At 62.9% G+C, this 55,464-nt stretch carries 55 protein-coding genes and 2 tRNA genes (2 of these 57 only partly in view); 31 read left to right on the top strand and 26 right to left on the bottom strand.

Translation table 11 applies throughout. From position 1 onward, the window contains the following. A protein-coding gene (locus tag FJV77_RS17690) for a sugar ABC transporter permease (protein ID WP_142868055.1) crosses the window boundary here: on the bottom strand, positions 1-139 show its beginning. The gene continues 977 nt to the left of window position 1, outside the view; 139 of the gene's 1,116 nt are visible here — the first part of the coding sequence; its start codon is at positions 137-139; its stop codon lies off the left edge, out of view. 91 nt (positions 140-230) lie between these two features. Beyond that, positions 231-1,895 (bottom strand): sugar ABC transporter substrate-binding protein, encoded by a 1,665-nt coding sequence (locus FJV77_RS17695; protein WP_142868056.1) that lies wholly within the window; start codon positions 1,893-1,895, stop codon positions 231-233. 271 nt (positions 1,896-2,166) lie between these two features. Between FJV77_RS17695 and ugpC the strand changes: the two genes are divergently transcribed. From ugpC to rbsK, 3 genes are read left to right on the top strand one after another with little or no spacing between them, the layout of a single operon-like run. Beyond that, on the top strand, positions 2,167-3,225 hold the full coding sequence (gene ugpC, locus FJV77_RS17700; RefSeq protein WP_142868057.1) for a sn-glycerol-3-phosphate ABC transporter ATP-binding protein UgpC: 1,059 nt from the start codon (positions 2,167-2,169) through the stop codon (positions 3,223-3,225). A gap of 43 nt (positions 3,226-3,268) precedes the next feature. Further along, entirely contained in the window at positions 3,269-3,721 is a 453-nt protein-coding gene (locus FJV77_RS17705; RefSeq protein WP_142868058.1) for an RbsD/FucU family protein, read from the top strand. A gap of 4 nt (positions 3,722-3,725) precedes the next feature. Further along, on the top strand, positions 3,726-4,655 hold the full coding sequence (rbsK, locus tag FJV77_RS17710) for a ribokinase (RefSeq protein ID WP_142868059.1): 930 nt from the start codon (positions 3,726-3,728) through the stop codon (positions 4,653-4,655). 26 nt (positions 4,656-4,681) lie between these two features. On the opposite strand, the gene FJV77_RS17715 is transcribed toward rbsK, so the two are convergent. Both FJV77_RS17715 and FJV77_RS17725 read right to left on the bottom strand, forming a co-directional pair. Further along, positions 4,682-5,065: a hypothetical protein gene (locus tag FJV77_RS17715; protein WP_142868060.1), complete on the bottom strand. Its 384-nt coding sequence runs from the start codon at positions 5,063-5,065 to the stop codon at positions 4,682-4,684. Positions 5,066-5,717: 652 nt separating this feature from the next. Next, positions 5,718-5,794 (bottom strand) — tRNA-Asp (locus FJV77_RS17725). 218 nt (positions 5,795-6,012) lie between these two features. Between FJV77_RS17725 and FJV77_RS17730 the strand changes: the two genes are divergently transcribed. After that, positions 6,013-6,088: transfer RNA gene (locus FJV77_RS17730), tRNA-Val, on the top strand. A 123-nt stretch (positions 6,089-6,211) separates the two neighbouring features. On the opposite strand, the gene FJV77_RS17735 is transcribed toward FJV77_RS17730, so the two are convergent. Beyond that, positions 6,212-6,757, bottom strand: a complete 546-nt coding sequence (locus FJV77_RS17735; RefSeq protein ID WP_348643827.1) for a hypothetical protein — start codon at positions 6,755-6,757, stop codon at positions 6,212-6,214. Positions 6,758-6,952: 195 nt separating this feature from the next. On the opposite strand from FJV77_RS17735, the gene FJV77_RS17740 reads away from it, so the two are divergent. Then, on the top strand, positions 6,953-7,774 hold the full coding sequence (locus FJV77_RS17740) for a M15 family metallopeptidase (protein WP_185970360.1): 822 nt from the start codon (positions 6,953-6,955) through the stop codon (positions 7,772-7,774). On the opposite strand, the gene FJV77_RS17745 is transcribed toward FJV77_RS17740, so the two are convergent. The 5 genes from FJV77_RS17745 to FJV77_RS17765 form a co-directional block, all read right to left on the bottom strand. Further along, a complete protein-coding gene (locus FJV77_RS17745; RefSeq protein WP_142868063.1) occupies positions 7,775-8,545 on the bottom strand; it encodes an SDR family oxidoreductase in 771 nt (256 codons plus the stop codon). A gap of 13 nt (positions 8,546-8,558) precedes the next feature. Further along, on the bottom strand, positions 8,559-9,554 hold the full coding sequence (locus FJV77_RS17750) for an ABC transporter permease (protein ID WP_142868064.1): 996 nt from the start codon (positions 9,552-9,554) through the stop codon (positions 8,559-8,561). Between the two features lie 151 nt (positions 9,555-9,705). Then, positions 9,706-10,746 carry a sugar ABC transporter substrate-binding protein gene (locus FJV77_RS17755; RefSeq protein WP_142868065.1) on the bottom strand — a complete coding sequence of 347 codons (1,041 nt, stop codon included), beginning with the start codon at positions 10,744-10,746 and terminating at the stop codon, positions 9,706-9,708. 41 nt (positions 10,747-10,787) lie between these two features. Next, the gene (locus FJV77_RS17760; protein ID WP_142868066.1) at positions 10,788-11,552 is read right to left on the bottom strand and encodes an ATP-binding cassette domain-containing protein; all 765 of its coding nucleotides are present in this window, start codon (positions 11,550-11,552) and stop codon (positions 10,788-10,790) included. Further along, a complete protein-coding gene (locus FJV77_RS17765) occupies positions 11,549-12,715 on the bottom strand; it encodes an ROK family transcriptional regulator (RefSeq protein WP_142868067.1) in 1,167 nt (388 codons plus the stop codon). Before FJV77_RS17765 ends, FJV77_RS17760 begins: the two co-directional genes overlap by 4 nt. A 210-nt stretch (positions 12,716-12,925) precedes the next feature. On the opposite strand from FJV77_RS17765, the gene FJV77_RS17770 reads away from it, so the two are divergent. Further along, on the top strand, positions 12,926-14,107 hold the full coding sequence (locus FJV77_RS17770; protein ID WP_142868068.1) for a M24 family metallopeptidase: 1,182 nt from the start codon (positions 12,926-12,928) through the stop codon (positions 14,105-14,107). 120 nt (positions 14,108-14,227) lie between these two features. On the opposite strand, the gene FJV77_RS17775 is transcribed toward FJV77_RS17770, so the two are convergent. Both FJV77_RS17775 and FJV77_RS17780 read right to left on the bottom strand, forming a co-directional pair. Further along, positions 14,228-15,511: a M23 family metallopeptidase gene (locus FJV77_RS17775; RefSeq protein WP_142868069.1), complete on the bottom strand. Its 1,284-nt coding sequence runs from the start codon at positions 15,509-15,511 to the stop codon at positions 14,228-14,230. 144 nt (positions 15,512-15,655) lie between these two features. After that, positions 15,656-16,123: a peroxiredoxin gene (locus FJV77_RS17780; RefSeq protein ID WP_142868070.1), complete on the bottom strand. Its 468-nt coding sequence runs from the start codon at positions 16,121-16,123 to the stop codon at positions 15,656-15,658. A 95-nt stretch (positions 16,124-16,218) separates the two neighbouring features. On the opposite strand from FJV77_RS17780, the gene FJV77_RS17785 reads away from it, so the two are divergent. Next, a complete protein-coding gene (locus tag FJV77_RS17785) occupies positions 16,219-19,602 on the top strand; it encodes a DUF3971 domain-containing protein (RefSeq protein ID WP_142868071.1) in 3,384 nt (1,127 codons plus the stop codon). Between the two features lie 7 nt (positions 19,603-19,609). Here FJV77_RS17785 and tyrS read toward each other — a convergent pair whose 3' ends face one another. Beyond that, complete coding sequence (tyrS, locus tag FJV77_RS17790; protein WP_142868072.1) at positions 19,610-20,863, bottom strand: tyrosine--tRNA ligase; 1,254 nt, start codon at positions 20,861-20,863, stop codon at positions 19,610-19,612. Between the two features lie 269 nt (positions 20,864-21,132). On the opposite strand from tyrS, the gene FJV77_RS17795 reads away from it, so the two are divergent. Genes FJV77_RS17795 through FJV77_RS17810 form a run of 4 tightly spaced genes read left to right on the top strand, consistent with a single transcriptional unit; the run spans position 21,133 to position 24,740 of the window. After that, a complete protein-coding gene (locus FJV77_RS17795) occupies positions 21,133-21,867 on the top strand; it encodes a glycosyltransferase family 2 protein (protein WP_142868073.1) in 735 nt (244 codons plus the stop codon). Beyond that, a complete protein-coding gene (locus FJV77_RS17800; protein WP_142868074.1) occupies positions 21,860-22,195 on the top strand; it encodes a lipid-A-disaccharide synthase N-terminal domain-containing protein in 336 nt (111 codons plus the stop codon). Before FJV77_RS17795 ends, FJV77_RS17800 begins: the two co-directional genes overlap by 8 nt. 35 nt (positions 22,196-22,230) lie before the next feature. Next, on the top strand, positions 22,231-23,874 hold the full coding sequence (locus tag FJV77_RS17805) for a glycosyltransferase family 39 protein (RefSeq protein ID WP_142868075.1): 1,644 nt from the start codon (positions 22,231-22,233) through the stop codon (positions 23,872-23,874). After that, on the top strand, positions 23,871-24,740 hold the full coding sequence (locus FJV77_RS17810; RefSeq protein WP_246691296.1) for a phosphatase PAP2 family protein: 870 nt from the start codon (positions 23,871-23,873) through the stop codon (positions 24,738-24,740). The genes FJV77_RS17805 and FJV77_RS17810 overlap by 4 nt, the downstream gene beginning before the upstream one ends. 42 nt (positions 24,741-24,782) lie before the next feature. On the opposite strand, the gene FJV77_RS17815 is transcribed toward FJV77_RS17810, so the two are convergent. Both FJV77_RS17815 and FJV77_RS17820 read right to left on the bottom strand, forming a co-directional pair. Next, positions 24,783-25,433 carry an FMN-binding negative transcriptional regulator gene (locus tag FJV77_RS17815; protein ID WP_142868076.1) on the bottom strand — a complete coding sequence of 217 codons (651 nt, stop codon included), beginning with the start codon at positions 25,431-25,433 and terminating at the stop codon, positions 24,783-24,785. A gap of 156 nt (positions 25,434-25,589) precedes the next feature. Then, on the bottom strand, positions 25,590-26,264 hold the full coding sequence (locus FJV77_RS17820) for an alpha/beta hydrolase (RefSeq protein ID WP_013532163.1): 675 nt from the start codon (positions 26,262-26,264) through the stop codon (positions 25,590-25,592). Positions 26,265-26,504: 240 nt separating this feature from the next. On the opposite strand from FJV77_RS17820, the gene FJV77_RS17825 reads away from it, so the two are divergent. The 7 genes from FJV77_RS17825 (at position 26,505) to sufA (ending at position 33,741) form a co-directional block, all read left to right on the top strand. After that, positions 26,505-27,668 carry a cysteine desulfurase family protein gene (locus FJV77_RS17825; protein ID WP_142868077.1) on the top strand — a complete coding sequence of 388 codons (1,164 nt, stop codon included), beginning with the start codon at positions 26,505-26,507 and terminating at the stop codon, positions 27,666-27,668. Between the two features lie 188 nt (positions 27,669-27,856). Next, the gene (sufB, locus tag FJV77_RS17830) at positions 27,857-29,374 is read left to right on the top strand and encodes a Fe-S cluster assembly protein SufB (RefSeq protein ID WP_142868078.1); all 1,518 of its coding nucleotides are present in this window, start codon (positions 27,857-27,859) and stop codon (positions 29,372-29,374) included. Positions 29,375-29,401: 27 nt separating this feature from the next. Continuing rightward, positions 29,402-30,157 (top strand): Fe-S cluster assembly ATPase SufC, encoded by a 756-nt coding sequence (gene sufC / locus FJV77_RS17835; RefSeq protein WP_142868079.1) that lies wholly within the window; start codon positions 29,402-29,404, stop codon positions 30,155-30,157. A gap of 19 nt (positions 30,158-30,176) precedes the next feature. Continuing rightward, complete coding sequence (gene sufD, locus FJV77_RS17840) at positions 30,177-31,445, top strand: Fe-S cluster assembly protein SufD (RefSeq protein ID WP_142868080.1); 1,269 nt, start codon at positions 30,177-30,179, stop codon at positions 31,443-31,445. Between the two features lie 175 nt (positions 31,446-31,620). After that, complete coding sequence (locus tag FJV77_RS17850) at positions 31,621-32,862, top strand: cysteine desulfurase (RefSeq protein ID WP_142868082.1); 1,242 nt, start codon at positions 31,621-31,623, stop codon at positions 32,860-32,862. A 5-nt stretch (positions 32,863-32,867) separates the two neighbouring features. Further along, positions 32,868-33,254, top strand: coding sequence for an SUF system Fe-S cluster assembly protein (locus FJV77_RS17855; protein WP_142868083.1), 387 nt, complete (start codon positions 32,868-32,870; stop codon positions 33,252-33,254). Positions 33,255-33,360: 106 nt separating this feature from the next. After that, complete coding sequence (gene sufA, locus FJV77_RS17860; RefSeq protein ID WP_013532156.1) at positions 33,361-33,741, top strand: Fe-S cluster assembly scaffold SufA; 381 nt, start codon at positions 33,361-33,363, stop codon at positions 33,739-33,741. A gap of 113 nt (positions 33,742-33,854) precedes the next feature. Here the strand turns inward: sufA and FJV77_RS17865 are convergent, their stop codons facing one another. Further along, positions 33,855-34,352, bottom strand: a complete 498-nt coding sequence (locus tag FJV77_RS17865) for a GFA family protein (RefSeq protein ID WP_142868084.1) — start codon at positions 34,350-34,352, stop codon at positions 33,855-33,857. Between the two features lie 89 nt (positions 34,353-34,441). Here FJV77_RS17865 and FJV77_RS17870 point away from each other — a divergent pair, with 89 nt between their 5' ends. Further along, a complete protein-coding gene (locus FJV77_RS17870) occupies positions 34,442-34,765 on the top strand; it encodes a TfoX/Sxy family protein (protein ID WP_142868085.1) in 324 nt (107 codons plus the stop codon). Positions 34,766-34,969: 204 nt separating this feature from the next. Here the strand turns inward: FJV77_RS17870 and FJV77_RS17880 are convergent, their stop codons facing one another. Next, positions 34,970-35,887: a pseudouridine-5'-phosphate glycosidase gene (locus FJV77_RS17880; protein ID WP_142868086.1), complete on the bottom strand. Its 918-nt coding sequence runs from the start codon at positions 35,885-35,887 to the stop codon at positions 34,970-34,972. 70 nt (positions 35,888-35,957) lie between these two features. Next, entirely contained in the window at positions 35,958-36,902 is a 945-nt protein-coding gene (locus FJV77_RS17885; protein ID WP_142868087.1) for a carbohydrate kinase family protein, read from the bottom strand. A gap of 263 nt (positions 36,903-37,165) precedes the next feature. Here FJV77_RS17885 and recA point away from each other — a divergent pair, with 263 nt between their 5' ends. The 4 genes from recA to FJV77_RS17905 all read left to right on the top strand — a co-directional run bounded on the left by recA (position 37,166) and on the right by FJV77_RS17905 (position 43,006). Further along, complete coding sequence (recA, locus tag FJV77_RS17890) at positions 37,166-38,266, top strand: recombinase RecA (RefSeq protein WP_112561417.1); 1,101 nt, start codon at positions 37,166-37,168, stop codon at positions 38,264-38,266. Positions 38,267-38,539: 273 nt separating this feature from the next. Further along, positions 38,540-41,206: an alanine--tRNA ligase gene (gene alaS, locus FJV77_RS17895; RefSeq protein ID WP_142868088.1), complete on the top strand. Its 2,667-nt coding sequence runs from the start codon at positions 38,540-38,542 to the stop codon at positions 41,204-41,206. 10 nt (positions 41,207-41,216) lie between these two features. Then, positions 41,217-42,530, top strand: a complete 1,314-nt coding sequence (locus tag FJV77_RS17900; RefSeq protein ID WP_142868089.1) for an SDR family oxidoreductase — start codon at positions 41,217-41,219, stop codon at positions 42,528-42,530. Further along, complete coding sequence (locus tag FJV77_RS17905) at positions 42,527-43,006, top strand: DUF2269 domain-containing protein (protein ID WP_142868090.1); 480 nt, start codon at positions 42,527-42,529, stop codon at positions 43,004-43,006. Before FJV77_RS17900 ends, FJV77_RS17905 begins: the two co-directional genes overlap by 4 nt. Before the next feature lie 10 nt (positions 43,007-43,016). Here FJV77_RS17905 and FJV77_RS17910 read toward each other — a convergent pair whose 3' ends face one another. The 3 genes from FJV77_RS17910 to FJV77_RS17920 form a co-directional block, all read right to left on the bottom strand. Beyond that, complete coding sequence (locus tag FJV77_RS17910; RefSeq protein ID WP_142868091.1) at positions 43,017-43,598, bottom strand: demethoxyubiquinone hydroxylase family protein; 582 nt, start codon at positions 43,596-43,598, stop codon at positions 43,017-43,019. A 15-nt stretch (positions 43,599-43,613) separates the two neighbouring features. Further along, positions 43,614-44,228, bottom strand: coding sequence for a glutathione S-transferase family protein (locus FJV77_RS17915; protein WP_142868092.1), 615 nt, complete (start codon positions 44,226-44,228; stop codon positions 43,614-43,616). Between the two features lie 74 nt (positions 44,229-44,302). Beyond that, positions 44,303-45,514 (bottom strand): NADP-dependent isocitrate dehydrogenase, encoded by a 1,212-nt coding sequence (locus FJV77_RS17920; protein ID WP_142868093.1) that lies wholly within the window; start codon positions 45,512-45,514, stop codon positions 44,303-44,305. A 220-nt stretch (positions 45,515-45,734) separates the two neighbouring features. Between FJV77_RS17920 and FJV77_RS17925 the strand changes: the two genes are divergently transcribed. From FJV77_RS17925 to murI, 3 genes are all read left to right on the top strand, one after another. After that, positions 45,735-46,583, top strand: a complete 849-nt coding sequence (locus FJV77_RS17925; protein ID WP_142868094.1) for an RNA methyltransferase — start codon at positions 45,735-45,737, stop codon at positions 46,581-46,583. Between the two features lie 43 nt (positions 46,584-46,626). Continuing rightward, the gene (locus FJV77_RS17930; RefSeq protein WP_142868095.1) at positions 46,627-47,268 is read left to right on the top strand and encodes a hypothetical protein; all 642 of its coding nucleotides are present in this window, start codon (positions 46,627-46,629) and stop codon (positions 47,266-47,268) included. Positions 47,269-47,418: 150 nt separating this feature from the next. Next, positions 47,419-48,219, top strand: coding sequence for a glutamate racemase (gene murI, locus FJV77_RS17935; RefSeq protein ID WP_142868096.1), 801 nt, complete (start codon positions 47,419-47,421; stop codon positions 48,217-48,219). Here murI and FJV77_RS17940 read toward each other — a convergent pair. Next, positions 48,216-49,598, bottom strand: coding sequence for an RNB domain-containing ribonuclease (locus tag FJV77_RS17940; protein WP_142868097.1), 1,383 nt, complete (start codon positions 49,596-49,598; stop codon positions 48,216-48,218). The two genes, murI and FJV77_RS17940, sit on opposite strands and share 4 nt — an antisense overlap. 161 nt (positions 49,599-49,759) lie before the next feature. Between FJV77_RS17940 and FJV77_RS17945 the strand changes: the two genes are divergently transcribed. Then, entirely contained in the window at positions 49,760-49,948 is a 189-nt protein-coding gene (locus tag FJV77_RS17945; protein ID WP_142868098.1) for a DUF3008 family protein, read from the top strand. Positions 49,949-50,024: 76 nt separating this feature from the next. Here FJV77_RS17945 and FJV77_RS17950 read toward each other — a convergent pair whose 3' ends face one another. Both FJV77_RS17950 and FJV77_RS17955 read right to left on the bottom strand, forming a co-directional pair. Next, entirely contained in the window at positions 50,025-50,183 is a 159-nt protein-coding gene (locus tag FJV77_RS17950) for a hypothetical protein (RefSeq protein WP_246691297.1), read from the bottom strand. A 67-nt stretch (positions 50,184-50,250) separates the two neighbouring features. Next, entirely contained in the window at positions 50,251-50,622 is a 372-nt protein-coding gene (locus FJV77_RS17955; RefSeq protein WP_142868100.1) for a hypothetical protein, read from the bottom strand. On the opposite strand from FJV77_RS17955, the gene rpsD reads away from it, so the two are divergent. From rpsD to FJV77_RS17970, 3 genes are all read left to right on the top strand, one after another. Continuing rightward, entirely contained in the window at positions 50,615-51,232 is a 618-nt protein-coding gene (rpsD, locus tag FJV77_RS17960; protein WP_013895883.1) for a 30S ribosomal protein S4, read from the top strand. The two genes, FJV77_RS17955 and rpsD, sit on opposite strands and share 8 nt — an antisense overlap. 125 nt (positions 51,233-51,357) lie before the next feature. Continuing rightward, positions 51,358-52,251 carry a tRNA 2-thiocytidine(32) synthetase TtcA gene (gene ttcA, locus FJV77_RS17965; protein ID WP_142868101.1) on the top strand — a complete coding sequence of 298 codons (894 nt, stop codon included), beginning with the start codon at positions 51,358-51,360 and terminating at the stop codon, positions 52,249-52,251. Next, entirely contained in the window at positions 52,241-53,068 is an 828-nt protein-coding gene (locus tag FJV77_RS17970) for an inositol monophosphatase family protein (protein ID WP_142868102.1), read from the top strand. Before ttcA ends, FJV77_RS17970 begins: the two co-directional genes overlap by 11 nt. A gap of 55 nt (positions 53,069-53,123) precedes the next feature. Here FJV77_RS17970 and FJV77_RS17975 read toward each other — a convergent pair whose 3' ends face one another. After that, positions 53,124-54,347 carry a multidrug effflux MFS transporter gene (locus tag FJV77_RS17975; RefSeq protein WP_185970369.1) on the bottom strand — a complete coding sequence of 408 codons (1,224 nt, stop codon included), beginning with the start codon at positions 54,345-54,347 and terminating at the stop codon, positions 53,124-53,126. Between the two features lie 192 nt (positions 54,348-54,539). After that, positions 54,540-54,875 (bottom strand): Grx4 family monothiol glutaredoxin, encoded by a 336-nt coding sequence (grxD, locus tag FJV77_RS17980; RefSeq protein WP_142868104.1) that lies wholly within the window; start codon positions 54,873-54,875, stop codon positions 54,540-54,542. 163 nt (positions 54,876-55,038) lie between these two features. Here grxD and FJV77_RS17985 point away from each other — a divergent pair, with 163 nt between their 5' ends. Beyond that, positions 55,039-55,464 carry the 5' portion of a phosphodiester glycosidase family protein gene (locus tag FJV77_RS17985; protein ID WP_246691298.1) on the top strand. It continues 384 nt past the right edge of the window, so the window shows 426 of its 810 coding nt (coding positions 1-426); it begins with the start codon at positions 55,039-55,041; its stop codon lies beyond the right edge, outside the window.

The following is a 55,464-nucleotide window of genomic DNA, read 5'->3' on the forward strand; positions in this document are numbered from 1 at the left end:
GGATCTGCAGCGCGATCACCGCCAGCAGGCCAAGCGTGGCTAGCGCCATCACGGCAAAGCCAAGCTGCTTGCGGCTTGGCGAGATCAGATCGGCTGGACCGGCGTTTGCCGGCCATGCATTGGTGGTCTGGTCAGCCACGCGTCCCGTCCGTTCAAAACTATGCCTGCGACCGGCCCGAGCCGGTTAGGTCCGGCGGCTTTGCGCCGCCGGCCCATTTCACGATAACAGTCTACATGCCGAGCGAGGCCTTGTAGAGCTTGATCTGGTTTTCGCGGCCGATCTGGTCGGTCAGCTTTTCCCAGGCCGCGGCAATGGCGTCAGCGCCTTCCTGCGCCTTCATTTTGCCGGCGAATGTGTTGGCCAGAATGTCCTCGGCAGCGGAATAGTACTGGAAGATGCCGGGGATGCGCGGCTCGATCGCCGCGTTCGGATGGTTGTAGCTGTCGGCTTCCGACTTGAGATACGAGGTGATGAACGCCTCGTCGTAGCCTGCCGCCACCCATTCCGGAATGTCGAAATGCGAGTTGCGGTAGGGCTGGAAGCCCGACGGATACATCGCCGTCCAGATCGACAGGTCCTTGCCGCCGAGATGGGCGGCGGCCGACCATGCCGCCTTCTTCTTCTTTTCGTCGCCATCGACGCGGGCCATGACATAGACGCCCCAGCCGAGATAGGCGCAGTTCGGCGCATAGTTCGGGCCGCTGGCGAGCTTGTCCCAGGCGCCGGTCTTGGAATTGTAGACATCGTCGGATCCCGGCAGGATCGAGAAGCCGGTGACGTCGCCGACGACCGAGCTATCGTTGGTCTTGACGTTGGAGCCGACGTCACCCCACCAGGTGACCATCGAGCCGGTGCCGGCCAGGAACTGCTGGAAGGCGGTGGTATTCGGATCGGCATTGATCTGGTCGGCCGGTTCCGAAGGCAATGCGTCGATGACGTCCTGGATGGCGCGCACCCAGGCCGGATTGTTGACGCGCGGCTTCATTGTGTCGGCATCGAACAGCCAGGCCTTGTCGTCTGGATGCTTGGCATAGGCGGTGGCGCGGCTGCCGAGGAAGTAGAAGCCGAAACCACCCCAGGCCTTGGGCGCATCGAGATAGCCAAACACGTCCTGGCCGTTGAACTGCTTGCCCTTGAGGAATTTTGTGACGGCCTGTACTTCCTGCCAGGTCTTCGGCACGCCCCATTCGGTGGTCGCGCCGCCATCCTTCCACGCCTTGGCGAGGTCGGCATCGGCAAACACGTCGGTGCGGTAGTTGAAGTTATGCGCATCGCCGTCGACGGTGACACGATACTGCTTGCCGTCCCAGGTGCCGACCGGCGGCTGCAGATAGGCAACGACATCCTTCATGTCGATCTGCTCTTTGACCCAGTCCGGCATTTCGGAGGTCAGGCCCTTGCCGCAGACATCGCCTTCGAAGGGCGCGCCCATCTCGATGATGTCGAAGTCGACGGTGCCGGTGGCAATCGACTGCTGCAGGCGGGCGTTGTAATCAGCCTGCGCCAGATCGATCCAGCTGATCTTGGCGCCGGTATAGGCCTCCCACGGCTTCAGGAAGCCGCGGAACAAAACATTGTGAAGGTTCTGGTTGTTGAGGCCCATGAAGGTGAGCTCGACGCCGGCGAATTCGCCTTCCTTGACGTTGGCCTTGGTAGCTTCCAGGCAGAGTTCGCCGACCTTCTGGAAGTCGGAATCCGTCGGCTGGCCTTTGCCGACGCCGGGGATCTGCAGGATTTTGGAGCGCAGCTCGCTGGCGGCGGCAGCCGGGCGCGTGAAAGCGCCGAGCCCGGCGCCGGAAGCGGCGGCGATCGCGGCCATCGAGGCCGCACCTTTGAGTATGTCACGCCGGGTCGCACCCGCGCGGACGAGTTTTTCGTACAGACCGACTCTCATCTATTCCTCCCAGAACACAGTCGTGAATTGAAATACCAATCCTCGGACGCCGAAACGCCTGCGGTTCTCCTATATCATACGGGGACGTGGGACCCCACCCTGCGTCGCCTGAAGCTCCGATTTTCGGGAAAAAATCCGACTGTCGGATTGGCACTCGCCACTATTCGCGTAATCGATTACCTTGTCAACACGAATGACTTTTTATCTATAAGATACTGACTTGCCCTTGCCGTTGGCAATGGCTAGCTTCACCGCGAGGAAAGGGGGGACGATGGCTCAAGTCGCGATCACCAATGTGGCCAAGGCGTTCGGAACCGTCAAGGTCCTGCACGATGTCAGTGTCGATATCGCCGACGGGCAGTTCGTGGTGCTGGTCGGCCCGTCGGGGTGCGGCAAGTCCACGCTGCTCAGGATGGTGGCGGGGCTGGAAACCATATCCGGCGGAACGATCGCCATCGGCGACCGTGTCGTCAACCATCTGCCGCCGGCTAAGCGCGATATCGCAATGGTGTTTCAGAACTACGCGCTCTATCCGCACAAGACCGTCGAGCAGAACATGGCCTTTGCGCTCAAGCTGCGCAAAACCGACCCGGCCGTGGTGGCCGAACGGGTCAAGCGTGCGGCCGACATCCTCGACCTCAATCCCTATTTGAAACGCTATCCGCGCCAGCTCTCCGGCGGCCAGCGCCAGCGCGTCGCCATGGGCCGCGCCATCGTGCGCAACCCGCAAGTGTTCCTGTTCGACGAACCGCTCTCCAATCTCGATGCCAAGTTGCGGGTGCAGATGCGCACCGAGATCAAGGAACTGCACCAGCGGCTGAAGACCACCACCATCTACGTCACCCACGACCAGATCGAGGCCATGACCATGGCCGACAAGATCGTCGTCATGCGCGATGGCCGCATCGAACAGGTCGGCGCGCCGCTGGAATTGTTCGACCGGCCGGCCAATCTGTTTGTCGCAGGCTTCATCGGCTCGCCGTCGATGAACCTGCTCAAGGGCGTGGTGAGGAAGGGCGACAAGCCTGTGGTCGAGATTGCCGGCACGCCGTTCCCGATTGCCGCCAACAGTAAGGTCGTGGAAGGGCGCAGTGTCGTCTACGGCGTGCGGCCCGAGCATCTCGAAATCCACCCCGACGGCGTGCCGGCGAAGATTTCGGTGGTCGAGCCGACCGGCTCCGAAACGCTGGTCTTCCTGCGCTTCGGCGAGGGCGAGATGGTGGCGCTGTTTCGCGAACGCCACGACTTCAAACCGGGCGACACGCTGCACCTGAAGCCGCGGCTTGACCAGGTGCATCTCTTCGACGCCGAGACCGGCAACCGGCTCTGATTTCCAATCGACTTTTGACCAAACCTGTTTGACGAGGACTGCCATGCTCAAAGGGATCAACCCGTTGCTGAACGCCGATGTGCTCCAGGCGCTCAGGGCGATGGGCCACGGCGACGACCTGATCATCGCCGACACCAATTTCCCCGCCGATTCGGTGGCGCGCCAGACCGTGCTCGGCAAATTGTTGCGCATCGATGCGCCCGCGGCCGATGTGGTCAAGGCGGTGCTGTCGCTCTATCCTCTCGACACTTTCGTCGACGATGCGGCCGCCCGCATGGAGATCGTCGGCAAACCCAACGAAATTCCTCCGGTGCAAAAAGAGGTGCAGAAGCAAATCGACAAGGCCGAGGGCAAGGCCTGGCCGATGATTTCGGTCGAGCGCTACGCCTTCTACGAACGCGCCAAAAAGGCCTATTGCGTCATCCAGACGGGCGAGCGCCGCTTCTATGGCTGTTTTGCCTTCCGCAAGGGCGTCGTGCCGCCGGATGCGGAGTAGCACAATGGCGTCCGGCAAGCCTGTCGTCATACTGGGCGTCTTCGTCGCCGACACCGCCTATCGCGCCGATCGTCAGCCGCGCATGGGCGAGACCATTCTTGGCAATTCCTTCAAACTGGGGCCGGGCGGCAAGGGCTCGAACCAGGCGGTAGCAGCCGGCAAGCTCGGCGCCGACATCACCTTCCTGACCCGGCTTGGCGTTGATGCTTTCGCCGACATGGCCAAGGCGACCTGGAAAGATGCCGGCGTGAAATCCGCCGTCATCGACACGCCGCAGAGCTATACCGGTGCGGCCTACATCTTCATCGAGGAGACGACCGGCAACAACGCCATCATCGTCAGTCCAGGTGCTGCGATGCTGATCTCGCCTGACGACATCGAGGCCAATGCCGGCCTGATCGGTTCGTCCGGCGTCTTCGTCACCCAGCTCGAGCAGCCGATCGATGCAGCACTGCGCGCACTCGAGATCGCGCGCGGGGCAGGGGTGACCACCATTCTCAATCCGGCGCCGGCGGCAAAACTGCCGGACCGCATCTACACGCTTTGCGACTACGTCACCCCCAACGAAACCGAGGCCGAGGAACTGACCGGCATCAAGGTCGCCTCCATCGACGACGCCCGCCGCGCCGCCGACAACCTGCTTAAAAAGGGCGTCGGCTCGGTCATCATCACGCTCGGCGAAAAAGGCGCGCTGCTGCATACGGCAAACCGTTCCGATCATGTCCCCGTGGTCAGCGCCGGCCCTGTGGTCGAAACCACAGGTGCGGGCGATGCCTTCAATGGCGGACTGGCCGCAGCGCTCGCCAAAGGCGTGGAGCCGCTGCAAGCGGTGCGCTTCGCCTGCGCCGTCGCCGGCATTTCGGTAACGCGACCGGGCACCGCGCCGTCGATGCCGACGCTGCTGGAGGTCGAGGCGCTGCTGGCGAAAGTTTGATCTCGACCGCGTCCCATTATGGGGCCTTACCAGTCTGGATCGTCGTCGAGCCAATAGGCATGAAGGCAACCGAATTGGCGCGGCATGCCAAGGCGCCGTTTGGCGTCAAAAGCCATCTCCGAATGAGTCCACTGTGAATTGGTCTCTGTCACATTGGGCACGATTGTGTACTCATCCGCGATCAACCGCAGCCTCATTTCCTCGAAGTGCCGTTTGAAACCATTCTCGATTCGGCTTTGCACGTAGCGCCGTCCGTGCATGCATTCCTGGCTCAGGATGCCGGAATACATCTGGGCGCTGATCGTTCTCAGTGCGTCTTCGGAGATCTGCTTGTTGGTGTCCTTGGACCAGCATCTGCCTTCCGACGCCACCAGCGTCGCTGCCAACAAGCCTGCCAAAAAACGCGCCACCTTGGTCCCTTCCCGACCAGGGTGGCATATTAGCCACAGATAATGTTAATCGGCAATCCGGTCTTGCGCCATTGGCATAGATGTCCGGTAATGGGTCACCGTGTCTGGCACCGCAATTGCACTGTCAGCAACGCCGGGGGCATCCATCGCTCCTGGCAAGCCGGGGGGCGATTGGGGCCCGCTGCTTCTCAAAATGAAGCGGCGGGCTCTTAGGTGCCGATTTGAAGCCGCCTGAATCGCCGAAACATTGGGGTGCTGGGCTACCATGTATTTTCCGCAATTTCTCGTGGGCATGTTCGCAACGTCGTTAGTCGTTGCGATCTGGGCCGACATGGCAACTGGCTCCGTCTGGAAGGCGCTCGGCTGGGCTGTTCTTGCAATGGCAATTCTCCAGCTTGGATACATCGGCCTCGTCGTCCGTCTGATCTACAGGCGGGAAACATCGGAAGGCGTAGAGGGAGTCGAGGGAAATGGTGCGAGCGGGGCTCGAGTTCGCGACCTCCGGCGTGACAAGCCGGCACTCTGAGCTACACCGGGCGCTGCCATTGATCGCTGCAAGGCGATCAATCTGAACTAACGCATCCAAGGAGACATTTTTGACATCAACGTCGACATTTCTCCGGCACCAAGGATCGTGACCCTTGAAGAGAAATGGCGCGAGTGACGGGGCTCGAACCCGCGACCTCCGGCGTGACAGGCCGGCACTCTAACCAACTGAGCTACACCCGCGCATGGACGAGCACGTGTCAGCCGTGTTCGTCGTTGGGGCGGTGGATAAGGGGTTCGCCACCGGGTGTCAAGCGCACCTCGACAGCATAACAGCAAACAGGAGAAGGTTTTTTGACAGGCGGCACTTTGTCCGGGAAAACCGCTATGCGGCTAAGCTCGCGCCTGCTCATTTGGCCTTGCGAAGCCAGTCCCGACCGCTTAAAGGTCCGCCCCGGAGCGGGCGATTAGCTCAGTTGGTAGAGCGCTTCGTTTACACCGAAGATGTCGGCGGTTCGAGCCCGTCATCGCCCACCATATCCCGCACGCCGGCCCATGCCTCGATGTCCATTGCCTTCATGTTCGCAACTCAGCTGCGTATGACCGATAGCGAGGACGCGGCCACAATCGGCCGCGCCCGACTTGCTGCCGGTGTGCTAGCTACTGCCTGATGTAGCAGGTCTTCTTCGCCCGGGGAGCGGGATCCTCGTCGAATGCGTCGTTGCCGCAGCGCACGCCGTTCCTGAACACGCCTTGCGTGAACTGACCGCGCGCGCCGTATCTCACCAGTCTGCGGCCACGGAAATCGCAGTACTGATTCTCCCTGGCGCAGGCCACCCACCTGCCGCGGCCCTGGCCGTAGTCGTCGTCACCGTAATTGTCGTCGTCATTGTCGCCATAATCGTTACCGCCGCCGCGCCTAACGATGTAGCAGGCCTTGTCGCGGCCGGGCGCGGGATCGCCAAAGACGCGATTCGAGCAGGGCACGGCGGGGCGGTCGAAAAAGCGGGAGGTGGTCTGGCCGCGCGCGCCGTAGACCACTTCGGCTGGATAGGGCAGGCGGCAGATGCCGCCCTCGTCAGCGCATCGCTGCATGCGCTGGGCCGACGCGGTGGCCGGGAAAAGAACAGAAGCGGCCGAAACAAGGCCAACCAGGCAAATGAATGTGAGCGCCATCCGAATCAGGGCGTTGGAGGTTTTTGACACGATTTGTCTCCCTTATGATTCACGCGAGCTATCCTATAGCAACCTGGCTAAATGCACGATGAATGAAAGCCATCGCAAGGCAGGCACCATGACGGGGGCGAGATCCAGACATGGGGCAGGGAGCTGCTGCCCATTTGGATTTGATAAGGGTCTTCGGTAGCAATGTCGCACTGGGCTCTTGGGGAGAGACAAGAAATGATCGACCATTCAGGGCGCTGGCTGTTGCCGCTGGCAATCTTGCTGGCAATCTGCGGCGCTGGGCGTTTCGCCTATGCGACGGATGCCGGCGATGGCGTCGACCAGCCGGCGGCTAAAGCGGCCCTGCTCAAGGCCTATCCCGGACTTTTCACCATCAAGGGCAATGTTTTGACCTGGACCGACGGCACCACGATGGTGTGGGACGACGGCAAGGCGCGCGACGCCGAGGCGCTGCTGGAGAGCCCCGACATCGAAGACATGTTTCGCTACGTCTATCCGACGGCAGCGGCGGGTGCGCTGGTCCCGGCGGACGATTTCGATCCCGGCCGTATCCGCAACGAAGCCTTCTTCGAGAAGCTCTACGGCAAAAGTGCCGCGGAAGTGGGAAAGCACATCGCCAACGTCAAATGGCTGCCGAAACTTGCCAAGAAAACCGTGCAGGTCACCAGGGTTTTCGGCATCAACGACCGGCTGGGCAAGGTCTCCGATGCGCTGGAGGCGATGCCAGCGGAGCTGAGCCGTTACGGGCTCAAGCCCGGTGGCGGCTTTGTCTGGCGGCCTATCGCCGGCACAAACCGGCTGAGCGTCCACTCTTTCGGCGCAGCCTTCGATATCAATGTAGGTTTCTCCGACTATTGGTATAACAACAGAAACAAACCCGACCCGAACGCGCACATTCCATTCAAGAACCGGATTCCTCTGGAAATCGTGGAATTGTTTGAGAAAAACGGCTTCATCTGGGGCGGGCGCTGGTATCATTATGACACCATGCATTTCGAGTACCGGCCCGAATTGTTGCTTTACAAGAAACCCGGCTGATCACGGCGGCAGCAGCCGGAAATCCTTGCCTTCGGGCAAAAGCTGGCCGCCGTCGACGACAATGGTGGTGCCGGTGATGTAGCTGGCGTCGTCGGAGGCCAGGAACAGGAAGGCGTTGGCGACGTCGCGCGGGCTACCGAGGCGTCCCAACGGGATGGAATCCTCCATGTTCTTGATGTAGGCGGCACCGCGATGCAGCTCGATCGCTTCGGTCAGGATGTTGCCCGGCTCGACGCCGTTGACGGTGATGCCGTAGCCGGAAAATTCCAGCGCCGCCGAGCGGATGAAGCCGTTGATGCCAGCCTTGCTCGCGGCATAGTGGCCGTGACCGGGGCTGGTGACGTGCGGGCCGGTGATCGACGAGGTGTAGAGCATGCGCCCGTAACCTTGCGCCTTCATCGGCGCCAGTGCCGCCAGCGTGGCGTTGAAGGTGCCGCGCAGATTGACCGCCATGACCCGGTCCCAGTCGTCCGGGCTGGTGTTTTCGATGAGCTGCCAGGGATAGATGCCGGCATTCTGCACAACGATGTCGAGGCGACTGTGAAGGCGGAGCGCCAGTGCCACCGCAGCCTCGGCGTCGGCCATCTGCGAGATGTCGGTACGGATGAAGGCAGCGCCGAGCTCGTCCGCGGTCGCTTGGCCTGCCTCGACCTCGCTGTCAGCCAGGATCAGCCGCGCGCCTTCCTCGGCAAAGCGCTGCGCAATGCCTTTGCCGATGCCGCGCGCGCTGCCGATGATCAGCGCGACCTTGTCTTGCAGCCGTCCGCTCATGCGAGCCGTCCTTTCACGCCAGTCTTTGGCGAATGGTTTGCTTGAAGGCGTCGAGCAGCACGGCGGCGAGCACCAGCAGGCCGTGGATCACCTGGGTAAAATTGGCCGGCAGGCCCATCAGGTTGATCGCTGTGTTGATCGAGGACAGCAAAAGCACGCCGGCATAGACACCGGGCAGTGTGCCGACGCCGCCTTTCAGGCTGACGCCGCCGATGACGACGGCGGCAAAGGCGTTGAACAACAGCCCGGTGCCGAGATTGGCGGTGGCGCCGGAGGTACGGATGGCGAGCAGCCAGCCGGCCAGCCCGGCAATGGCGCCGGCAAGCACGAAGGCGATGACCAGATTGCGGTTGACGCGGATGCCGGCACGGAAGGTCGCGGTCTCGTTGCCGCCGATCATCACCAGGTGGCGGCCGAACGGCGTCTTGGCCATGATCAATGAGAAGAGAACAAAACAGGCGACGGCGATCCAGGCGGTCAGCGGCAGGCCGGCCAGGCGCTGGATGCCGAACCATCGGATGGCCGGCGCCAGATCCTGCGCCGAGCGGCCGCCGGAGATGACCAGCACAAGGCCGCGCACCCAGATGTAGGATGCCAGCGTGATGATGAAGGCGCTCATCTTCACCTTGACCACGAGATAACCGTTGAAAGCGCCGATGATGCCGCCGACGACCAGTGCAATGAGCAGCGAAACCGGAACCATCAGCCATTGCGGACTGAGCTGTATGCCCATGCCGATGCCCGACGAGCAGAACAGGATGCCGACCGTCATGGCGCTGAGCGCCGCCACCGATTCCACCGACAGGTCCATGTGGCCGGCAATGATGACAAGCGACAGGCCGATCGACATCACGCCGAGCACGCTTGAGGCCTCGATGATGTTGGCGAATATGCCGAGCTGGAAATAGTTCGGGACGAAGATGGAAAAGACGATCAACACAAAGACCAGCATGAACCAGACGAGGTTGTCGAGGACGAACTCCAGGGCTTTGCGGGTGCGCGGGTTCATGGGCTGATCCGGTTGGCGCCCCCGCGAAATCAAATTGATTTCGTCAGGCTAAGGCGCGGCTTCAAGTTCGCCACAGCGTCCTTGTCAGACGTGGCGTTGTGAAAGAGCAGGCTCCGGGCGGCCTGGGCGGCCCGGAGCGCTTGGCACGTGACTATTCGACCGACTTGATCGTGTCCGTCGGCGGCTTCTGGTTGCCCCAGAAGGCCGGATTGTCGACGTTTTCCTTGGTGATGGCGGCGCCCGGGATCTTGATGTTCGGGCCCCAGGCTTCCTTGGTCACGGTCGACTTCAAGCCGAGCACGTCATACTCGCCGGGCTTGATTTCCTGCTTGCCGGCGATCTTGTCCATGAACATGGCGACGGCAGCAGCCTGCGCGTAGAGCGGCTGCTCGACTTCGACATTGAGCCAGCCCTTGCGGATCAGGTCGAGACCGACCGGAGCGCCGTTCGAGCTCATCAGCATGACGTCGCCCGGCTTCTTGCCGGCGGCCTCGAGCGAGGCAACGGCAGCGACCGACAGGTGCGCGGCATGGCTGAAGATCAGGTCGATGTCGGGGTTGGCCAGCATCTGGTCGGCAACGATGGTGCCGGCATTGCTGGCTTCCCACTGCATGGCGGGCAGCGAGATGATCTTGACGTCCGGGAACCCCTTCATCTTCTCCTCAAAGCCTTTCTGGATGTCGAGCGTGTAGGGGTCGCCAGGATCACCGAGCACCTGCAACACCTTGCCCTTCACCGAACCGTTCTTGGCTTTCAGAAGCTTTTCAGCCTGCTCGGCGGCGACGTAGCCGATCTCCACGGTGCCAGCCACCGAGGTGAAGTCGGACGGGGTCGAGGTGATCTGGCGGTCGAACTCGACCACCGGGATGCCGGCCGCGCGGGCTGCCTCGATAGACGGCTTCAGCGCGTTGAAATCGACGGCGGCCAGGATGATTGCCGCCGGCTTCAGCGCGATGACGTCGTTCATCTGGGATTGCTGCGCGTCGGTCTTGTTGTCGGCGTTGAGTGTTTTCACCTCATAGCCGACCTGCTTGAGGAACAGCTCCAGCGCGCTCACAGAGCCGGTCTGGAATTCATCGAGCAGGGTGGGAACCATATAGTAGACGGTGCCCTTGGTCTGGGACATTGCCGGCGTGAGCGAGGCAAGAGCCAGTGCCAGGATACCGAGGACAAGAACTAGTATTCGCTTCATGTCGTTCGCTCCTCTTTTATACCGGACCCCTCGTTTGCCCCTCAACCTGCCGGTCCGGCACCGGCAAGCGTCTCACCGGTGATCATGTTGATCACCGCATCGGGACTTGTTTTGTTGCGCGCGACATCGCCGGCCACGACGCCTTGCCGGATCACCACGATCCGGTCGGCGACCTGGAAGGCCTGTTGCATGATGTGGGTGATGATGACGACGCCGATGCCCTGGTTGGCCACCTGGCGGATCATCTCGAGGCCGCGTCTGGTCTGTTCTACGCCGAGGGCCGCGAACGGCTCGTCGAGCAGCACGAGCTTGCCGCCCCAATGCACGAAGCGGTTGAGCTCGATCGCCTGGCGCTGGCCGCCCGAGAGATGCTCGACATTGGTGCGCAGCGACGGGATGCGGGTGCCGGCACTTGCCAGCGCCTTGCCGACGACGGCTTCCATGGCGCGCTCGTCGAGGATCGGGATGCCGAGCACTTTCCTGGTGATTTCGCGTCCCATGAAGAAATTGGCGACGACGTCGACATTGGTGCACAGCGACAGGTCCTGGTAGACGGTCTCGACGCCGGCCGCCTTCGCCTCGGCCGGCGTCTTCGCCAGGAATTCCTTGCCCTCGAACAACATGCGGCCGGAGCTCGGCTCGAGGCCGCCGGCGATGATCTTGACCAGCGTCGACTTGCCGGCGCCATTGTCGCCGAGCAGGGCCACGACCTCGCCCTTGCCGATGGAGAAGCTGATGCCTCTCAGCGCCTGGATGGCGCCGTAATTCTTGGTGACGTTTTCGAGTACCAGCAGCGGTTCGGTCATGCCGCCACTCCTTTGCTCTGCATGAGGTCTGACCTGCGCTCGCGCTCGGCGATGAACATCTGGCCGAAGCGTGGCGACAGCACACCGGAAACGGCCAGCGCCGCGGCCCCGCGCAGCACTGAATGCTGGCCGCCGGTTGCGACCATGACACGCGGCGTCTTACGGTCGCGTCGCGCCGAGATCGAATTGGGAAGCTGTGCCGCCGCGCCGACCAGTTTTTCCAAGAGGTCTGTTTGGGCGAGCCCGCCGAGGATGACCGTCTCAGGGTCGAACAGGTTCTCGATGGTGACGATGGCGTTGCGGAAGATCGGCGCGACTTCGGCCACCCAGGCGGCTTCGCCGATGTTGCGGCGGCGCAACGCCTCGAGCGAGAGGTAGCGTTCGAGGCAGCCATGGTTGCCACAAGGACAGAGTTCGCCGCCGGCAACGGCCGGGATGTGTCCGATTTCGCCGGCATTGCCCCAGGCGCCACGCATCACCGCGCCGTCATGGACGATGGCGCCGCCCAGGCCGACGCCGAAATAAAGGTAGTAATATTCGGAAAAGCCGGCGCCGAGGCCATAGAGGCGTTCGCCCATGGCGGCCGCCGCCATATCGGTCTCGAAGAAGGCCGGCAGCCCGGTCGATGCCGCCAGCCGCTCCGGCAGCGCGACATCCTTCCAGCCGGCCATGGTCGTGGGGCCGACGAAGCTCATCGATTCCACGCCGAAAGGCCCGGGCAGCGCCATGCCGATGCCAAGCACGCGGCCGCCGGGCCGCAATGCGGTCAGTTCGGGCACCATGGCGCCGATCAGGTCGAAGGCATGGTCGGGCGTTGCATGCGGCGCCTCGCGATGCGTGCTTTCGATGACATCGCCGCTCAGATTGATCAGCGCAGCGTCGATGCCGAGCGGGGTGAGGTGGATGCCGACGGCATAGCCGCCTTCAGGGTTGATACGGAGCGTAGCCGGCGGCAGTCCGCGCCCGCGCGGCTCTTCGCGCAGCGACAGCACATAGCCGTGCTCTTCGAGCTCGCGAACGATGGTCGATACGGTCTGGACGGTGAGGCCGACGCGGCTGGCAATGTCGCCGCGGGCAATGGGGCCATGAAGGCGGATGGACTCCAGCACGATGCGCCGGTTGTAGGGTCGTCCGAACTCCTGATTGGTTCCCCGCAGTGCCATTTCCCTCTCCCTGGAGAGGCAAGACTTGCACAGGCAATTTATTCAGTCAAATGGAATTCAAAAATAATTTGTGACGGTTCCGGACGCGGTGCAGGACCTGTCCCATACGCTGCGCTGGCCGATTGCAGCCGGGTTAAAACCACCGCAATGGTGAATGACGTCAGGCGGGCGCGGGGCTTCGCCCGGCCGATGATCCAGCAGGGAAAACCGATGATCGAACTGCCCTTTGCGCGCGGCGAATACCAGGAGCGGCTCACAAAAATCCGCGCCGAGATGACGAAGCGTGGGCTCGAACTGCTTGTTGTCAACGATGTCGCCAACCAGCATTACATCACCGCCTATGACGGCTGGTCGTTCTACACGCCGCAGGTGGTGCTGGTTCCGATCGAAGAGGAGGCCGAGCCGGTCTGGATCGGCCGCGCCATGGATGCGGCCGGCGGCCTGCTGACGGCCTGGATGAAGCCTGAGAATGTGGTTGGCTTTCCGGAAGACCATGTCCAGCGCGCCGATCGTCATCCAATGGACTGGATCGCTGCCTGGATCGTCGCCAAGGGCTGGGGCGCCAGACATATCGGCGTCGAGCTCGAAGCCTATTATTACTCGCCAAAGGCGCATGCCCGGCTCGTCGCCGGTCTGCCCAATGCAAAATGGCACGACGCCGATCTGCTGGTGAACTGGATCCGTGCGGTCAAATCGGCGCCAGAGATCGCTTATCTGCGCAAAGCGTCGACCTTGGCCGAAGCGGCTGTCGCACGGGCCTTCGAAGTCATCGCGCCTGATGTGCGCGAATGCGATGCGATCGCCGCCATCCAGGCGGCGCAGATTGCCGGCAGCCCGGACTTTGCCGGTGATATCACGGCGCTGCCGCCGACGATCCTCGGCGGGGAAAATGCTTCGGCGCCGCACGTCATGTGGAGCGACAGGCGGTTCGGCAAGAACGAGACGATCGCTCTGGAACTCGCCGGCGTCTGCCGCCGCTATGCCGCAGGCCTCGCCAGGACGATGCAGCTCGGCAAGACGCCGACGCGTGTCGCCGACACGGCAAAGGCGGTGATCGAAGGCATGGATGCTGTGCTCGATGCGGTCCGTCCCGGCACATCGGCCGAAGCGGTCGAAGCCGCCTGGCGCAAGGTCATCCAGCGCTACGGTCTGAAGAAGGAATCGCGCATCGGCTATTCCATCGGCGTCGCCTATCCGCCTGATTGGGGCGAGCACACGATCAGCCTTCGGCCCGGCGACAAGACGGTGCTGCTATCAGGCAACGTCGTGCATTCCATTCTCGGCATGTGGATGGAGGGCTGGGGCATCGAGGTCAGCGAGACCATTCTGGTGACAGAGACCGGCAACGAAACGCTGACGAAATTCCCGCGAGACATCCACGTCAAATCCTGAACGGCCGGCGCCGCGAACGGTGGACAAATCACAACGCTTGCGTACTTGGTGGATATTTTCGGCTTAGGTGGGTTCGCACCGCAGGGGACGCGAGCGACCAGTCGATCGGACCCCTTGATCCTACAGATACTGCTCGACCTTCTTGCCCACGGTCAGGAAGCGCAGCGGGTCGATGGCTTCGCCATTGTGGCGGACCTCATAGTGCAGATGCGGGCCGGTGGAGCGGCCGCTGCTGCCGGTCTTGCCGATAGTGTCGCCGGCGGCGAGCTTCTGCCCGACGGCCACATCGATTTCGCTTAAATGGCCATAGCGCGTCGCAAATCCATTGCCATGATCGACCTCGACCATGCGGCCATAGCCGCCGTTCCAGCCTGCCTTGGTGACGACGCCGGCCGCCGTGACCTTGGCGGCCATGCCGATCGGCGCGCGGAAATCCATGCCCGAATGCAAGGCTGCGGTGCCAAGGATCGGGTCGGTGCGGACGCCGAACGGGCTGGTGACGGAGTGGCCAGGGGCGGGATTGGCCAGTGGCAACCGCCGCGCCTCTTTCTTCAGCTGGTCGAGCGTATCCAGTGCCTCGTCGAGCTCCTTGACCTTGCTGTCGAACATCATCGAGGAGTCCAGCGGGATCAACGGTCCGCCGACATCGCTTTCGTCTTTGCCGAAATCGCTGTCGACCGGCAGGCCGGCTGCTTCCAGCGCCTGGGTGATGGCATCGGCATTCTTGTAGGCATTGTCCGCAAGCGTGGCGATCCGGGTGAGCTGCTGGCTTTCGATGGCCTTCAGCGAATCGTTGATCGAGACGAACAGTTTGTCGGCACGGTCCGCCGCCGTTTCGCTGGGCAGCGGATCGGAGCGGGTCGACCACAAAGAGAACGGCCTGGTGTCGGCCGAACCGAGGCTGGCGACCGAATATGCCAGGGGCTCGCCGCCGGTCAGTTCGGCATGCTCGTCGGGCTTTGCTGCCGCTGCCGCATCGGCGGTTGGCGGCGTTCCGACTTCGCTTTCGGCCCGTTCGAGGATCGGGCCGAGGCGGCCATGGCGCTGGCTGAGCTGACTCTGCCGCTCGAGCAGTTCGCTGACCTTGGTTTCCATCAGTTTCTGGTCGAGAAGCTGGCGGCTGGTGATGCGGTCGACCTGGGCGCGCAATGCCGAGATGCGATCCTCATAGGCCTGTTGCATGCGCGCCTGCCGCGCCGTGGTGGCGCCGATCAGATCGTCGCGCAGCACCAGGTAGGAGGTTGCCAGCAGATAGCCGATGGCGATTGCCGCTAGTGCCGAACCAAGAAAGGCGACGAGCCACGGCCGGATGGTGAAATGTCGGATTTCATTGCCCCGCGCAATGATGACCGTATGGGGCTCCTTGCGCCTGCCGAAGACCGCTGACTGACCGGTTGGGTTCACGGGACCAAGCTTTCGTTACGACACCAACGAAGCCTGATTACACATTATTAGGGTTAACAAAGCTTTGCCGTGGGTGCCGGCCGGTCAGGATTGCGCGCGAAACGAGTGGCGGGTTGCGGGCAGGGTGGTGAGACCGGCGGCGTGTCAGAGCGCGCGCACCGCCTCCAGCACCGCTTCGGCATGACCTTTTACCCGGACCTTGCGCCAGATGCCGGCGATCCGGCCGTCCTTGCCGATCAGGAACGTCGCTCGTTCGACACCCATATAGTTGCGGCCATACATCGTCTTTTCGACCCACAGATCGTAGGCCTCGATCACTTTGCGCTCCTCGTCGGCAACCAGGTCGACGGTGAGATCGTATTTGGTTTTGAACTTGTCGTGCTTCTTCACGCTGTCAGGCGACAGGCCGATCACGACGGCGTCGGCCTTTTCGAACTCCGGCTTCAGCTGGGAAAAGCTGATCGCCTCGTTGGTGCAACTTGTGGTGTCGTCCTGCGGATAGAAGTAAAGTACGACGGGTTTTCCCCGCAACGCGGCAAGGCTGAGCGAGCCGCCGCCATCGCGCGGCAGGTCGAATTGCGGAGCAGCGTCGCCAATGTCGAGATCAGCCATATCGATGCCCTTGTTTGAGGTTACGCGCCAGGCTGCATCGTTATAGTGTCGAGCGGGGATTCGTCCACGATCGAATTCGTACAACGGAAAATTGCGTGGATCAGGAAGAACCGCAGCACGAGAAAATCCGGTTCAGGCGTGACGAGATCACCGACCTGGGGACTTTCCCGTCTGCCTGCAGTGTGCCGCCGCTCGGCAAGGCGCGGATCGGCCGTGGCTTTCGCATCCTTGCCCGCCTGTTTGCCGGCGTCGCAGCCTTGGTGCTGCTGGCCGCCACCGCTGTCTATGTCATCGGCGCCACCGGCATCGGTAGCGAGCGGCTGCGGGCGGAAGCCGAAACGGCGATCGAGAAACTCGCCGGTTTCGACGTCAATGTCGCCGTCGGCCCGGCCCGGCTGACACTGGACGGATCGAGCTTCATTGCGCTGCAGGTCAACGACGTCAGCGTCAAGACCGCCGACGGCAAGCCGATGGCCGACGCCGGGCGTGTGCGTTTCGGCATCCGGCTAATACCGCTGTTCTCGGGCGAGGTGCGGCTGACCAGCGCCAGGATTTCCGACGCCCACATTGTCACTGCGGCAATGCCGTCGGGCGGCGACTGGACAGCCGAGCTGCGCAATCAAGACGGCCTGATCGATCCGGAAAAGCTGGCCGCCGCTGTCTTCGGCCACGTCAACCATGCGCTCGATGCCGTGCGCGAGGATTCGATGCGCCGGATCGATCTCAAGAATGTCGAGTTCGAACTGCCCGACGCGGGCTCGGTCAAGCTGGTCAACATTGCCAATGCTACCGTGCTGCAGTCGGGCCCGGGCAGCATGGAGTTTTCGTCCGACGCGGATATCGATGGCCGGGCGCTCACGGTCACCGCTGCCGCCACCCGCGATACGACGTCCCTGCGGGTCACTGCGTTGAATGCGGCCGTCGACATGGCGGCCATTCCAGAGACAACGCCAGAGGCCGGTGGGAAAACCGGCGCGATCGCTTTGAAGCTGACGGGCACCGAAGGCTCGGGCGAAAGCGATTCCCGGCTGACGGCCTCGCTGTCGCTAACCGGCTCGGTGCTCGACCTCGGCACACGCGGGCTGTTGCCGGCCGATGTCGATGTCGACGCCACGCTTGTCTCCGGCTCCAACAAGATCGATGTCGGCAGGCTGGTTTTGAAGACCGGCCGTTCGACGTTCAATTTCGCCGGCTCGATCGGGCCCAAGCCGGCGACCGGCGCTGCCGGTGAGGAGCCTTCCTATCGCTACGACCTGACCAGCGACGGCTCGACGCTGGCGCCGGCGGAATCGCCTGAGCCGGCGCTGAATTTCTTTGCCCGCATCGCCGGCGTCTACCAGATGAGGAGCCGCAAACTCGTCGCCGAGCAGATCGGCATCAGGTCGGGATCGGGCAGCGAGGTGCTGGGCACAGCCGCACTTGCCTTCATCGACAACGGGCCGCCAGGCATTTCGCTGTCGCTCAACGTCCACGACATGCCGGTCTCGCACGTCAAGCAATTGTGGCCCTGGTTTTCCGCCAAGAATGCCCGGCTGTGGGTGCTGCAGAACCTGTTTGGCGGCCGTGTCGTCGATGCCAGCCTGCAGTTCCAGGTCGTGCCGGGGCGGCTCGGCAACGGTGTGCCGCTTTCGGCCGACGAAGTGTTCGGCCGCTTCGAGGTCGAGGGTTCGCGCTTCGACACCGCCGGCCGCATCCCGCCGATCCGCGATGCTCTCGGAGTTGTTTCGTTCCACGGCAATAATGTCGACATCGCGCTGTCCTCCGGCAGCGTCTATATGCCGAGCGGCCGCACCGTGGCGGCAAGCAATGGCACGCTGTCGGTGAAGGCTGCGAACCACCCGCCGGTGATCGGCGCGCTCGACATCGACGTCGCCGGCGAGGCGCCGGCCATCGCCGAGCTCGCCTCCTACGAACCAATCAACGCCATGCGCCATGTCGGCATCGCGCCGGACGACCTGTCCGGCACGGTGACCGGCCACGTCAAGGCCGACATTCCGCTGCAGTCCGGTGTCGACACTTCGAAGCTCGATTGGCTGGTGTCGCTCGACTACAAGGACCTGTCGCTCGCCAAACCGTTCGAAGACCAGACGATAACCGAGGCTGATGGTTCGATCGAAGTCGGGCCCGACAAGGCGGTGATCTCGGCCGACGCGAAGCTGAACGGCATTCCGGCTGAACTCGATCTGATCGAGCCGCTCGGGGATGACGGACCGCCGCGCAGCCGCAAGGTGGCGCTTGTGCTCGACGACAAGACACGCGCCATCGCCATGCCCGGCCTGTCGCCGCTGATTTCGGGAACCATCAAGGTGGCGATTGACAAGAGCGGCGACGGCAGCCAGAACGTCGCGGTCGACCTGACCAGCGCCAGGCTGGACATTCCCTGGGCCGGCTGGAGCAAGGGGCCGGGCATTCCAGCCAATGCCACTTTCACCATGGCGAAGTCTGGCGATACCACGACGTTGTCCGACTTCGACCTCGACGGAAAGAGCTTTTCCGTCGAAGGCGATGTCGTGCTGGTCAAGGGTGCGCTGTCTTCGGCGCGCTTCAGCAAAGTCGCTTTGAACAGGGGCGACGACGTTGCGGTGACGGTGAAGCGGTCGGGCAAGGGCTTTGCGGTCGATGTCAGCGGCAATGCGCTCGACGCCCGCTCGCTGATCAAGCAGTTCACCTCCGACGTCGATACCGCCACCAAGACCACAGGCGCGGCTGCGGTTTCGGTCAGCGCCGATGTCACTTCGCTGACCGGGTTCCACGACGAGGTCCTGTCCAATCTGAAGCTCGACTACAGCGCCGCCGGCTCCAAGGTGAACGGACTCAAGGTCAGCGCCACGGCAAGTTCGGGTGCCGCCATCACCATCAGCAACACCGCAGGCAATGGCGCGCGCGCGCTCAACATGAAGTCGGCCGACGCCGGCGCTATATTGCGCTTCCTCAACATCTACGAACACATGGAAGGCGGCTCGATCACGCTGGCGCTCAGCGGCGCGGCCGACGGGCCGATGCGGGGTCAGGTCGACTCAAGCAACTTCTTCATCGTCAATGAACCGAAGCTCGCTTCGATCGTATCGACCACGCCGGCGGGCGACAGCCGCAGCCTGAACGAAGCGGTCAAAGGCAAGATCGACACCTCGCGGGTACAGTTCGAGCGCGGCTTTACCGAGATCGACAAGGGAAGCGGTTATCTGAAGCTGGCCAATGGCGTGCTGCGCGGTCCGCGCATCGGCACCACGTTCCAGGGGACACTCTACGACCAGAACAACAATATGGACATGACTGGCACGTTCATGCCGGCCTATGGCCTCAACCGCATCTTCGGCGAATTGCCGCTGGTCGGCGCGCTGCTCGGCAATGGCCGCGACCGCGGCCTGATCGGCGTCACCTACCGGCTCAAGGGCAATGCCAACAAGCCGGTGCTGGACATCAACCCGCTATCGGTGATCGCGCCGGGCATTTTCCGCTCGATCTTCGAATATCGGTAGGGGCTCGTCAGGCCGGCCGCACCAGAACGTGTTTTTTCTTGCCCAATGAAAGCTTTGCGACGTTTTCCGGACTGAGATCCCGAGGCGTCACCATCCTGCGGTCATCCGATATTGGCTGGTCGTTGAGGCGCACGGCGCCGCCCTGAATGTGACGCCGCGCCTCGCCGTTGGACCCGGCAAGGCCTGCGGTGACGAGCAGCGACAGGATGCCGATGCCGGCTTCGAGCGCTGCGCCGTCGACTCCGACGGTCGGCAGGCTTGAGGCGGTCACGCCTTCCTCGAACGTCTTGCGCGCGGTTTCCTCGGCTGCGAGCGCCGCCTCTCGGCCGTGCACGATGGCCGTGGTTTCCGTCGCCAGCACCTTCTTGGCCTCGTTAATCTCGGAACCGCCAAGGGCGGCCAGCCGCGCGATCTCCGACAGTGGCAGGCGGGTGAAGATCTTCAGGAAGCGCTCGACGTCGGCGTCCTCGGTGTTGCGCCAGTACTGCCAGAAATCATAGGGCGAGAAGAGGTCGCCGTTCAGCCAGACCGCGCCCTTGGCCGACTTGCCCATCTTGGCCCCCGACGATGTCGTCAGAAGCGGTGTGGTCAGCGCATAGAGCTGCGGCGTACCCATGCGGTGGCCGAGATCGACGCCGTTGATGATGTTGCCCCACTGGTCCGAACCACCCATCTGCAGCCGGCAATCGAGGCGGCGGCTGAGCTCGACGAAATCATAGCCCTGCAGGATCATGTAGTTGAATTCGAGGAACGACAGCGACTGTTCGCGATCGAGCCTGAGCTTGACGCTGTCGAAGGTGAGCATCCGGTTGACCGAGAAGTGGCGGCCGACATCGCGCAGGAACTCGACATAGTTGAGCTTCATCAACCAGTCGGCATTGTTGACCATGATGGCGTCGTTGGCGCCATCGCCGAAGCGCAGGATGCGGCCAAAAATGCGCTTGATGCCTTCGATGTTGGTGGCAATCGCCTCCGGCGTCAAAAGGCTGCGCTGGTCATCGCGGAAGGACGGGTCGCCGATCATCGAGGTGCCGCCGCCCATCAGCGCGATCGGCCGATGACCGGTCTCCTGCATCCAGTAGAGCATGGTCGCCGAAATCAGATTGCCGATGTGCAGGCTGGTCGCGGTGGCGTCGTAGCCGACATAGGCGGTCACCGTTTCCTTCGCGAAAAGTTGATCCAGCCCGGTCTCATCCGAGATCTGGTGGATGAAACCGCGCTCGCTCATGACGCGCAGGAAATCGGATTTGAAGGCAGACATTGTTTCTTCCTGAAAGCGCCGGACCCCAACTGCCCGGGCGTTATACGAACGCGGGCGTTTAGCATCCAAGCGACCGAAGCAAAAGTGGTTTCCGGTTTTGCGTCCGCAGAGACGGCATATGCTGCGCTGCCGCGCGCGCTTGCTTCATCGTGCCGGCTGGCGTAATGAGGCGCCGCGCCAACGGGTTCATGCAACCTTCGATCCGCTGGAACGGCACCGCACGGCATCCGCCAAAATGCCATATCCTGTGACAGAGCCCGACGCGACATATGCCGGACGCATTGATATCCATCGTCATTCCTTGCCGCAACGAGGCGGCGAACCTGCCGCTTCTGATCGATGAGATCGAGGCCGCCATGACCGGACGCGACTTCGAAATCATCGTCGTCAATGACGGTTCGACCGACGATACGGCTTCCGTGCTTGCCGCCGAGGCGGTCAAACGCCCGTTTCCGCTTCGTCAGCTGCGCCACGAAAAATCCGCCGGCCAGTCGCTTTCGGTGCGCTCCGGCGCCTGGGCGGCGCGCGGCGCCATCGTCGCCACCATCGATGGCGACGGCCAGAACGATCCCCAATATATCCCCGTGCTGGTCGACGCGCTGCGCCAGGCGGGGCCCGATGTCGGCGCCGCGCAAGGGCAGCGGCTGAAGCGCCGCGACAGCAAGATCAAGCAATTGGCGTCGCGTTTCGCCAACTGGCTGCGGGGCGCGATCCTGCATGACGACACCCGCGACACCGGTTGCGGCCTGAAGGCGATCCACACCGATATCCTGCGCAAACTGCCGTTCTTCGACGGCACGCATCGGTTTGTTCCGGCGCTGGTCATCCAGGAAGGCTACCGCGTCGTGCACTGCGACGTCGTCGACCGTTCCCGCCGCCACGGCAAGTCGAATTACGGCATCTTCGACCGCGGCCTGCAAGGCGCGCTCGATCTGGCCGGCGTCTGGTGGCTTCGGCGCAGGCGCCGCAGGATGCCAAAGGTAGAGGAAATCACGCATGGCTAATGTGTTTCAGGAACTGGCGACCTGGCTGCACCAGGTTTTCATCAAGCAGTTCGATGCCTGGATCCTGCTCGGCTTCGTCGCCCAGTTCTTCTTCACTATGCGCTTCGTCGTGCAGTGGCTCGCCTCGGAAAAGGCCAAGCGCAGTGTCGTGCCGGTCGCTTTCTGGTTCTTTTCGCTGTTCGGCGGCGGCCTGTTGCTGATCTATGCCATCGTGCGCCAGGACCCGGTGTTCATCGCCGGCCAGGCCATGGGCATGCTGATTTACGTCAGGAATCTCTGGCTCATCGCCAATGAGCGCAAAGCGGCGGCGATGACAAAGGTCGACTGAAGAAAGTCTGGTCAAGGCAGGATCCGGTGGTCGCGATGAACAGGAACTACGTCCTGCTTTTGCTGTTCAGCCTGCTGCTGACGGCTAGTGGGCTGGCTTCGCTGCCGCCGATCGACCGCGATGAATCGCGTTTCGTCCAGGCCACCAAGCAGATGGTCGAAACCGGCGATTATGTCGACATCCGCTTCCAGGACATGTCGCGCTATCAAAAGCCGGTCGGCATCTACTGGCTGCAATCGTCGGCCGTGGCGCTGAGCGGCGAGGGCGCCGGGGCGCCGATCTGGGTCTATCGTCTGGTCTCGGCGCTGGGTATCGCCATTGCCGTGGTGGCGATCGCCTGGACAGGCGCCAGTCTTTTCGGCGCCAATGCCGGCCTCGCGGCCGGGCTGATCATGGCAGCGATCTTCGCCACCGCCTTCGAAGGCCGCGACGCCAAGACCGACGCCATGCTTCTGGCCTGCTGCGTTGCGGCGCAAGGCGCCCTGGCGCGGATCTACACCGCCTCGCGTCGCAACGAACCGGTGGCCGGCCACCTCTGGTGGATATTCTGGGTGGCGCAGGGCATTGCGATCCTGATCAAGGGGCCGATCGCGCCTCTGTTGTCGGCGCTGACAGTTGCCGCGCTGTTTGCTTTCGAGCGCGATGGGCGCTGGTTGAAGAACCTGAAAGTCGGCCGCGGCCTTTTGATCGTGCTGTTGATCGCACTGCCCTGGCTCGCGCTGATCACCTGGAAGAGCCATGGCGCCTTCCTGCAGCAAGCGGTTGGCAAGGACATGCTGGGCAAGGTCGCCTCCGGCGAGGAATCGCACGGCATCCCGCCCGGTTTCTATGTGCTGACCTATTCGCTGTTCATGTGGCCGTTCGGGCTGATTGCGGTCGGCGCCGGGCTGCAGGCGCTCAACCGCTTGCGCGACGATCCGCGCCTGCGCTTTTGTCTTGCCTGGTACATCCCGTTCTGGCTGGTGTTCGAGCTGATCCCGACCAAGCTGCCGCATTATGTGCTGCCGGCCTATCCCGGCATGGCGCTGCTGGTCGGCTGGCTTCTGACCCTGCAGCCGGAAGACGCCAATGCACCGCTCAAGCGCTGGCAGTCATGGCTTTGGTGGTCGACCGCCTTCGGTCTTGTCCTGGTCAGCATCGGCCTGGCCGTTGTCTCGGTTGGCGCGCCGATCTATCTCGCCAAGGCATTCTCGTGGTGGAGCATTCCGGCCGCACTTGCCGCGCTCGTCACCGGCTATCTCGCCTTTCCCCGCCGTTTGCAGGTGCCGCTCCCCCGCATCGGCGCGATCGCGGCCGGCGCCGGCATCACCCTTGGGTTGCTGTTCGGGATGATTGCCCCGTCGCTGAAGCCGATCTGGCTGAGCCCGGCGATCAAGGCCGCGGTCGACGTGAACCGTCCCTGCGACACAACCGTGCTTGCCTCGGCGCCATATCACGAACCGAGCCTTGTCTTCCTGGTCGGGACCAAGACAATCTTGACCGACGTCGACGGCGTCGCCGGACACTTGCTCGGCGATCCGGCCTGCGCGCTCGGGCTGGCACCTGTCGCCGACGAGAAGAAGCTGAACGACATGCTGGCCGCGCAAGGCAAGACGGCCAACCGCCTGGCCGAGATCGACGGCCTTAATTATTCCTCGGGCGACAGGCTGTCACTTGGCCTCTACCGGGTGGCCAAGTGAAAACCGCCGTGACGCCCTCTGTGGTGTTTCGTCGGTCGCGCGACAATCTCCTCGACACGATGCGCATCGTGCGGCGGCGCCTGGCAACGCGCCCGGCCCGCTACCCGAAAATCCTGTGGTCGGTCTGGGCTGTGGCCTGGCTTTTGCTGACGATCGCGGTCTCGATCCGTTTTGACGACGCAGCAGGGGCGATGGTGAGGCAGTGGTCGCCCGGCTTCAAACGCTTCACAGAATTTTTCACCGTCTTCGGCCTGGGCGGCTGGTATCTCATCCCGTCGGCACTGATGCTGCTTGCCGCGAATCTGACGGATTGGCGCAGTCTTTCCAGGCGCGCGCGGATGACCCTCTACAACTGGACCTCTTTTGCTTTCATAGTAGTGGGTTCGATCGCAGCGTCCGCTCTGGTCGTCAATGTGCTGAAATATGGCGTCGGAAGAGCCAGGCCGATGAATTTCAGCAAGCTCGGCGATCTATCGCTGCATCCTTTTGCAATGGAGGCGAGCTTTGCCAGTTTCCCGTCGGGCCATGCCACGACGATGGGCGTCATTTTCGGACTGGCGTTGCTGATGTTACCACAGCGCAAATGGATGCTGTTGGCCGTGACCCTGGCCATCGCGTCGACCCGGATTTTTGTCGGCGCACACTATCCGAGCGACACCGTCGCCGGCTTCGGTCTCGGTTGTGCCGTTGCCATCGCTACCGCGCTGGTCTTTACACGGCTGGGGTTTATCTTCCGCCACACGACAAACGGATTGCCGGTTCCTAAAACGACGTTCCGGCTGTTCCGGCGGGCTCGCAAACCAGACCGCAACGGTGCACCGCGGCAAACGAATCTCGGCATTGGGGCAACCCGGGCAAACCCTTGAATTGCCTGCGCCCTTGCATCCAGCGATATATAGCCGCTGCGGCTATTGGCTGTCGATGCCGCCCCAGCTCCGAACCAGCCCGGCCATGTCGGGCGCGCCGGCGGCTTCCTTCTCCAGCCCTTCGGCGACACCGACGCGATCGGCGACAGGGCGGTTCTGGCTGACCTTCCACTTGCCGCTGATCTCGGCGATCTCGATCTCCAGCCCGATGATACCCTTGATCTGCGACTGGATGAAGGTCGGCGGCGCATCGGTGACCGCCCAGGGTGTCTTGCGGGCGCCTTCCTGGGATAGCGTCAGATCGGAAATCTGCTGCGCGATCCACTCCGCATCGTCGATCACTCTGACCGTTCCGCGCACCTGGACGATGGCATAGTTCCAGGTCGGCACGACCTTGCCGGTCTCGCGCTTGGTCTCATACCAGGACGGCGTCACATAGGCGTCGGCGCCCTGGAACACGACCAGCACGGGCGATGCCGGATTGTTGGCGAGCAGCCGCCATTGCGGGTTGGCCTTGGCAAGGTGCGCCCGCAGCCTGCCGTTCGGCCCCGTCTCGGCGTCGAGCAGGAACGGGATGGCGTTGGCGATGGGGCCGTCCTGTCCATTTGAAATCAGCAACCCCAGCGGATGGGCGCGGATCAGGCCGTGCAGGACGTCCTGGCGCGTCTCTATGAAATGAGGAGGTTGATACATTATCGGTCACGCCTTCTTCGGCTTCCTGAACCGGCATTCTGCACCGTTCAGGCAGGCCGCGCCACATGTCAGGCGGGCCAGATCATATGGATCAGCAGAAACGGCATTCGCGCCCGTCACGGGCACGAATGCGCATGGCACAGAGAGGCCAGGCCTCTAGCGCAGCCGCTTCGGCCGCGGGTCGGACAATTCGCCGGCCAGCCGGCGGTCGAGATAGTCGGCGCATTCCTCGAGCAGCAGGTCGGCATCATTGGAGAAGAAATGGTTGGCGCCGGGCAACGTCTTCTGGGTGATGGTGATGCCCTTTTGCGTGTGCAGCTTGTCGACCAGGCCCTGCACATCCTTGGGCGGCGCCACCTTGTCGGCATCGCCATGGATGATCAGGCCTGATGACGGGCAGGGCGCCAGGAACGAGAAATCATAGGTGTTGGGCTGCGGCGCGATCGAGATGAAGCCTTCGATCTCGGGACGGCGCATCAGAAGCTGCATCCCGATCCACGAGCCGAAGGAATAGCCGGCTACCCAGCAGCTCTTGGAATCCGGATGCAGCGACTGCACCCAGTCGAGCGCTGCGGCCGCATCCGACAATTCGCCGGTGCCGTGGTCGAATTCGCCCTGGCTGCGGCCGATGCCGCGGAAATTGAAGCGAAGCGTGGTGAAATCTCGCTTCTGGAACATGTAGAAGAGGTCATAGACGATCTTGTTGTTCATCGTGCCGCCGAACTGCGGGTGCGGATGCAACACGATGGCAATCGGCGCGCTCTTTTCCTTGGAAGGTTGGTAGCGGCCCTCCAGGCGGCCGGCCGGACCGGTGAAAATGACCTCAGGCATAAAATACTCCACGTGGCATAAGAATGCGCGGCGCCCGGAACAACTCTTTCCTCTGGCCTTGACGCAGGGCGAGCGTCTTCTTAGAAGCTAGTTTAGAATTGTTCAAAACTGGATGGCCAGCCGTGACGGCCCGGCCATCCCCGCCGCAAGCCGCGTAAATAGGACGTCTTGCCTTGCAATTTCAAGGAAATAACGCGCTATCCCTACGGAATGGGTTTTGACGGGATCGATTGAGCGAAAATGGCCGCAGCACGCGCCTATCTCGACTACAATGCCAGCGCGCCGCTCCTCAGTGAGGCGCGTGAAGCGATGATTGCCGCGCTCGATCTCGTCGCCAATCCGTCCTCGGTGCATGCCGAGGGCCGCGCGGCGCGCCGGCTGATCGAGAACGCCAGGCGCGACGTGGCTCAGCTGGTCAATGCGAAACCCGAATATGTCGTGTTTACCTCCGGCGCGACCGAGGCTGCCTCGACGCTTTTGACGCCGGATTGGCAGATGGGCCGTGGCACGGTGCGGATGAGCCGGCTCTATGTCTGCGAAGCCGATCACCCTTGCCTGCTCAATGGCGGCCGTTTTCCGGCCGCGCAGGTGACGCGGATCGGCGTCGATGCCAACGGCATCGCCAATCTCGCTCAACTGACAGCCGCTCTGGCCACGCATGACAAGGCTGAAGGCCTGCCGCTGGTGGCAATCCATGCCGCCAACAACGAGACCGGCGTCATCCAGCCGGTCGAGGTCATCGCCGCAATCGTCAAGGCGGCGGGCGGCATTCTGGTGGTCGACGCAGTGCAGGCTGCAGGCCGCGTTTCCATCGATATGTCAGCGCCTTACGCCGACTATTTGATTCTGTCCTCGCACAAGATCGGCGGCCCCAAGGGCGTTGGCGCCATCGTTGCGGCAGCCGATCTGATGATGCCGAAACCGCTGATCAATGGCGGCGGCCAGGAAAAGGGCCATCGCGGTGGCACCGAAAACCTGGCGGCCATCGCCGGCTTTGGCGCCGCAGCGCGGCAGGCTTTGGCCGGATTGCAGACCATGGACGCGGTGGGGCTTCGCCGCGATGAAGTCGAAACCATCATCAAAACACTGGTGCCGGACGCAGAAATCTTCGGAACCGGCGCGCCAAGGCTTGCCAATACGACATTCTTCGCTATTCCCGGCGTCAAGGCCGAGACGGCCCAGATCGCTTTCGATCTGGCCGGCATTGCGCTGTCGGCGGGCTCGGCCTGTTCGTCGGGCAAGGTCGGGCCGAGCCATGTGCTGAAAGCCATGGGTTATGGCGACAGCCTCGGCGCTTTGCGCGTGTCCGTCGGCCACGCGACGAGCGCCGGGGATATCGATCTGTTCCGCACTGCGCTGGCGGGGATTGCCCAGCGCCGGGCGGGCAGGGAACAAGCCGCCTGAGGCGGCGACAAAGAATTCAGGCCCTACGGCCTGGTAGAGCCGTGCGTCTGCAAGTGGCCGGGTGAATTCCCGGTCGAGACGCACTATATGGAACTTACGCCGCCTTCGGCGCCTCACGGGGCAGCCCTTGGCGATGCCATAGTTTGAAAACTGTCGGGCCTTGACCCCGGCGTGGATGGAGAACGCTTATGCCTGCTGTGCAGGACACGATCGATCGGGTCCGAAAGATCGACGTCGACCAATACAAATACGGATTCCAGACAGAGATCGCCGTCGACAAGGCCCCCAAGGGCCTGAGCGAAGACATCATCCGTTTCATTTCGGCCAAGAAGGATGAACCGTCTTGGATGCTGGAATGGCGTCTGGAAGCCTATCGGCGCTGGCTGACGCTGGAAGAGCCGACATGGGCGCGCGTCAACTATCCGAAGATCGACTTCCAGGACATTTACTACTACGCGGCGCCCAAGAGCACGCCCGGCCCGACGTCGCTGAGCGATGTCGATCCCGAAATCCTGAAGGTCTACGAGAAGCTCGGCATTCCGCTCAGGGAACAGGAAATCCTTGCCGGCGTGCAGAAGACCGACGCCTCCGATCTCGAGGAGCCCAGCGACAATGTCTACAAATCGGGCCGTGTCGCGGTCGACGCGGTGTTCGATTCCGTCTCCGTCGTCACCACCTTCAAGAAGGAGTTGGCGCAGGCCGGCGTCATCTTCTGCTCGATCTCGGAAGCCATCCGCGAGCATCCGGAACTGGTGCAGAAGTATCTCGGCTCGGTCGTGCCGACCTCCGACAATTTCTACGCCACGCTGAATTCGGCTGTGTTCACCGACGGCTCGTTCGTCTTCGTGCCCAAGGGCGTACGCTGCCCGATGGAACTGTCGACCTATTTCCGCATGAACGAGAAGAACACCGGCCAGTTCGAGCGCACGCTGATCATCGCCGAGGAGGGGGCGTATGTCTCCTATCTCGAAGGTTGTACGGCGCCGCAGCGCGACGAAAACCAGCTGCATGCGGCGGTCGTCGAACTCGTGGCGCTCGACGATGCCGAGATCAAATATTCGACGGTGCAGAACTGGTACCCCGGCGACGCCGAGGGCAAGGGCGGCATCTACAACTTCGTCACCAAGCGCGGCGACTGCCGTGGCGACCGTTCGAAGATCTCGTGGACGCAGGTCGAGACCGGTTCGGCCATCACCTGGAAATATCCGAGCTGCATCCTGCGCGGCGACGATTCCTCTGGCGAGTTCTATTCGATCGCCGTGTCGAACGGCTACCAGCAGGTCGACAGCGGCACCAAGATGATCCATCTCGGCAAGAACACGTCGAGCCGCATCATCTCCAAAGGCATCGCCGCCGGCTTCTCGCAAAACACCTATCGCGGACAGGTCTCGGCCCACCGCAAGGCGACCAACGCCCGCAACTTCACCAATTGCGACTCGCTGTTGATCGGCGACCAGTGCGGCGCGCACACCGTGCCCTACATGGAAGCCAAGAACTCGACGGCGCAGTTCGAGCATGAGGCGACGACGTCGAAGATTTCCGAGGACCAGAAATTCTACGTCATGCAACGTGGCATTCCCGAGGAAGAGGCGATCGCTCTGATCGTCAACGGCTTCGTCAAGGATGTCATCCAGCAACTGCCGATGGAGTTCGCCGTCGAGGCGCAGAAGCTGATCGGCATCAGCCTTGAGGGCTCGGTCGGCTGACCGGAAAGATATTCAGGAAAGAAAAGAATGCTTGAGATCAAGAACCTGCATGCCCGCATCGTCGATGACGGCACCGAGATCATCCGCGGCCTGAACCTGACGGTGAAAGCCGGCGAGGTCGCCGCCATCATGGGCCCGAACGGCTCGGGCAAGTCGACGCTGTCCTACATCCTCGCCGGCCGCGAGGACTATGAGGTCACCGAAGGCGACATCCTCTACAACGGCCAGTCGATCCTCGAAATGGACCCGGCCGAGCGCGCCACGGCGGGCATTTTCCTCGCCTTCCAGTATCCGATGGAGATACCGGGCGTCGCGACCATGGAATTCCTCAAAGTGGCGATGAACGAGCAGCGCAAGGCGCGCGGCGAGGAGCCGCTGAAAATCCCGGAATTTTTGAAGCGGGTGAAGGAAGCGGCCGCCTCGCTCAATATGGACATGGCGATGCTGAAGCGGCCGCTCAATGTCGGCTTCTCCGGCGGCGAGAAGAAGCGCGCCGAGATCCTGCAGATGAAGCTCCTGGAGCCGAAACTCTGCGTGCTCGACGAGACCGATTCCGGCCTCGACATCGATGCGCTGAAGATCGTCTCGGACGGCGTCAACGCACTGCGTTCGCCCGACCGCGCCATCGTCGTCATCACCCACTACCAGCGCCTGCTCGAACACATCGTGCCGGACTCGGTGCACGTCCTCTACAAGGGCCAGGTGATCAAGTCCGGCGACAAGTCGCTGGCGCTCGATCTCGAGGCCAATGGCTATGCCGGCGTGATCGGCGAAGCCGCGTGAGATGCCAGAGGCGAAGCTTATGAACATGCACTCGACACCCCAGCGCACCCAGGCCGAGACGGCGCTGATCGACGCCTTCGGCGAGCGGCTGTCGCTGCTGCCCGGCGACGGCGCGGTGATGCTGAAGCGCGACGACGCCATCGAGGCGATCAAGCACGGCCTGCCGACGCGGCGCATCGAATCCTGGCATTATACGGATCTGCGCCGCCTGCTGGCTTCGGTGCCGGCTTTCGATCCCACGGCCGCCGCCAAGGCGCTGGCGCCAATCGTCGAAGGCTCCGCCGTGTTGGCCGTACTGAACGGCGTCTCGAGCGCGAAATTCCCCGCGATCGAGGGCGTGATTGTCCATCGCCTGTCGGAAAAGCTGACCGATGGCTCGATCGCGCCCGGCCTCGATCCCTATGGCAGCGATGACGCCATCGGCGCGCTGAACACCGCCTTCGTCGCCGACGGCTATTTCGTCGACATCGCCGATGGCGCGGCACTGGAAAAGCCGATCGAATTGCAGAACCTGCAGGCCGGCGGCCAGGTGCATGTGCGCTTTCCCGTGCGTGTCGGCGCGGGCGCCAAAGCGGCTATCGTCGAGCGTCAGGCCGGCGAGGGCGCGTCACTGGGCAGCTCGGTCAGCCAGCTCGTTCTGGGCGAAGGCGCCGAGGTGACCTGGCTGATCGTCCAGGAGCAGGCGGAAACGGCCACGCATCTTGCGCAGTTCAAGGCGCATCTCGGCAAGAATTCGAAGCTGACCGTGTTCTTCATGAATGCCGGCGGCAAGCTTGTGCGCCAGGAGATCGTGGTCAGGACGACCGGCGAAGGCGCCGACTTCAAATTGCGCGGCATCAACCTTTTGGCCGGCGACACCCACACTGATGTGACCATGGTGCTCGACCATGCCGTGCCGCACACGACCTCGACGGAAGTGATCCGCAATGTCGTGACCGGGAAGGCGCGCGGCATCTTCCAGGGCCGCATCAATGTCCATCAGTACGCGCAGAAGACCAACGCCAAGATGGCCTGCAACACGCTGCTTCTGTCCGATGACGGTGAGTTCTCGACCAAGCCTGAGCTCGAAATCTTTGCCGACGACGTCGTCTGCGGCCATGGCGCGACCGTCACCGAGATCGACCACAACCATCTGTTCTACCTGATGGCGCGCGGCATCGACGAGAAGACCGCGCGAGGGCTCCTGGTAAAAGCGTTCGTGGCCGAGGTGATCGAGGAACTGGACGACGAAACCATCGTCGAGGCCCTGGAAACACGGCTCGACGACTGGTTCGTGGCGCATGGGTAAGAGGTGATTCGCCTAGCGAACACCCCTCATCCGACCGAGCTTCGCTCGGCCACCTTCTCCCACAAGGGGAGAAAGAAGAAGCGCCCAGCCTTCTCCCCTTGTGGGAGAAGGTGGATCGGCGCGTAGCGCCGAGACGGATGAGGGGTGGGTGACGGAATGAGGCTTTGAAGTTGTAATGGACCAAAAACTCGAAACCACCCCTTATGACGTCGAGGCGATCCGCCGCGACTTCCCGATCCTGTCGCGCGAAGTCTACGGCAAACCGCTCGTCTATCTCGACAATGGCGCCTCGGCGCAGAAGCCGCAGGTGGTGCTGGATACGATCCAGCACGCCTATTCCCAGGAATACGCCAACGTCCATCGTGGCCTGCATTTCCTGTCCAACGCGGCGACCGACGCCTATGAGAAGGCGCGCGAGACGGTGCGCCGCTTCCTCAACGCGCCGAGCACCGACAACATCGTCTTCACCTCGAACACGACCGCGGCGATCAACACCGTCGCCTACGGCTATGGCATGCCCAACATCGGCGAGGGCGACGAGATCGTGCTGTCGATCATGGAGCACCACTCCAACATCGTGCCGTGGCATTTCATCCGCGAACGCCAGGGCGCCAAGCTGGTATGGGTGCCGGTCGACGATCTCGGCGTCTTCCACATCGAGGAATTCGAAAAGCGCCTGACAGCCAAGACGAAGCTCGTCGCCATCACGCATATGTCGAATGCGCTGGGCACGGTGACGCCGATCAAGGAGATCGTGCGCATCGCGCATGCCCGCGGCATTCCGGTGCTGGTCGACGGCAGCCAGAGCGCCGTGCATATGCCGATCGACGTCCAGGACCTCGACTGCGATTTCTTCGTCTTCACCGGGCACAAGGTTTACGGCCCCTCGGGCATCGGCGTGCTTTACGGCAAGAAGGACATTCTGCAGGGCATGCGCCCGTTCATGGGCGGCGGCGAGATGATCGAGGAGGTGACGGAAGACATCGTCACCTACAACGAGCCGCCGCATCGTTTCGAGGCCGGTACGCCGCCGATCGTCCAGGCGATCGGTCTGGGTGCAGCCCTCGAATACATGGAAAAGATCGGCCGCGAGCGCATCGCTGCCCACGAAGCCGATCTCAAGACCTATGCGCATGAGCGGTTGCGTGCCATCAACTCGCTGCGCATCTTCGGCGATGCTCCCGGCAAGGGCGCCATCATTTCCTTCGAATTGCAGGGCATTCATGCCCATGACGTGTCGATGGTGATAGACAGGCAAGGCGTGGCGGTACGCGCCGGGACCCATTGCGCCCAGCCGCTGTTGAAACGCTTTGGCGTAACCTCCACATGCAGGGCATCGTTCGGCATGTATAATACCCGGGCCGAAGTCGACGCTTTGGCCGAAGCGCTTGAAAAGGCGCGCAAGTTCTTTGGATGACGACCATGGATGATGCGAGCCACACCACCGCGCCGGAAGCAGCCATCAATCCGCTGGTTTCCGCTTCGACCATTCCGGCCGATGAACTGGCGCGGCTGACCGACGATATCGTCTCGGCGCTGAAGACGGTCTACGACCCGGAAATCCCGGCCGACATCTACGAGCTCGGCTTGATCTACAGGATCGACATCGAGGACGACCGCTCGGTCAAGATCGACATGACGCTGACCGCGCCCGGCTGCCCGGTGGCCGGCGAAATGCCGGGCTGGGTTGAAAACGCCGTCGGCGCCGTCGAAGGCGTCTCCGGCGTCGAGGTCAACATGACCTTCGACCCGCCATGGTCGCCCGACCGCATGTCGGAGGAGGCGCAGGTGGCGGTGGGCTGGTACTGAGGCTGGCAGAGACTGGCGTACTTGCGCCAGTGGTAAAACTTCACCATTTTAGGTGCGGAATCATTCGGCGGGCCTTGAACCTGCATGGAATGGAAGAGGAAAAAGAATGGGACGCTTCGCCGTCATCACGATGACCGAAAAGGCCGCCGACCGGGTGCGCGAGATCGTCGCCACCCGCGACAATGCGCATGGCATTCGCCTCGGCATCAAGAAGGGTGGCTGCGCCGGCATGGAATACACGGTCGACCTGGTGACCGAGCCCAACACCAAGGACGACCACATCGAGCGCGATGGCGCCCATGTCTATGTCGCCCCGGAAGCAGCCCTTTTCCTGTTCGGCACCGAGATGGATTTCGAGCAAACGACGCTGCGCACCGGCTTCACCTTCCACAACCCGAACCAGAGTTCGGCCTGCGGCTGCGGCGAATCGGTTGAGCTCAAGCCCGCCGATCTCAAGGCGCTGGCAGAAGCACGCGCTTCCGCCTGAGGTACTTCCTTCGCCCCGTTTACGGGGAGAAGGTGTCACGAAGTGACGGATGAGGGGCGGCGCTTCCCTATCCGAGGTCTGCGCCGCCCCTCCCGTGAACGGGGAGGAGCACGCTACTTCACCCACATCCCTGTCCGCTTGTGCCAGTCAGCGATCGATTCCTCGGGATAGACGTCGAACACCTTGTCTTTCTTGCCAATCACCGGCTCGACCCAGTTCGCCTTGTATTTCAGCATCAGATGCACCTTTTCCGGCGGCTTCGGCAGTTCGCTGTCGATCGCCGAGGCGAAGGGGTGCACCAGTTCCGGCCAGGTCGGATCGTAGAGCCATAGCGCCGAACCGCATTTCTTGCAGAAATTGCGCTCGCCTGTCGAAATCTCGCAGTTAGGATGCTCGTCATCCTCGATCTCGGCCTGGTAGACGCCGAGGCTGCGCTTGCCCTTGATCTTCAGCGTCTTGTAGTCGGCGCCGAGATTGATGGCGAAACCGCCGCCGCCCTGCTGCTTGCGGCAGATCGAGCAGTAGCACAGCATGAACGGCACCGGCGTATGGCTCTCCACCTCGAAATGGACGGCATCACAGCGGCATGAACCCTTGAGCAGAAGCGGCATCGCAATACTCCGGTGAACTGGCTTCAACTTGTCAGCATGGTTTTGGTTGCGGCGATGACAAGGCAAGATCGCGATGACATGATTGCGGCATGGACAATGAGCGCATTGCCGAACTGTTCGAAGGCCTCGGCCCGGTTAGTATCCGAAAGCTGTTCGGCGGCAAGGGCATCTATTTCGACGGCGTCATCGTCGCCATCGTGCTCCGCGGCGAATTGCTGCTCAAGGCCGACGAACAAAGTGCGCCGGAATTCGAAGCCGCCGGCTGCAAGCAATGGACCTACACCGGCACGCGCCACGGCAAACTGGTTGCGATGCCGTATTGGAGTATTCCGGACGATGCGTTCGACGATCCGGATGAGATGAGGGTGTGGGCACGCCGGGCGTATGAGGCTGGGCGAAGGGCGGGGAAGTAGCGGAAACGCCGAGTTCCTTCACACCCCCCTCTGGCCTGCCGGCCATCTCCCCCGCAAGGGGAGAGATTGGATGTCATCAACGCTTTCGCCAATCTTCAACGTCGAAGAAAGCAGGCGAGGGTGAAACTGCCGATCTCCCCCCTTGCGGGGGAGATGTCCGGCAGGACAGAGGGGGGTGCTGTCCCGCCGGCGTAGAAGACAGCCCTACAGCGCCTTCGCAATCCTCGCCGCCAGCCGCGCATTGTTTTCGACCAGCGCAATATTCGTCTTCAAACTCCGGCCGCCGGTCAGTTCAAGGATTTTGCCCAACAGGAACGGCGTCACCGCTTTCCCCGTCACATTCTGCACTTCGGCCGCCTTCTGCGCGGCCTCGATATAGCCGGCCATCTCGTCGGCCGGGATTTCGTCGTCCTCCGGCACCGGGTTGGCGATCAGCATGCCGCCGCCCAGGCCCAGCGCAGCGCGGGTCTTGTAGAAATGCGCGATCTCTTCGGGCTTGTGCAGCGTCAGCGGGGCGCGGAAGCGCGACTGGCGCGACCAGAAAGCGGGCATGGTTTCGCAGCCATGGCCGATCACCGGCACGCCGCGCGTCTCCAGCACTTCCAGCGTCTTTTCGATGTCGAGGATCGCCTTGGCGCCGGCCGAGACGACGATGACCGGTGTGCGCGCCAGTTCGTCGAGGTCGGCGGAGATGTCGAAACTCTTTTCCGCGCCCTTGTGGACGCCGCCAATGCCGCCGGTGGCGAACACATTTATGCCGACCATGTCAGCCGCGATCATGGTGGCGGCGACCGTGGTGCCGCCGGTGCGGCCTTCAGCGACCGCAAAGCCGAGATCGGCGCGCGACAGCTTCATGGCGTCGCCGGTCATGGCCAGCGACTCGCGCTCGCCGTCCGACAGGCCGATCTTGATGCGCCCGGCGACTACGGCGATCGTCGCTGGCACCGCGCCATTGTCCAGAATGATCTTTTCGACATTGGCCGCCATGGCGCCATTGTCGGGGTAGGGCATGCCATGGGTGATGATGGTGCTTTCCAGGGCCACCACGGGGCGACCGGCGGCGAGCGCCTCGGCCACCGGCGGGTGGATGTCGATGAAGGGGCGGGCGCTTTGCGGTGTCATGACGGTCTCCGGTCCGAAGTGCTGCGCATCCCCCTGGACGGCGCGCTCCGGCGATGGCAATTCGCCGCCCTCATGCCATTTCCTGCGCGTCCGGCACAAGAGCCAGCGCCTCTTTGAAGGTCGCGGTCGTAAAAGCCGGCACGGCGTCCGCACTTTCAATGGCGAGCGTCGCCGCAGCCACGCCCTCGCGCAATGCCTGGCGCAGGGGCAGGCCGCGCAGCAACGCAGCGATGGTAGCACCGGCCAGCGCATCACCGGCGCCGGTGACGTCGGCGACCTTTCTGGGTGTCGGCGGCAGGATGGAAAAGGCACCGGCTTCGTCGAAACCCAGCACCGGGCCTTCGCCTGCCGTCACCACGCCACTCCTGAGGCCGCTGCAGCGCAAACCGTCGACAGTCTCGCGCTCGCTGGCATTCGCGCCGACGCCGGCCAGCACCATGGCCTCGCGCCGGTTCATGAAGACCTGCGCGAGCCCTTTCAACACGGGTATCAGTCGCACGACCTTGGCCGGCGAGATGGCGATGGCGAACACCGGCTTGCCGGCGGCGAGCCCCACCAGCCGCTCCAGGGCCGTTGCCGGCAGATTGGCGTCGCACAGCACCGCGTCGGCCTCGGCGATCACCTCGCGCACCTTGGAGCGGCGGATCTGCTTGGGGAAGGCGAGATCGTAAAGCGCCATATCGGCAAAGCCGGTGATCAGCTCGCCTTCGCGGTCGATCAGCGCGGTGTAGCTTGGCGTTGTGCGGTCGAGGAACACCGCCGACAGGTCGGCAATGCCGGCCTCAATGATGGCGCGCGCAACCGTCTCGCCCGCTGCATCGCCGCCGCGCATCGACATCAGCGAGGCCGAGACGCCGCGCCGAACGAGGCTGCGCAGCGCGTTGAAGACGCCGCCGCCGACATCTTCGCGCATGGTACCGGGGTTGGAGGCGGCGGGCACGTAAGCACCGGACACCTGGCCGCGCCGGTCGATATGGGCGCCGCCCACCGCCAGGATTTTTGCAGATTTCACCATGCCGGCGATATGACCTTTGTTATTCGAGCCGCACAAGCGCTAGGTTGTGCGCCAGCGATTCGGCGGAGCCAAACTGCCGGAGCGCTTGGCCCAATACGGGATGCGTGCGAAAACCAAACCATGAGACAAAAAAAGAACAAATCCGGATAAAGATTGATTTTCAGATATTTGACCCCTCTTGCCAAACGAGAACAAAAAAGGTACAAACTGGGCAGGGATTACGGATTGTCCGGCCTTAATTGACGACCAAGGGGTGATGTATCATGGCTCAGAATTCTTTGCGGCTTGTAGAGGACAAAGCGGTGGACAAATCAAAGGCTCTGGACGCGGCGCTGTCCCAAATCGAGCGCGCCTTCGGCAAGGGCTCGATCATGCGGCTCGGTGCCAATGAGCAGGTCGTCGAGATCGAAACTGTGCCGACGGGATCGCTTGGCCTCGACATCGCGCTTGGCGTCGGCGGCCTGCCGCGCGGCCGCATCGTCGAGATCTACGGGCCGGAAAGCTCGGGCAAGACGACGCTGGCGCTGCACACGGTGGCGGAAGCCCAGAAGAAGGGCGGCATCTGCGCCTTCGTCGATGCAGAGCACGCGCTCGACCCGGTCTATGCCCGCAAGCTCGGCGTCGACCTGGAAAACCTTTTGATCTCGCAGCCCGACACCGGTGAGCAAGCGCTCGAGATATGTGACACGCTGGTACGCTCCGGCGCCATCGACGTTCTGGTGGTCGATTCGGTGGCGGCGCTGACGCCGCGCGCTGAAATCGAAGGCGAGATGGGCGATTCGCTGCCCGGCCTGCAGGCTCGTCTGATGAGCCAGGCGCTGCGCAAGCTGACCGCCTCGATCTCGCGCTCCAACACCATGGTCATCTTCATCAACCAGATCCGCATGAAGATCGGCGTCATGTTCGGCTCGCCCGAAACCACCACCGGCGGCAATGCGCTGAAATTCTACGCTTCGGTTCGCCTCGACATCCGCCGCATCGGCTCGGTCAAGGACCGCGACGAGGTCGTCGGCAACCAGACCCGCGTCAAGGTGGTCAAGAACAAGCTGGCGCCGCCCTTCAAGGTGGTCGAGTTCGACATCATGTATGGCGAGGGCGTCTCCAAGACCGGCGAGCTGGTCGACCTCGGCGTCAAGGCCGGCGTGGTCGAAAAGTCAGGCGCCTGGTTCTCCTACAATTCGCAGCGTCTCGGCCAAGGCCGCGAGAACGCAAAGCTGTTCCTGCGCGATAATCCCGACACGGCGCGCGAGATCGAACTGGCGCTGCGGCAGAATGCCGGGCTGATCGCCGAGAAGTTCCTCGAAAATGGCGGCCCTGAGCGCGGCGAAGACGACGGCTTCGAGGAAGAATCCGGCGCCATGTAGGGCAATGGTCAGAGTTCGGCCATAAATCCGGTCTATTATCTGATGCTTATGTAACCGAGTTCTTTAGTATCGCGTTCCAAACCGCCGGCCTTCGAGCCGGCGGTTTTCGTTTTTGGGCAAGCGTGAAGGCAGCCTGGCAGCTGCTGGATTGGCCCAATTCCGTGTTTCTGGACAGGGTGAAGCGTGCCCGCTAAAAGGCCAAGTCGATCTTCTAAAAAGCAGAGACCAGTTTCCGCCGGCCGTGCCGGCGGTTTTCGCGAAAAGGCAGCAGTGATGAGTGGCGTGAACGAGATCCGGTCGACATTCCTCGACTATTTCCGCAAGGAGGGCCACGAGGTCGTGGCCTCGAGCCCGCTGGTGCCGCGCAACGACCCGACGCTGATGTTCACCAATGCCGGCATGGTGCAGTTCAAGAACGTCTTCACCGGTCTCGAGAAGCGCTCCTATTCGCGCGCCACGACCGCGCAGAAAAGCGTGCGCGCCGGCGGCAAGCACAATGACCTCGACAATGTCGGCTACACCGCGCGCCACCTGACCTTCTTCGAGATGCTCGGCAACTTCTCCTTCGGCGACTATTTCAAGGAGCGCGCCATCGAGTTGGCCTGGAACCTGATCACCAAGGAGTTCGGGCTGAACAAGGACAAGCTGCTGGTCACCGTCTATCACACCGATGACGAGGCGGCCGGCTTCTGGAAGAAGATTGCCGGCTTCTCCGACGACCGCATTATCCGCATCCCGACCTCGGACAATTTCTGGGCAATGGGCGACACCGGACCGTGCGGTCCGTGCTCGGAGATTTTCATCGACCGCGGCGAGCACATCTGGGGCGGTCCTCCCGGCAGCCCGGAAGAGGATGGCGACCGCTTCCTCGAATTCTGGAACCTGGTGTTCATGCAGTATGAGCAGGTCACCAAGGAAGAGCGCATCGACCTGCCGCGGCCGTCGATCGATACCGGCATGGGCCTGGAGCGGATGGCCTCCATCCTGCAAGGGGTGGAAAGCGTTTTTGAGACCGATCTGTTCCGTCATCTGATCGATGCGGCGTCGTCCGCGCTCGGACAGGGGCCTGACAAAGAGACGGTCGCCTCCTTCCGCGTCATCGCCGATCATCTGCGCTCGTCCTCCTTCCTGGTCGCCGATGGCGTGCTGCCGTCGAATGAAGGCCGTGGCTATGTGCTGCGCCGCATCATGCGCCGCGCCATGCGCCATGCGCAGCTGCTCGGCGCCAAAGAGCCATTGATGTGGAAGCTGGTGCCGGCGCTGGTGCGCGAGATGGGCCAGGCCTATCCCGAACTGCTGCGCGGCGAACAGTTGATTACCGAAACGCTGAAGCTTGAGGAGACGCGCTTTCGCAAGACACTGGTGCGCGGCCTCGGCCTGCTCTCGGAAGCGACGGAAACGCTGCACGCCGGCGACATGCTGGACGGCGAGACCGCTTTCAAGCTCTACGACACCTATGGCTTCCCGCTCGATTTGACGCAGGACGCGCTGCGCCAGCGCAGCATCTCGGTCGACCTTGCCGGCTTCACTCATGCGATGGAGCAGCAGAAGGCCGAAGCGCGCAAGCATTGGACCGGGTCCGGCGAGGCCGCCACCGAAACGGTGTGGTTTTCGGTGCGCGAACAGACCGGGGCCACCGAATTCCTCGGCTACGAGACTGAAGCTGCGGAAGGCCTCATCCAGGCGCTGGTCAAGAACGGCGAGACCGTCGACAGCGCCGGCAAGGGCGATGCGGTGGCGGTGGTCGTCAACCAGACGCCGTTCTATGGCGAATCCGGCGGCCAGATGGGCGACACCGGCGTGATCTCCGGCGAAGGTTTCTCGATCGAAATCTCCGATACGCAGAAAAAGGCTGACGGCCTGTTCGTGCATCTGGGCAAGGTGGCGAGCGGCACGGTCAAGACCGGTGCCGCCGTCGAGCTGAAGGTTGATCATGCGCGCCGCACCAGGCTGCGCGCCAACCATTCCGCGACGCATCTGATCCACGAGGCGCTGCGCGAAGTGCTGGGCACCCATGTCGCGCAGAAAGGCTCGCTGGTCGCGCCAGAGCGGCTGCGTTTCGACATCTCGCACAACAAGCCGATCTCGGCTGAGGAGCTCGAAGAGGTCGAGCGCATGGCCAACGAAATCGTCGTCCAGAACAGCCCGGTGACGACGCGGCTGATGTCGGTCGATGACGCCATTGCCGAAGGCGCCATGGCGCTGTTCGGCGAGAAATACGGCGACGAGGTGCGCGTCGTGTCGATGGGCACCGGCCTGCATGGCGCCAAGGCCAACCGGCCCTATTCGGTCGAACTCTGCGGCGGCACCCATGTGCGGGCGACCGGCGATATCGGCCTGGTCCGTGTCGTCTCCGACAGCGCGGTCGCCGCCGGCGTGCGCCGCATCGAGGCGCTGACGGGCGAAGCCGCGCGCAAACATCTCGACGAGCAGGACAGGCGTCTGAAGGCCGTCGCCTCGACATTGAAGATTTCTCCCGCCGACGTGCCGGCTCGCGTCGAGACGCTGCTCGAGGAACGCAAGAAGCTTGAGAAGGAACTGAGCGAAGCGCGCAAGAAACTGGCGCTCGGCGGCGGTGCCGCGGCCGGCGGGCCCTCAGAGAACGAGACCGTCGCCGGTGTCGGCTTCCTCGGCAAAGCGGTTTCCGGCGTGTCGCCTAAGGATCTGAAGCCGCTGGCCGATGCGGGAAAAACCTCGCTCGGCTCGGGCGTGGTGGTCTTTGTCGGCGCCGGTGAGGACAACAAGGCAAGCGTCGTCGTCGCCGTCACCGACGACCTCGTCGGCCGCTTCAGCGCCGTCGACCTGGTGCGCGTCGCCTCGGCCGCATTGGGCGGGCAGGGCGGAGGCGGGCGGCCCGACATGGCGCAAGCCGGCGGCCCGGATGCCTCGAAGGCCAATGATGCGATCGCCGCGGTGAGGGCAGCGCTGGAGGCAGCCTGAAAGCCAGCCTATGCCCGATAGTCCCGGCAAGAAGGTGCTCGTCCTCGGCGGCTACGGACTGATCGGCGAAGCCGTCGTCGGCCGCCTCGTCGGCGACGGGAATCAGGTCACGGGCCTTGGCCGCGATATCAGCGAAGCCGCGCGGCGATGGCCGGCGCCGCGCTGGATCGCCGCCGACATGTCGAAACTGCTCGCCGCTGAAGATTGGCTGCCGCTGGTTGCCGGCATGGATGCGGTGGTCAATGCGGCGGGTGCCTTGCAGGACGGCCCGCGCGACCGCCTCGACGCCATCCATCGCGGCGCGGTCGTGGCACTGGTCGCGGCCTGCGAACAGGCCGGGGTGCCCCGCTTCGTGCAGATCTCCGCCATCGGTGCCGATCCCGCCTCATCAGATGTCTTCTTCAGTACCAAAGGTGAAGGCGACAAGGCCGTCGCAGGTTCTTCGCTGGAATGGACCATCCTGCGCCCGGGGCTGGTGATCGCACCCGCCGCCTATGGCGGGACGGCACTTTTGCGCGCGCTTGCCGCCTTTCCTGGCTTCGTACCTGCCGTCATGCCGCGCCAGCCGATCCAGACCGTGGCCGTCACCGATGTTGCCGAGGCGGTGTCGCGCGTGGTCACCGGATCTCTACCGTCGCGTCTTTCCATCGATCTCGTCGAGACCGAGGCGCGGTCTCTCGCCGACGTGCTGGTGGCCTTCCGGGCATGGCTTGGCCTGCCGCCGGCCCGCGTGGTGCCGATGCCGACCTTTCTCGGCCGGATCGCGGCTTCTGTTGCCGATGGCCTCGGCCTGCTAGGCTGGCGTTCGCCTCTGCGCAGCGCAGCCGTCGCCGCGCTGGCCCGCGGCGTGACCGGCAATGCCAGGTTTTGGAACGAGATTTCCGATCAAAAACTGCAGCCGCTGGAGGCAACTCTCGCCGCCATGCCGGCCCATGTCCAGGAGCGCTGGTTCGCTCGGCTCTGGTTGCTGAAACCGGTCGTATTCGGGGTGCTGTCGCTGTTCTGGCTGGTGTCCGGAATTGTCGGCTTTGTTAGGCACGACGCGGCCGCCGATGTTGTGGTCTCGCATGGCCTGTCGCCGGCGCTCGCGCTCTGGATGGTCCTTGCCGGGAGCGTTGCCGACATTCTCGTCGGAGCCGCTGTTCTCGTGCGGTCCTTCGCGCGCATCGCACTGATGGGGATGATTGCCATCACCTTGGCCTATCTTGGCGCAGCAACCGCGCTTGCTCCCGATCTGTGGCTCGATCCTCTGGGGGCAATGGTCAAGGCCATACCTGCGCTTTGCCTTGCCCTGGTGGCGCTGGCGATATTGGACGAGCGATGAGCCCCTGGGTCGACCTCCTTCGCTGGGCGCATATCATCGGCGCCACGGTTCTGTTCGGCACCGGCGCCGGCATCGCCTTCTTCATGCTGATGGCGCAGCGCACCGGCCGCGCCGAACTCGTCGCCCATGTCGCCGGCACCGTCGTCATCGCCGACACGATTTTCACCGCGACCGCCGTCATCGTGCAGCCCATCACCGGCGTGCTGCTGGCGCAAGCCATCGGCTGGCCGCTCTCCGAAGGCTGGATCGTGCTGTCCCTGCTGCTTTACGTCGTGACCGGCCTGTTCTGGCTGCCGGTGGTCTGGATCCAGATCCGCATCCGCAACCTGGCGCGGCAGGCGGCTAGTGAAAACGCGCCGCTGCCCCCTGAGGAAAAGCGCCTGTTTCGCATCTGGTTTGCGTGCGGCTTTCCGGCGTTCGCCGCTGTGCTTGCCATTCTCTGGTTGATGGTGACAAGGCCGGCAATCGGCCTTTAGGCTACGCCGCCTAGCCCTGCCTTGCCGCCTTCAGCGCGCGCGTCATTCTGCTGGAGTCGCCCCATGTGGACAGCCAGATCAGCACGTCGGTGGCGACCGAAATCAGCGACCGCAGAATGTTCAGCGCCGGGCCGGGTGATTTCAACTGCTCTTCGGCGTGATGGAGATGCGCGAGCTCTTCCTCGCGGATTGTCAGGATGATGCCGCGCAGGTCGCGGTCGCGGTCGGCCAGAAAGAAAAGCTGATCGTCCAGATGGCGGTGAACTGTCGCTTCGACCGCCGCTGTGCAGGCCCAGATGCCTTGCGGGCCGAGCAGGGCGGTCACAAATCCCAGCAGCCAGCCGCCCCAGCTCCAGAATTGCATCACCCGGCACGGTCGCGACTGCCGCGCCGGCATGGCGGTGCGGAACGCGGCGCAATGCGTGCGTTCGTGCCCGAGCATCTCCGACAAGGATGGCACGCAATCCGGCCAGAAGCGTTTGGCGACAAGAATCTGGGCCGAATAGATCCTGATCGCACCGAACTCACCGGCGTGGTTGACCCTGACTATTCTGGCGACCGTGAGCGCGTCCTGGCGAGAAACGTCAGCCATGGGCGCCCAGCCTTCTCAACCGGCCGCCAGGCTCGGACGCTTTGCAATTCGGTCCCACCAGGCCTGCATGTCGGCAAATTCAGCGAGCAGCTTCTGCCCCTCGGGAACCTTGAGGAAATACGCGATGATGGACGCCGCGTGCAGATCGGCCAGCGTCAGCTGATCGCCGAGCAGCCACGGCCCGGAAGGTTTGAGTGCTGTGAGCACCCTGAGCACCGTTTCGGCCAGCCGCAGTCCGTTGGCGATCAGCGCCTCGTCTGGCGCTGCGCTCTCCAGCCGCTCGACGGCGACATCCCAGACCATCGATCTGTAGGCATAGGCGTCGAGCATGCCGATGATCTGGTTCATCCGCGCGCGGCCGTGCGGGTCTTTCGGCTGCAGCGCCGGGCCGTCGAAGGCCTCATCGACATAGCGGGCGATCGCGCTGGTTTCGAACAGGCGAAAGCCGTCGTGCTCAAAGGCCGGGATGCGGCCGAACGGGTGATGCTCGAAATACCAGGTGGGAATGCCCTCCGCAGCGAAGACATCGACCGGCACAAGCTCGTAGTCGATGCCCTTTTCCGCCAGCACGAGGCGGACGATGCGCACATAGACGCTGTAATCAGCGCCGTAGAGGGTCGGCTTGGTCATCGCTCAGCCCTTCGCTCCTGCTCGCATTGCTCGTCCAAAAAGCGAAGGCTCCTCTCGGAGCCTTCGTTGTCGGCTTATGCCATCGCTTTCTGCAGATTCTCGTCGATCTTGTCGAGGAAGCCGGTGGTCGAAAGCCATGGCTGGTCGGGGCCGATCAGCAACGACAAATCCTTGGTCATGAAGCCGCTCTCGACCGTCTGGATGCAGACCTTTTCCAACGTGTCGGCAAAGCGCTTCAATTCGGCATTGTCGTCGAGCTTGGCGCGGTGGGCGAGCCCGCGCGTCCAGGCGAAGATCGAGGCGATCGAATTGGTCGAGGTTTCCTCGCCCTTCTGATGCTGGCGATAGTGGCGGGTAACGGTGCCGTGCGCGGCTTCCGCTTCCACCGTCTTGCCATCCGGCGTCATCAGCACCGAGGTCATCAGGCCGAGCGAACCAAAGCCTTGCGCCACCGTGTCGGATTGCACGTCGCCGTCATAGTTCTTGCAGGCCCAGACATAGCCGCCCGACCATTTCAGGGCGGAGGCCACCATGTCATCGATCAGGCGGTGCTCATACCAAAGCTTCTTCGCCTTGAACTCGGCCTCGAACTCCTGCTCGTAGACCTCCTGGAAGATGTCCTTGAAGCGGCCGTCATAGGCTTTGAGGATAGTGTTCTTGGTCGAGAGGTAGACCGGATAGTTGCGCAGCAGGCCGTAATTCAGCGAGGCGCGGGCGAATTCGCGGATAGACTCGTCGAGATTGTACATCGCCATGGCGACGCCGGCGCCGGGCGCATCGAACACGTCATGCTCGATCACCTTGCCGTCCTCGCCGACGAATTTGATCGTCAGCTTGCCCTTGCCGGGGAAGCGGAAATCGGTGGCGCGGTACTGGTCGCCGAAGGCGTGGCGGCCAACGATGATCGGCTTGGTCCAGCCGGGCACCAGTCGGGGCACGTTCTTCATGATGATCGGCTCGCGGAAGATGGTGCCGCCCAAAATGTTGCGGATGGTGCCGTTCGGCGACTTCCACATCTTCTTCAGCTTGAATTCCTCGACGCGCTGCTCGTCGGGAGTGATCGTCGCGCATTTCACGCCGACGCCCCATTTCTTGATGGCGTTGGCCGAATCGATCGTCACCTGATCATTGGTGGCGTCGCGATGCTCGACGCCGAGGTCGTAATATTCGAGCTTCAGGTCGAGATAAGGGTGGATCAGCTTGTCCTTGATGAACTGCCAGATGATGCGGGTCATCTCGTCGCCGTCGAGTTCGACGACCGGGTTCGCCACCTTGATCTTCGCCATGGAAAGAATGCCTCGCTTATGGGGAACAAAACGGCCTTGCCCGCAGGGCTTTCGACCGGGGATGCCGAGCGTATATCAAAGCCTATTTGGCCACGCAAACGCCGATCGGCGCTGAACGGGCCGTCCGTGCTGCGACCCGGTGTTTTGCAAACGCTTCATTTTGGCGGCCGGATGTGGCAGGGAACGCTGAAAATGCCGCAAACAGCAGTTCATTGAGATCATGTCCGCCGCGCAACCTCCTGAAAACGTCTCCGCCGCCGGCCCGGCGATCATTCTCGTCGAGCCGCAGCTCGGCGAGAATATCGGCATGGTCGCGCGCGCCATGGCCAATTTCGGCCTTGCTGAACTCCGGCTCGTCAATCCGCGCGACGGCTGGCCGAGCGAGAAGGCGCGCGCCGCGGCGAGCCGCGCCGACCATGTCATCGACGCCGTGACTGTATTCGATGATCTGGCGTCCGCGGTCGCCGATCTCAATTTCGTCTTCGCCACCACGGCGCGCGAGCGCGACGGGTTCAAGCCGGTGCGCGGTCCGGTCGAGGCGGGCAGGGCGCTGAGGGCGCGTCAGATAGCTGGCCAGCGCACCGGGATCCTGTTCGGACGCGAGCGGTTCGGCCTCTACAATGACGAGGTCGGGCTCGCCGACGAGATCGTCACTTTTCCGGTTGATCCCGGCTTTTCGTCGCTGAACATCGCCCAGGCCGTGCTGTTGATGTCCTATGAATGGATGAAGTCAGGCCTGGAGGATGAGACGACGACCAATTTCTCCAGCCCGGAAATGAAGCCGGCGAGCAAGGAAGAATTGCACGGCCTGTTTGCCTATCTCGAAGGCGCGCTCGAAGCGCGCGGCTATTTCCGCCCGGCGCCGAAGAAGCCGAAGATGGTCGACAACCTGCGCGCTGTCCTGACACGCGCCGGGTTTGCCGAGCCGGAACTGAAGGTGCTGCGCGGCATCATATCGTCGCTGGACCGGTTTTCGCCCGCGATGCCGCGCGGCGACGGTTCGCCGGGAGACGATCCGAGACGGCTTCCGGCCGCCGCGCGAAACCGGAAGACAGACCAAGAAGGTTAAGATCAGTAAGCTTCGAACGTCCGGCGTAACCGAATATTATCTGGTGCTGATCTATCGTTGTGAAAACAGTGGGTCGCACATGTTCACCTCCAATATCGGACGCATGCGCTTCTTCTTCTATTCCCTTGGGGTCGCTTTCCTCGAGGCCATGGTTGCTATGGTGTGCATTGTGGGGACGATGGGCTTTGAGGGCTTCGTCAACTCCGCGCCTGGTCCGTCGCGGCAAGGGATGGCCGGCGCGGTCCTCGTCGTTTCGCTGCTGGCCGTGGTCATGCGTGGCAATATTGCCTGGCGGCGCAGCCGCGACGCCAACGGCAAAGGCTGGATCTTGTGGTCCTACACCGTATTCTGCGCCATCTACGCCTTTCTGCAGGCAGGCACACTGCTGGTCATCGATTTCAACAATCCGGAAAGTACGCCCAGTGGTTTGAACCTGCTTGCGCTGTCGATCTTCGGCCTGTGGTGCACGATCCTGGTGGCGAAGCCGGTGGCGGGCAGCAATATCGATGAGCTGACATCGGTTTTCGATTTCGAGGGCGCTGTTCCGTCGGCCGGCGGCCGGATGGCCACCACCAGCACTGCGCCATCCACTGCTCGCGTCGCCGCACCGGCCACACGCGCGGTGCCGTCTGTCCAACCGATGGGCCGGCCAAAGCCCGCCGGCTTCGGCAAGCGTGGGCTGTAGAGCAATCGGAAAGCGGTCTTCGCCGGCTTTTTGCGCAAAACTTGACCGAATTCGCCACTTCAAGACCATGATCGTTGCGGATAGAACGGCATCGGCCACATCACCGGCCAGCCCTTCTGATCTCCAGCCCCTTTCCATGGTCCGACATCAATGAGCGATCGATCAAGCCACCGCCCGATCCTGATGTTCGATTCCGGCGTCGGCGGATTGACGGTGCTGCGCGAAGGCCGCGTGCTGATGCCAGACCGGCGCTTCGTCTACGTCGCCGATGACAAGGCCTTTCCTTATGGCGCATGGGAAGAGCCGGCGCTGAAGGCTCACATACTCGATCTCTTCGCCAAGCTGCTCGACCGTTTTCAGCCGGCGATTTCGGTCATCGCCTGCAACACCGCCTCGACGCTGGTGATCGATGCGTTGCGCGAAACATTCCCCGGCCATCCCTTTGTCGGCACCGTGCCGGCAATCAAGCCAGCGGCCGAGCGCACCCGCTCCGGGCTGGTCTCGGTGCTGGCAACGCCGGGCACGGTGAAGCGCCAGTACACGCGCGACCTGATCGGCAAATGGGCGCAGAAATGCCATGTACGCCTGGTCGGCAGCAACAATCTGGCGGGACTGGCCGAGGCCTACATGCGCGAGGGCTTTGTGGACGAAGAGGCCGTGCGCGCCGAGATCGCACCGTGCTTCGTCCAGCATGACGATTTGCGCACCGATATCGTCGTGCTCGCCTGCACGCACTACCCATTTCTGGCCAACCGAATGCGCAAGACCGCACCCTGGCCGGTCGACTGGATCGACCCGGCCGAGGCGATTGCCCGCCGCGCGCTGTCGCTGCTTCCCGCAGTCGACGGGCCGTTACCGCAAAGCGAGCCCGATATCGCTGTCTTTACCTCGGGAAAGCCGGATTTCGCCATCAGCCGGCTGATGCAGGGGTTTGGATTGAGTGCGCGTTAGGCTGGTTCGAAGACAATAAGGCGTTGATCCGGATCGGCCGAAACAAGCCTTAACGTCAGGCCGTCGCCTTGGCCGAACCCCGAGGCCTTCACATTCGCAACGACAGGCATGTCCGAGAGCTGTACGCGCATACGCTGGTCGGCGACGTCGGTGACGACGGCCTTGAACATTTCACCCTGGCGTCCCTTCAGCATCACCGCCTCGGCAAGGTCGATGGCCGCGTGGTTGATCTGCGAGGCGCGGGCATCCGCGCGTCCCATCACCGTGGGCAGTCTGGCAAACGCCTCGGTGACGGCCTGCGACACCGGCTGGCCGTTGGCAATTGCCAGCACGCAGCGCACGACGTAGCGGTCTGCCAGCCGCCTCAGCGGCGCGGTGGCATGGGCATAGGTCGCAGCCATCGCTTCGTGCCACGGGACGACGCCTTCCTCATAGAGTTGGTAGGATGCGCCGGAGCCGGCACGGCGGATTTCCAGCATCAGCGCTGCCTGTTGCCTGTTGCTGGGATCGAGGGTTCGCTGATAGTCGCGCAGACTGGTCGAAGCCGCCCAGGACAGGCCGAGAGCCTGTGCCGCGCTGCGCAGTCTTTGCACCTTGGAAGCATCCGGCGGCGCCATCACCCGGAACAGCCCGGTCCGGTGCGCCAGCATGGCGTCGGCAATCGCCATGTTGGCAGCCAGCGAAAGCGCGGCGTTGTCTTGTTCGGATTGCAGCAGCGGTCTGAACGAAAGCTGGAATGTGCCATCGGCAAGCTGTTCCACCTCCTGCTCGGGCGGGTCGACGCGGGAAGCGCCACGGCGCTCTTCATTTGCCGCCATGCGCCGCGCAATTTCGGCAAAGCCGGTCGGAACGTCGGCGGCCCGTACGCTGTCATAAGCGAGCTTGGCGCGGCTCTGAATGATTGCGCGCTCCGCGCCATCCAGCTTTACCGCGCCGTCCCTGGCGATCCGAACCGTGAAGACAACGGCCGGACGCGGCCCGCTGGGCAACAGGCTCGCCGCACCCTCGGCGATCACCTGGGGATAAAGCCCGGCCTTACCATCCGGCAAATACAGGGTCTCGCCCCGCGCCCAGGCTTCGAGATCCACCGCGTCGCCGTCCTCGACGAACCAAGCCACGTCGGCAATGGCATAGTGCAACAGAAAGTCGCTGCCGCTCGCCTCGATCGAAAAAGCCTGATCGAGATCGGTGGAAGTTGCCGGATCGAGTGTCACGAAAGGCATCGCCGTTCGGTCGGCATGCTGGCTGGGCACCCGTCTGGCGGCCCTCTGTGCCAGGGCTATCACGTTGGGCGGAAACCCGTCCGGCACATGGAACTCGGTGCGGATTTTTGAAAGGCCGTCAGCGAGTGCCTGCGAGGGATCGGTCAACGATTTCATGGCGCCGTCCTACACTGGCGTTTCGGACACGGGAAGGCCGATTTGCCGGCAGGCGGGCCGGCCTTGGGGAGACACGCGCGCTGACCGGGAGTTGGCCGCCAGAGCTGGAACTCTCGCCCAAGCGCAACGTTTCTTCTTCTGGCAGCAAAGGAGGAACCGATATGCCTGCAAAATCACAAGCCCAGCAAAAGGCCGCCGGGGCCGCGCTTTCGGCCAAACGCGGCGAAATCAAGAAAGGCGAACTCATAGGCGCTGCACGCGAAATGTATGAATCGATGAGCGAAAAGCAGCTTGAGGAATTCGCCGAGACCAAGCGCAAGGGGCTGCCCGAGAAGAAATCGGCGGACTGAGACCCGGATATTGTGCCGTCAAAACAAAAGCCCGCGGCCGAGACCGCGGGCTCTTCACTTCAGGCCGAAGCCGAAACTACCAGCGCCACCAGCAGCGCTTCACCTTGTAGCGGATGACCTTCTTGTGGCCGTGCCGCCAGACGACCTTCTTCGTCACCACGATGCGGCAGACCTGATAGTGTCTGTGACCGTGCCAATGCCTGGCCATCGCCGGCTCTGGGACGGCAATCGACATCGATCCTGCCAGGACGGCTGCACTTACCAACGAAAGGAAGAATCTTTCCATACGACTTCTGGCTCCTCTAGCTCCAGTCCCTTCCTAATGCCGTTGGCAACGACCCCGCCACATCCGGCACCGCACTTAACACCAGAAAAGCTATATGGTTGCCGCAGCCGGCGCCAGCCGCGAGCTTGACACCGGTTAAATCTCCGTTTAACGAGCCCACCAACACCGGGCCGCAATGCTCGGTGGTTTCTTTTGCATGGCAAGCCCGGGAAATCAGGTTTATCGTTTCCTTGGTCTTGTCCAGACTGACGTGTCCCGTGGGTTTTCCATCGCATTGCGTGGAAGACCCTGTCAGGTCTCGAAAACGGAGGCCAGAGGAGGGCGCGTTTCCTTCACCCGGACCATGAGGTTCCGGGTGGTTTGTTTTGAAAGGGAATGCGATGAGCAAGCGCGAATCCGCGAAGTACAAGATCGACCGCCGTCTCGGCGAAAACATCTGGGGCCGCCCGAAGTCCCCGGTCAACAAGCGTGAATACGGCCCCGGCCAGCACGGCCAGCGCCGCAAGGGCAAGCTTTCCGACTTCGGCCTGCAGCTGCGCGCCAAGCAGAAGCTGAAGGGTCACTATGGCGACGTTTCGGAAAAGCAGTTCCGCAAGGTCTATGAAGAGGCTGACCGCCGCAAGGGCGACACCTCGGAGAACCTGATCGGCCTGCTCGAGTCGCGTCTGGATGCGGTCGTCTACCGCGCCAAGTTCGTGCCGACCATCTTCGCCGCCCGCCAGTTCGTCAACCACGGCCACGTCAACGTCAACGGCAAGCGCGTCAACATCGGCTCGTACCGCTGCAAGCCGGGCGACGTCGTCGAAGTGCGTGAAAAGTCGAAGCAGCTGGTCATCGTTCTGGAATCGGTCGGTCTCGCCGAGCGCGACGTGCCGGACTACATCGAAGCCGATCACAACAAGATGGTAGCAACCTTCTCGCGCATCCCCGGCCTCGCGGACGTTCCGTTCGCCGTGCAGATGGAACCGAACCTGGTCGTCGAATTCTACTCGCGCTGATCGGCTCTTTGCCGCAGATATCGAAGGCCGCCTTTCGAGGCGGCCTTTTTCTTTGGGCGTCGCGCTTTGCGATTTTCGAGCCAATGCGCTAATCCGGGCGCAACAGGGATTTGGGCCGACGCGCCATGAACATGCTGCCAAACGCCGATTTGCTTGAACCGGCCGCCGATGCCGAAGGCGGTCTCCATCCGCTGTTCGCCGACGTGCCGTCCTCGGTCGAGTTCAACAAACTGCGCAAGCGGCTGTTGCGGCTGACCCGCCAGGCGATCGAGGATTTCGCCATGGTCAGGCCAGGCGACCGCTGGCTGGTGGCGCTGTCCGGCGGCAAGGATTCCTACGGACTGCTCGCCGTGCTGCTCGATCTCAAATGGCGCGGTCTGCTGCCGGTCGAGCTGCTCGCCTGCAATCTCGACCAGGGTCAGCCGAATTTCCCGAAGCATATTTTGCCGGATTATCTCGACGCACACGCCATTTCCCATCGCATCGAGTACCAGGACACCTATTCGGTGGTCACCGACAAATTGCCCCAGGGCAGCACCTATTGTTCGCTGTGCTCGCGGCTGCGGCGCGGCCATCTCTACCGCATTGCGCGCGAAGAGGGCTGTTCGGCGCTGGTGCTCGGCCACCATCGCGAGGACATTCTTGAAACCTTCTTCATGAACCTGTTCCATGGCGGCCGCCTTGCGGCCATGCCGCCAAAACTGCTCAACGACGACGGCGACGTCATGGTGCTGCGGCCGTTGAGCTATTGCGCCGAGGCGGATCTGGAAAAATTCGCCGGCGCGATGAAATTCCCGATCATTCCCTGCGATCTCTGCGGCAGCCAGGAAGGCCTGCAGCGCAATGCCACGAAGGCAATGCTCGACGACATGGAAAAGCGCATGCCGGGCCGCAAGGACACGATGCTGCGCGCGCTGTCCAACACCAGGCCTTCGCATCTGCTCGACCGCAAACTGTTCGATTTCACTGCCCTCAACGGCAGCCTCACCGCGGGACAAGACATTTCCGATGATATTTGACGACCGTGCGATCGACTGGCTGGCCGAACTTCTCGCCGACGCAGCCAGGGCCGAAATCATGCCGCGCTTTCGCCGGCTGGGCGAGGGAGACGTACGCCAGAAGACTTCGGCCGCCGATCTGGTGACCGAGGCCGACGTCAACGCGGAGCGGCTGATCACGGCGAGGCTGCGCGAGCGCTACCCCCAGGCAATGATTGTCGGCGAGGAGGCCTGTTCCGACAATCCGGCACTGCTCCAGGGGCTCGGCGATGCCGATCTCGCCTTCGTCGTCGACCCGGTCGACGGCACCTTCAACTTCGCCTCCGGCGTGCCGCTGTTCGGCGTCATGCTGAGCGTCGTGGTCAAGGGCGAGACAGTTGCCGGCATCATCCATGATCCCGTGGGCAAGGACTGGCTGATCGGCGCCAAGGGCGCCGGCAGCCATATCCGCCATGCGCACGGCACGCTGGAGAAGGTGCATGTCGCCGATGCCGTGCCGGTCTCGCAGATGACCGGTTCGGTTTCCTGGCAATATCTGGCGGAACCGCAGCGCTCGCTTCTGGCCCGCAACCAGACCAAGACTCTGTCGCAGTTCGGCTATCGCTGCGCGGCGCATGAATACCGGCTGCTCGCCAGCGGCCATGCGCATTTCGTCGTCTACAACAAGCTGATGCCGTGGGACCATCTGGTCGGCGTGTTGATCCATGCCGAGGCCGGTGGCTATACCGCGCGCATCGACGGCAGCGCCTATTTGCCGTCGCATGTCGATGGCGGCATCCTGGTCGCGCCCGACAGGGAAAGCTGGCAGGAGTTGCGCCGCGAACTCTGGGCTGAGTAGGACCAATTCCTGCTCAGGCGTTTACGTCGCCAGGCGTCCGGCCTCCAGACCAAAATTAATGCAGGTCGGTGACGTGCCCTGAAATGGGCGGGTTGTGCGGCTGGAACATCTTGCCGCGCTCGGCGATCAGGATCATCAGCAGGGCCGCGACCGAGACGCTGCAGAAGCCGGCCGCCAGCGGCGTCACCGTGCCGTTGAAGGCCTGGCCGATCAGCGTGCCGAGAATGCCGCCGAGAAACGTCTGCATGAAACCCAGGATCGACGACGCGGTGCCGGCCAGTTGCCCGAGTGGCTCCATCGCAAGCGCGTTGAAATTGGCGCCCAACGCGCCGAACGGGATCATTGCGCTGGCGAAGAAGGTGATGAACAGCCAGAGCGGCATGTTCATCTCCAGCGAAACGGTGAGCCAGGCAAGGCTGATCACCAGGAACAGCAGCAGTGCGCTCTGCGACAGACGGCGCATGCCAATGCGGCCGACCAGGCGCGAGTTGAGGTAATTCGAAAAAGCAAGAACGCCGGCGACACCGGCGAAGATGACCGGAAACATCTCGCCAACATGAAAAATGTCGACATAGATCTGCTGCGCCGAGGCAATGAAGCCGAACATGGCGGCGAAAATGAAGGTGCTGGCAAAGGCGTAGCAAAGCGCAATGCGGTTGGTGAGCACGATGCGGAAACCGCCGAGGACGGATGATACTGTCAACGGCCGGCGATATTCCGGGTGCAGCGTTTCCGGCAGCCGCAACAGCGACCAGGCCGACACGACCAGCGCTCCGACCGCCATGGTGACGAAGATCCAGTGCCAGCTCGCGAACAGCATGATGAACTGGCCGATCCCCGGAGCAATCACCGGGATGGCCATGAACACCATGAAGATCAGCGACATTACCTCAGCCATGCGCCGGCCGTCGAACGTGTCGCGCACGATCGAGACAGCAATGACGCGCGTGGCCGCGGCACCGATGCCTTGCACAAGCCGGCACAGCAGCAGGATGGGGAATGACGGGGCGATGGCGGCAGCCGCCGCCGCCACGACGTAGATCGCCAGCCCGACGACCAGCGGCGCGCGACGCCCGAACCGGTCCGAGATCGGTCCGAAGAAAAGCTGTCCGCCGCCGAAGCCCAAGATGTAGGCGGTGATCACATATTGGCGGTGGTTTTCATTTTCGACGCCGAGCGTGGCGCCGATCTGCTGCAGCGCCGGCAGCATGATGTCGATGGCCAGCGAGTTCAACGCCATCAGCGCCGCGCACAGCGCGATGAATTCCCAGCGCGGAATAGGCAAGTTGCTTGCCTGTTTCGGCGCTTGTGACTGCTGGTCCACGGCGAGTCCGATCTTCAAAACGAATATGCGCCGGCATGCCGGCGCATCGATTCGTCCTCACCCGAAAGGGGAGGTAACATTTTGCCGGGGCGGGGCTGCCCCGGTCTCAAACCAGAATCAGGCGCCCCAGAATCAGGCGCCCCAGAATCACGCGGGAGCTTTGACGCTGACGCCCTTTTCGACGAGGAAGGTCTGCAGTTCGCCCGCCTGGAACATTTCGCGGATGATGTCGCAACCACCGACGAATTCGCCCTTGACGTAGAGCTGCGGGATCGTCGGCCAGTTCGAGTATTCCTTGATGCCCTGGCGCAGTTCGGCCGAGGTCAGCACGTCGACGCCCTTATAGTCGGCGCCGATGTAATCGAGGATCTGCACCACCTGGCCGGAAAACCCGCACTGCGGAAAACCGGGCGTGCCCTTCATGAAAAGGACGACGTCATTGCCCTTCACTTCGCTGTCGATGTAGTCGTTGATGCCGCTCATGGAATATCCTTTCACGCCTGTGGGAGTCAGGCTCGAAGCATAGTCATCAAATAAACCCATAGATGGGCCGAAACAAGATGTTTGCGCCGCTGCCGCGGAAATGGCGCAAAGGATAGCCTGTCTTGGGCCAAGCATCCCGCCCGATTGCAGTCTCCGGAAGATGATGAAAAAACGACATGGCGCCGCCCTTCTGATCGCAATCCTGGTGGCGGCGACAGCCATTATTTGGCGGCCGAGACGCCCGGAGCCGCCACCACCGCTGGTTATCGGCGGCGAATTGCCCGCACCCTGTCGGAATGTCGCTTTCGAGGCCGTGACCTATGTCGTCTGCGAGATCGATCTTCGAGCCAACAGCATCGGAGTTTTCCATGCCGGTGCCGACGGCAAGCCCTTCGGCTCGCTGGAGGCCTTTGACAAGGCGGTTGCCGGCGAGGGCAGGCCGGTGCTGCTCGCCATGAATGGCGGCATGTATCATGAGGATTTGTCACCGGTCGGCCTGTTGGTCGAAGACGGCGTTGAAAAGTCGCCGCTCAACCTTGCCGATGCAGACGGCAATTTCTTCCTGAAGCCGAACGGCGTCTTTCTGGTT

It is taken from the genome of Mesorhizobium sp. WSM4306, assembly GCF_007003975.1.
Lineage (GTDB): Bacteria > Pseudomonadota > Alphaproteobacteria > Rhizobiales > Rhizobiaceae > Mesorhizobium.

What these genes read in the sequence shown, in the direction of transcription:
- FJV77_RS17815 (WP_142868076.1), bottom strand. Translation starts at nt 25,433, where the DNA reads ATGTATCAACCTCCTCATTTCATAGAGACGCGCCAGGACGTCCTGCAC.
- FJV77_RS17760 (WP_142868066.1), bottom strand. Translation starts at nt 11,552, where the DNA reads ATGACCGAACCGCTGCTGGTACTCGAAAACGTCACCAAGAATTACGGC.
- FJV77_RS17705 (WP_142868058.1), top strand. Translation starts at nt 3,269, where the DNA reads ATGCTCAAAGGGATCAACCCGTTGCTGAACGCCGATGTGCTCCAGGCG.
- sufB (WP_142868078.1), top strand. Translation starts at nt 27,857, where the DNA reads ATGCCTGCTGTGCAGGACACGATCGATCGGGTCCGAAAGATCGACGTC.
- FJV77_RS17750 (WP_142868064.1), bottom strand. Translation starts at nt 9,554, where the DNA reads ATGAACCCGCGCACCCGCAAAGCCCTGGAGTTCGTCCTCGACAACCTC.
- FJV77_RS17940 (WP_142868097.1), bottom strand. Translation starts at nt 49,598, where the DNA reads ATGAAATCGTTGACCGATCCCTCGCAGGCACTCGCTGACGGCCTTTCA.
- FJV77_RS17825 (WP_142868077.1), top strand. Translation starts at nt 26,505, where the DNA reads ATGGCCGCAGCACGCGCCTATCTCGACTACAATGCCAGCGCGCCGCTC.
- tyrS (WP_142868072.1), bottom strand. Translation starts at nt 20,863, where the DNA reads ATGTCTGCCTTCAAATCCGATTTCCTGCGCGTCATGAGCGAGCGCGGT.
- FJV77_RS17905 (WP_142868090.1), top strand. Translation starts at nt 42,527, where the DNA reads ATGAGCCCCTGGGTCGACCTCCTTCGCTGGGCGCATATCATCGGCGCC.
- FJV77_RS17870 (WP_142868085.1), top strand. Translation starts at nt 34,442, where the DNA reads ATGGACAATGAGCGCATTGCCGAACTGTTCGAAGGCCTCGGCCCGGTT.
- ugpC (WP_142868057.1), top strand. Translation starts at nt 2,167, where the DNA reads ATGGCTCAAGTCGCGATCACCAATGTGGCCAAGGCGTTCGGAACCGTC.
- FJV77_RS17805 (WP_142868075.1), top strand. Translation starts at nt 22,231, where the DNA reads ATGAACAGGAACTACGTCCTGCTTTTGCTGTTCAGCCTGCTGCTGACG.
- FJV77_RS17915 (WP_142868092.1), bottom strand. Translation starts at nt 44,228, where the DNA reads ATGACCAAGCCGACCCTCTACGGCGCTGATTACAGCGTCTATGTGCGC.
- sufA (WP_013532156.1), top strand. Translation starts at nt 33,361, where the DNA reads ATGGGACGCTTCGCCGTCATCACGATGACCGAAAAGGCCGCCGACCGG.
- FJV77_RS17740 (WP_185970360.1), top strand. Translation starts at nt 6,953, where the DNA reads ATGATCGACCATTCAGGGCGCTGGCTGTTGCCGCTGGCAATCTTGCTG.
- FJV77_RS17950 (WP_246691297.1), bottom strand. Translation starts at nt 50,183, where the DNA reads ATGTCGATTGCCGTCCCAGAGCCGGCGATGGCCAGGCATTGGCACGGT.
- recA (WP_112561417.1), top strand. Translation starts at nt 37,166, where the DNA reads ATGGCTCAGAATTCTTTGCGGCTTGTAGAGGACAAAGCGGTGGACAAA.
- FJV77_RS17945 (WP_142868098.1), top strand. Translation starts at nt 49,760, where the DNA reads ATGCCTGCAAAATCACAAGCCCAGCAAAAGGCCGCCGGGGCCGCGCTT.
- FJV77_RS17695 (WP_142868056.1), bottom strand. Translation starts at nt 1,895, where the DNA reads ATGAGAGTCGGTCTGTACGAAAAACTCGTCCGCGCGGGTGCGACCCGG.
- FJV77_RS17970 (WP_142868102.1), top strand. Translation starts at nt 52,241, where the DNA reads ATGATATTTGACGACCGTGCGATCGACTGGCTGGCCGAACTTCTCGCC.
- FJV77_RS17910 (WP_142868091.1), bottom strand. Translation starts at nt 43,598, where the DNA reads ATGGCTGACGTTTCTCGCCAGGACGCGCTCACGGTCGCCAGAATAGTC.
- FJV77_RS17925 (WP_142868094.1), top strand. Translation starts at nt 45,735, where the DNA reads ATGTCCGCCGCGCAACCTCCTGAAAACGTCTCCGCCGCCGGCCCGGCG.
- FJV77_RS17755 (WP_142868065.1), bottom strand. Translation starts at nt 10,746, where the DNA reads ATGAAGCGAATACTAGTTCTTGTCCTCGGTATCCTGGCACTGGCTCTT.
- ttcA (WP_142868101.1), top strand. Translation starts at nt 51,358, where the DNA reads ATGAACATGCTGCCAAACGCCGATTTGCTTGAACCGGCCGCCGATGCC.
- sufC (WP_142868079.1), top strand. Translation starts at nt 29,402, where the DNA reads ATGCTTGAGATCAAGAACCTGCATGCCCGCATCGTCGATGACGGCACC.
- FJV77_RS17885 (WP_142868087.1), bottom strand. Translation starts at nt 36,902, where the DNA reads ATGGTGAAATCTGCAAAAATCCTGGCGGTGGGCGGCGCCCATATCGAC.
- FJV77_RS17865 (WP_142868084.1), bottom strand. Translation starts at nt 34,352, where the DNA reads ATGCCGCTTCTGCTCAAGGGTTCATGCCGCTGTGATGCCGTCCATTTC.
- FJV77_RS17820 (WP_013532163.1), bottom strand. Translation starts at nt 26,264, where the DNA reads ATGCCTGAGGTCATTTTCACCGGTCCGGCCGGCCGCCTGGAGGGCCGC.
- FJV77_RS17800 (WP_142868074.1), top strand. Translation starts at nt 21,860, where the DNA reads ATGGCTAATGTGTTTCAGGAACTGGCGACCTGGCTGCACCAGGTTTTC.
- FJV77_RS17765 (WP_142868067.1), bottom strand. Translation starts at nt 12,715, where the DNA reads ATGGCACTGCGGGGAACCAATCAGGAGTTCGGACGACCCTACAACCGG.
- FJV77_RS17900 (WP_142868089.1), top strand. Translation starts at nt 41,217, where the DNA reads ATGCCCGATAGTCCCGGCAAGAAGGTGCTCGTCCTCGGCGGCTACGGA.
- FJV77_RS17855 (WP_142868083.1), top strand. Translation starts at nt 32,868, where the DNA reads ATGGATGATGCGAGCCACACCACCGCGCCGGAAGCAGCCATCAATCCG.
- FJV77_RS17745 (WP_142868063.1), bottom strand. Translation starts at nt 8,545, where the DNA reads ATGAGCGGACGGCTGCAAGACAAGGTCGCGCTGATCATCGGCAGCGCG.
- sufD (WP_142868080.1), top strand. Translation starts at nt 30,177, where the DNA reads ATGAACATGCACTCGACACCCCAGCGCACCCAGGCCGAGACGGCGCTG.
- grxD (WP_142868104.1), bottom strand. Translation starts at nt 54,875, where the DNA reads ATGAGCGGCATCAACGACTACATCGACAGCGAAGTGAAGGGCAATGAC.
- FJV77_RS17920 (WP_142868093.1), bottom strand. Translation starts at nt 45,514, where the DNA reads ATGGCGAAGATCAAGGTGGCGAACCCGGTCGTCGAACTCGACGGCGAC.
- FJV77_RS17770 (WP_142868068.1), top strand. Translation starts at nt 12,926, where the DNA reads ATGATCGAACTGCCCTTTGCGCGCGGCGAATACCAGGAGCGGCTCACA.
- FJV77_RS17780 (WP_142868070.1), bottom strand. Translation starts at nt 16,123, where the DNA reads ATGGCTGATCTCGACATTGGCGACGCTGCTCCGCAATTCGACCTGCCG.
- rpsD (WP_013895883.1), top strand. Translation starts at nt 50,615, where the DNA reads ATGAGCAAGCGCGAATCCGCGAAGTACAAGATCGACCGCCGTCTCGGC.
- FJV77_RS17880 (WP_142868086.1), bottom strand. Translation starts at nt 35,887, where the DNA reads ATGACACCGCAAAGCGCCCGCCCCTTCATCGACATCCACCCGCCGGTG.
- FJV77_RS17850 (WP_142868082.1), top strand. Translation starts at nt 31,621, where the DNA reads ATGGACCAAAAACTCGAAACCACCCCTTATGACGTCGAGGCGATCCGC.
- murI (WP_142868096.1), top strand. Translation starts at nt 47,419, where the DNA reads ATGAGCGATCGATCAAGCCACCGCCCGATCCTGATGTTCGATTCCGGC.
- alaS (WP_142868088.1), top strand. Translation starts at nt 38,540, where the DNA reads ATGAGTGGCGTGAACGAGATCCGGTCGACATTCCTCGACTATTTCCGC.
- rbsK (WP_142868059.1), top strand. Translation starts at nt 3,726, where the DNA reads ATGGCGTCCGGCAAGCCTGTCGTCATACTGGGCGTCTTCGTCGCCGAC.
- FJV77_RS17795 (WP_142868073.1), top strand. Translation starts at nt 21,133, where the DNA reads ATGCCGGACGCATTGATATCCATCGTCATTCCTTGCCGCAACGAGGCG.